General features: G+C 58.2%; 56 protein-coding genes (1 of these 56 cut by a window edge). 25 read left to right on the forward strand and 31 right to left on the reverse strand.

All coding sequences use genetic code 11. From position 1 onward, the window contains the following. The coding region (locus tag ACR0NZ_RS10075; RefSeq protein WP_203238105.1) for an EF-Tu C-terminal domain-related protein at positions 1-75 on the forward strand (75 nt) is incomplete at its 5' end. A gap of 114 nt (positions 76-189) precedes the next feature. On the opposite strand, the gene ACR0NZ_RS10080 is transcribed toward ACR0NZ_RS10075, so the two are convergent. Continuing rightward, positions 190-1374 carry an alpha/beta hydrolase gene (locus ACR0NZ_RS10080; RefSeq protein ID WP_480518641.1) on the reverse strand — a complete coding sequence of 395 codons (1185 nt, stop codon included), beginning with the start codon at positions 1372-1374 and terminating at the stop codon, positions 190-192. A gap of 120 nt (positions 1375-1494) precedes the next feature. On the opposite strand from ACR0NZ_RS10080, the gene ACR0NZ_RS10085 reads away from it, so the two are divergent. Then, complete coding sequence (locus tag ACR0NZ_RS10085; protein ID WP_480518643.1) at positions 1495-1695, forward strand: hypothetical protein; 201 nt, start codon at positions 1495-1497, stop codon at positions 1693-1695. Positions 1696-1756: 61 nt separating this feature from the next. Here ACR0NZ_RS10085 and rpe read toward each other — a convergent pair whose 3' ends face one another. Further along, entirely contained in the window at positions 1757-2446 is a 690-nt protein-coding gene (gene rpe, locus ACR0NZ_RS10090) for a ribulose-phosphate 3-epimerase (protein ID WP_480518645.1), read from the reverse strand. Positions 2447-2609: 163 nt separating this feature from the next. On the opposite strand from rpe, the gene phnC reads away from it, so the two are divergent. The 4 genes from phnC (at position 2610) to phnE (ACR0NZ_RS10110) (ending at position 6713) form a co-directional block, all read left to right on the forward strand. Continuing rightward, on the forward strand, positions 2610-3431 hold the full coding sequence (gene phnC, locus ACR0NZ_RS10095; RefSeq protein ID WP_267365713.1) for a phosphonate ABC transporter ATP-binding protein: 822 nt from the start codon (positions 2610-2612) through the stop codon (positions 3429-3431). A gap of 67 nt (positions 3432-3498) precedes the next feature. Then, positions 3499-4401 carry a phosphonate ABC transporter substrate-binding protein gene (phnD, locus tag ACR0NZ_RS10100; protein ID WP_480473844.1) on the forward strand — a complete coding sequence of 301 codons (903 nt, stop codon included), beginning with the start codon at positions 3499-3501 and terminating at the stop codon, positions 4399-4401. Positions 4402-4467: 66 nt separating this feature from the next. Continuing rightward, positions 4468-5349: a phosphonate ABC transporter, permease protein PhnE gene (phnE, locus tag ACR0NZ_RS10105; protein ID WP_480518647.1), complete on the forward strand. Its 882-nt coding sequence runs from the start codon at positions 4468-4470 to the stop codon at positions 5347-5349. Beyond that, entirely contained in the window at positions 5346-6713 is a 1368-nt protein-coding gene (gene phnE / locus ACR0NZ_RS10110; RefSeq protein WP_480518649.1) for a phosphonate ABC transporter, permease protein PhnE, read from the forward strand. Before phnE (ACR0NZ_RS10105) ends, phnE (ACR0NZ_RS10110) begins: the two co-directional genes overlap by 4 nt. A 202-nt stretch (positions 6714-6915) precedes the next feature. Here the strand turns inward: phnE (ACR0NZ_RS10110) and phnF are convergent, their stop codons facing one another. Further along, complete coding sequence (gene phnF, locus ACR0NZ_RS10115; RefSeq protein WP_480518651.1) at positions 6916-7626, reverse strand: phosphonate metabolism transcriptional regulator PhnF; 711 nt, start codon at positions 7624-7626, stop codon at positions 6916-6918. A 103-nt stretch (positions 7627-7729) separates the two neighbouring features. Here phnF and phnG point away from each other — a divergent pair, with 103 nt between their 5' ends. Genes phnG through phnN form a run of 8 tightly spaced genes read left to right on the forward strand, consistent with a single transcriptional unit; the run spans position 7730 to position 13582 of the window. Continuing rightward, positions 7730-8188: a phosphonate C-P lyase system protein PhnG gene (gene phnG / locus ACR0NZ_RS10120; protein ID WP_480518653.1), complete on the forward strand. Its 459-nt coding sequence runs from the start codon at positions 7730-7732 to the stop codon at positions 8186-8188. Then, complete coding sequence (gene phnH / locus ACR0NZ_RS10125; RefSeq protein WP_480518655.1) at positions 8188-8763, forward strand: phosphonate C-P lyase system protein PhnH; 576 nt, start codon at positions 8188-8190, stop codon at positions 8761-8763. The genes phnG and phnH overlap by 1 nt, the downstream gene beginning before the upstream one ends. Positions 8764-8766: 3 nt before the next feature. Then, the gene (locus tag ACR0NZ_RS10130) at positions 8767-9858 is read left to right on the forward strand and encodes a carbon-phosphorus lyase complex subunit (RefSeq protein ID WP_480518657.1); all 1092 of its coding nucleotides are present in this window, start codon (positions 8767-8769) and stop codon (positions 9856-9858) included. Next, on the forward strand, positions 9855-10700 hold the full coding sequence (locus ACR0NZ_RS10135; RefSeq protein ID WP_480518659.1) for an EamA family transporter: 846 nt from the start codon (positions 9855-9857) through the stop codon (positions 10698-10700). Before ACR0NZ_RS10130 ends, ACR0NZ_RS10135 begins: the two co-directional genes overlap by 4 nt. Before the next feature lie 3 nt (positions 10701-10703). Then, the gene (locus ACR0NZ_RS10140) at positions 10704-11564 is read left to right on the forward strand and encodes an alpha-D-ribose 1-methylphosphonate 5-phosphate C-P-lyase PhnJ (RefSeq protein ID WP_480518661.1); all 861 of its coding nucleotides are present in this window, start codon (positions 10704-10706) and stop codon (positions 11562-11564) included. Then, a complete protein-coding gene (gene phnK / locus ACR0NZ_RS10145; RefSeq protein WP_480518663.1) occupies positions 11561-12331 on the forward strand; it encodes a phosphonate C-P lyase system protein PhnK in 771 nt (256 codons plus the stop codon). The genes ACR0NZ_RS10140 and phnK overlap by 4 nt, the downstream gene beginning before the upstream one ends. 22 nt (positions 12332-12353) lie before the next feature. Further along, entirely contained in the window at positions 12354-13037 is a 684-nt protein-coding gene (gene phnL / locus ACR0NZ_RS10150) for a phosphonate C-P lyase system protein PhnL (RefSeq protein WP_480518666.1), read from the forward strand. Then, positions 13034-13582 carry a phosphonate metabolism protein/1,5-bisphosphokinase (PRPP-forming) PhnN gene (gene phnN, locus ACR0NZ_RS10155; protein WP_480518668.1) on the forward strand — a complete coding sequence of 183 codons (549 nt, stop codon included), beginning with the start codon at positions 13034-13036 and terminating at the stop codon, positions 13580-13582. The genes phnL and phnN overlap by 4 nt, the downstream gene beginning before the upstream one ends. Here the strand turns inward: phnN and ACR0NZ_RS10160 are convergent. After that, complete coding sequence (locus ACR0NZ_RS10160; protein WP_480518670.1) at positions 13564-14247, reverse strand: DUF1045 domain-containing protein; 684 nt, start codon at positions 14245-14247, stop codon at positions 13564-13566. The genes phnN and ACR0NZ_RS10160 overlap by 19 nt on opposite strands. A gap of 52 nt (positions 14248-14299) precedes the next feature. On the opposite strand from ACR0NZ_RS10160, the gene ACR0NZ_RS10165 reads away from it, so the two are divergent. Continuing rightward, positions 14300-15442 (forward strand): alpha-D-ribose 1-methylphosphonate 5-triphosphate diphosphatase, encoded by a 1143-nt coding sequence (locus ACR0NZ_RS10165; protein ID WP_480518672.1) that lies wholly within the window; start codon positions 14300-14302, stop codon positions 15440-15442. Here ACR0NZ_RS10165 and ACR0NZ_RS10170 read toward each other — a convergent pair whose 3' ends face one another. The 7 genes from ACR0NZ_RS10170 to ACR0NZ_RS10200 are packed head-to-tail and all read right to left on the reverse strand — an operon-like array spanning position 15443 to position 21936. Further along, positions 15443-15919 carry a class I SAM-dependent methyltransferase gene (locus ACR0NZ_RS10170; protein ID WP_480473829.1) on the reverse strand — a complete coding sequence of 159 codons (477 nt, stop codon included), beginning with the start codon at positions 15917-15919 and terminating at the stop codon, positions 15443-15445. 10 nt (positions 15920-15929) lie between these two features. Next, positions 15930-16685, reverse strand: coding sequence for a polysaccharide deacetylase family protein (locus tag ACR0NZ_RS10175; protein WP_480518674.1), 756 nt, complete (start codon positions 16683-16685; stop codon positions 15930-15932). Further along, entirely contained in the window at positions 16682-17824 is a 1143-nt protein-coding gene (locus ACR0NZ_RS10180; RefSeq protein ID WP_480518676.1) for a glycosyltransferase family protein, read from the reverse strand. The genes ACR0NZ_RS10175 and ACR0NZ_RS10180 overlap by 4 nt, the downstream gene beginning before the upstream one ends. Beyond that, positions 17821-18405, reverse strand: coding sequence for a histidine phosphatase family protein (locus ACR0NZ_RS10185; RefSeq protein ID WP_480518678.1), 585 nt, complete (start codon positions 18403-18405; stop codon positions 17821-17823). The genes ACR0NZ_RS10180 and ACR0NZ_RS10185 overlap by 4 nt, the downstream gene beginning before the upstream one ends. Beyond that, positions 18402-19478, reverse strand: coding sequence for a glycosyltransferase family 4 protein (locus tag ACR0NZ_RS10190; RefSeq protein WP_480518680.1), 1077 nt, complete (start codon positions 19476-19478; stop codon positions 18402-18404). Before ACR0NZ_RS10190 ends, ACR0NZ_RS10185 begins: the two co-directional genes overlap by 4 nt. Beyond that, positions 19478-20725 (reverse strand): glycosyltransferase family 4 protein, encoded by a 1248-nt coding sequence (locus tag ACR0NZ_RS10195; protein ID WP_480518682.1) that lies wholly within the window; start codon positions 20723-20725, stop codon positions 19478-19480. Before ACR0NZ_RS10195 ends, ACR0NZ_RS10190 begins: the two co-directional genes overlap by 1 nt. Further along, positions 20722-21936, reverse strand: a complete 1215-nt coding sequence (locus tag ACR0NZ_RS10200; protein WP_480473823.1) for a glycosyltransferase family protein — start codon at positions 21934-21936, stop codon at positions 20722-20724. Before ACR0NZ_RS10200 ends, ACR0NZ_RS10195 begins: the two co-directional genes overlap by 4 nt. A 391-nt stretch (positions 21937-22327) precedes the next feature. Between ACR0NZ_RS10200 and ACR0NZ_RS10205 the strand changes: the two genes are divergently transcribed. After that, complete coding sequence (locus ACR0NZ_RS10205; RefSeq protein ID WP_480473822.1) at positions 22328-24709, forward strand: mechanosensitive ion channel domain-containing protein; 2382 nt, start codon at positions 22328-22330, stop codon at positions 24707-24709. Positions 24710-24766: 57 nt separating this feature from the next. On the opposite strand, the gene ACR0NZ_RS10210 is transcribed toward ACR0NZ_RS10205, so the two are convergent. The 5 genes from ACR0NZ_RS10210 to ACR0NZ_RS10230 are packed head-to-tail and all read right to left on the reverse strand — an operon-like array spanning position 24767 to position 31991. Then, positions 24767-26122, reverse strand: a complete 1356-nt coding sequence (locus ACR0NZ_RS10210) for a CoA transferase (protein WP_480518684.1) — start codon at positions 26120-26122, stop codon at positions 24767-24769. After that, entirely contained in the window at positions 26119-27273 is a 1155-nt protein-coding gene (locus ACR0NZ_RS10215; RefSeq protein WP_480518687.1) for an ABC transporter permease, read from the reverse strand. The genes ACR0NZ_RS10210 and ACR0NZ_RS10215 overlap by 4 nt, the downstream gene beginning before the upstream one ends. Beyond that, positions 27270-28298, reverse strand: a complete 1029-nt coding sequence (locus ACR0NZ_RS10220; protein ID WP_480473819.1) for an ABC transporter permease — start codon at positions 28296-28298, stop codon at positions 27270-27272. Before ACR0NZ_RS10220 ends, ACR0NZ_RS10215 begins: the two co-directional genes overlap by 4 nt. A gap of 14 nt (positions 28299-28312) precedes the next feature. Continuing rightward, positions 28313-30226, reverse strand: a complete 1914-nt coding sequence (locus ACR0NZ_RS10225) for an ABC transporter substrate-binding protein (protein WP_480518689.1) — start codon at positions 30224-30226, stop codon at positions 28313-28315. Beyond that, entirely contained in the window at positions 30219-31991 is a 1773-nt protein-coding gene (locus ACR0NZ_RS10230) for an ABC transporter ATP-binding protein (RefSeq protein WP_480518691.1), read from the reverse strand. Before ACR0NZ_RS10230 ends, ACR0NZ_RS10225 begins: the two co-directional genes overlap by 8 nt. Before the next feature lie 233 nt (positions 31992-32224). On the opposite strand from ACR0NZ_RS10230, the gene ACR0NZ_RS10235 reads away from it, so the two are divergent. From ACR0NZ_RS10235 to ACR0NZ_RS10260, 6 genes are all read left to right on the forward strand, one after another. Then, the gene (locus ACR0NZ_RS10235; RefSeq protein WP_480518693.1) at positions 32225-32722 is read left to right on the forward strand and encodes a class I SAM-dependent methyltransferase; all 498 of its coding nucleotides are present in this window, start codon (positions 32225-32227) and stop codon (positions 32720-32722) included. A 19-nt stretch (positions 32723-32741) separates the two neighbouring features. Further along, positions 32742-33371: a glutathione S-transferase family protein gene (locus tag ACR0NZ_RS10240; RefSeq protein ID WP_480518695.1), complete on the forward strand. Its 630-nt coding sequence runs from the start codon at positions 32742-32744 to the stop codon at positions 33369-33371. Positions 33372-33481: 110 nt separating this feature from the next. After that, complete coding sequence (locus ACR0NZ_RS10245; RefSeq protein ID WP_480518697.1) at positions 33482-35884, forward strand: GcvT family protein; 2403 nt, start codon at positions 33482-33484, stop codon at positions 35882-35884. Positions 35885-35886: 2 nt separating this feature from the next. After that, entirely contained in the window at positions 35887-37425 is a 1539-nt protein-coding gene (locus ACR0NZ_RS10250; RefSeq protein ID WP_480518699.1) for a trimethylamine methyltransferase family protein, read from the forward strand. Next, positions 37426-38100 (forward strand): TetR/AcrR family transcriptional regulator, encoded by a 675-nt coding sequence (locus ACR0NZ_RS10255; protein ID WP_209505343.1) that lies wholly within the window; start codon positions 37426-37428, stop codon positions 38098-38100. Further along, positions 38097-39401: an NAD(P)/FAD-dependent oxidoreductase gene (locus ACR0NZ_RS10260; protein WP_480518701.1), complete on the forward strand. Its 1305-nt coding sequence runs from the start codon at positions 38097-38099 to the stop codon at positions 39399-39401. The genes ACR0NZ_RS10255 and ACR0NZ_RS10260 overlap by 4 nt, the downstream gene beginning before the upstream one ends. A gap of 121 nt (positions 39402-39522) precedes the next feature. Here the strand turns inward: ACR0NZ_RS10260 and ACR0NZ_RS10265 are convergent, their stop codons facing one another. After that, positions 39523-39885, reverse strand: coding sequence for a DUF3307 domain-containing protein (locus tag ACR0NZ_RS10265; RefSeq protein WP_480473810.1), 363 nt, complete (start codon positions 39883-39885; stop codon positions 39523-39525). A gap of 244 nt (positions 39886-40129) precedes the next feature. Here ACR0NZ_RS10265 and ACR0NZ_RS10270 point away from each other — a divergent pair, with 244 nt between their 5' ends. Then, complete coding sequence (locus ACR0NZ_RS10270) at positions 40130-43126, forward strand: cyclic nucleotide-binding domain-containing protein (RefSeq protein WP_480518997.1); 2997 nt, start codon at positions 40130-40132, stop codon at positions 43124-43126. Positions 43127-43132: 6 nt separating this feature from the next. On the opposite strand, the gene ACR0NZ_RS10275 is transcribed toward ACR0NZ_RS10270, so the two are convergent. From ACR0NZ_RS10275 to ACR0NZ_RS10315, 9 genes are all read right to left on the reverse strand, one after another. Continuing rightward, complete coding sequence (locus ACR0NZ_RS10275; protein ID WP_480473809.1) at positions 43133-43420, reverse strand: ArsR/SmtB family transcription factor; 288 nt, start codon at positions 43418-43420, stop codon at positions 43133-43135. A 111-nt stretch (positions 43421-43531) separates the two neighbouring features. Then, positions 43532-44764 carry a mandelate racemase/muconate lactonizing enzyme family protein gene (locus ACR0NZ_RS10280; RefSeq protein WP_480518703.1) on the reverse strand — a complete coding sequence of 411 codons (1233 nt, stop codon included), beginning with the start codon at positions 44762-44764 and terminating at the stop codon, positions 43532-43534. Between the two features lie 23 nt (positions 44765-44787). Continuing rightward, positions 44788-45882, reverse strand: a complete 1095-nt coding sequence (locus ACR0NZ_RS10285) for a Zn-dependent alcohol dehydrogenase (protein WP_480518705.1) — start codon at positions 45880-45882, stop codon at positions 44788-44790. Positions 45883-45964: 82 nt separating this feature from the next. After that, positions 45965-47164, reverse strand: coding sequence for a TCR/Tet family MFS transporter (locus tag ACR0NZ_RS10290; protein WP_480518707.1), 1200 nt, complete (start codon positions 47162-47164; stop codon positions 45965-45967). Between the two features lie 86 nt (positions 47165-47250). Then, positions 47251-47967, reverse strand: coding sequence for an alpha/beta fold hydrolase (locus ACR0NZ_RS10295; RefSeq protein WP_480518709.1), 717 nt, complete (start codon positions 47965-47967; stop codon positions 47251-47253). 12 nt (positions 47968-47979) lie between these two features. Then, positions 47980-48768, reverse strand: coding sequence for a 3-oxoadipate enol-lactonase (gene pcaD / locus ACR0NZ_RS10300; RefSeq protein ID WP_480518711.1), 789 nt, complete (start codon positions 48766-48768; stop codon positions 47980-47982). A gap of 60 nt (positions 48769-48828) precedes the next feature. Then, positions 48829-49803, reverse strand: coding sequence for a threonine ammonia-lyase (locus tag ACR0NZ_RS10305; RefSeq protein WP_480518713.1), 975 nt, complete (start codon positions 49801-49803; stop codon positions 48829-48831). Next, positions 49800-50630, reverse strand: a complete 831-nt coding sequence (locus tag ACR0NZ_RS10310; RefSeq protein WP_480518716.1) for an alpha/beta fold hydrolase — start codon at positions 50628-50630, stop codon at positions 49800-49802. The genes ACR0NZ_RS10305 and ACR0NZ_RS10310 overlap by 4 nt, the downstream gene beginning before the upstream one ends. Next, the gene (locus tag ACR0NZ_RS10315) at positions 50630-51316 is read right to left on the reverse strand and encodes a haloacid dehalogenase type II (RefSeq protein WP_480518718.1); all 687 of its coding nucleotides are present in this window, start codon (positions 51314-51316) and stop codon (positions 50630-50632) included. Before ACR0NZ_RS10315 ends, ACR0NZ_RS10310 begins: the two co-directional genes overlap by 1 nt. A gap of 125 nt (positions 51317-51441) precedes the next feature. Between ACR0NZ_RS10315 and ACR0NZ_RS10320 the strand changes: the two genes are divergently transcribed. Continuing rightward, positions 51442-51870 carry an FKBP-type peptidyl-prolyl cis-trans isomerase gene (locus ACR0NZ_RS10320; protein WP_209505363.1) on the forward strand — a complete coding sequence of 143 codons (429 nt, stop codon included), beginning with the start codon at positions 51442-51444 and terminating at the stop codon, positions 51868-51870. 33 nt (positions 51871-51903) lie between these two features. On the opposite strand, the gene ACR0NZ_RS10325 is transcribed toward ACR0NZ_RS10320, so the two are convergent. From ACR0NZ_RS10325 to fabA, 4 genes are read right to left on the reverse strand one after another with little or no spacing between them, the layout of a single operon-like run. Further along, positions 51904-52083, reverse strand: a complete 180-nt coding sequence (locus ACR0NZ_RS10325) for a hypothetical protein (RefSeq protein ID WP_267366102.1) — start codon at positions 52081-52083, stop codon at positions 51904-51906. A gap of 58 nt (positions 52084-52141) precedes the next feature. Further along, entirely contained in the window at positions 52142-52933 is a 792-nt protein-coding gene (locus tag ACR0NZ_RS10330) for an enoyl-ACP reductase FabI (protein ID WP_480473799.1), read from the reverse strand. A 5-nt stretch (positions 52934-52938) separates the two neighbouring features. Then, positions 52939-54168, reverse strand: coding sequence for a beta-ketoacyl-ACP synthase I (fabB, locus tag ACR0NZ_RS10335; protein WP_480518720.1), 1230 nt, complete (start codon positions 54166-54168; stop codon positions 52939-52941). A gap of 31 nt (positions 54169-54199) precedes the next feature. Further along, positions 54200-54709 (reverse strand): bifunctional 3-hydroxydecanoyl-ACP dehydratase/trans-2-decenoyl-ACP isomerase, encoded by a 510-nt coding sequence (gene fabA / locus ACR0NZ_RS10340; RefSeq protein WP_480518722.1) that lies wholly within the window; start codon positions 54707-54709, stop codon positions 54200-54202. A gap of 188 nt (positions 54710-54897) precedes the next feature. Here fabA and irrA point away from each other — a divergent pair, with 188 nt between their 5' ends. Further along, positions 54898-55314, forward strand: coding sequence for an iron response transcriptional regulator IrrA (gene irrA, locus ACR0NZ_RS10345; protein WP_267366106.1), 417 nt, complete (start codon positions 54898-54900; stop codon positions 55312-55314). On the opposite strand, the gene ACR0NZ_RS10350 is transcribed toward irrA, so the two are convergent. After that, a protein-coding gene (locus tag ACR0NZ_RS10350) for a LysR family transcriptional regulator (protein WP_480518724.1) crosses the window boundary here: on the reverse strand, positions 55292-55675 show its final stretch. The gene runs 540 nt beyond the window's last position; the window shows 384 of its 924 coding nt (coding positions 541-924); its start codon lies beyond the right edge, outside the window — the gene reads right to left on this strand; it ends in the stop codon at positions 55292-55294. The genes irrA and ACR0NZ_RS10350 overlap by 23 nt on opposite strands.

Consider the following 55675-nt stretch of genomic DNA (forward strand, 5'->3'; position numbering starts at 1 on the left):
CAGGGCCTGCGCTTCGCCATCCGCGAAGGCGGCCGCACCGTCGGCGCCGGCGTCGTGTCGAAGATTACTGAATAATTCGCACAAGCGAATGTTTAGACGGAAAGGGCGCCCTTCGGGGCGCCCTTTTTCTGTCGCTATGCGCTTGTTGTCCCTAAGAGTGTGATGAATGCAATAGATCGTAGGGTTTTCTCAGGTTCGGATAAAATCGTTTATATTTTTCATCATTCTGGAAAAGTCCGGTTCGGTCTCAAAAAGTAAATGGTTCGGACTGCTTAGTTGGACAAATGACGCGTTTGGGATTTCTGAGGCCAGCAGCTTCCCCTCAGAAAGTGGTGCCACAGCGTCCATATCACTGTGGAGCACCAAAGTCGGTACTGTGACATCCGGCAACATATCGATTACGTTAATATCGTCAAACATCGCGCGAAATTGGGCAATATTTTCAGCTGGCCCGCAAAGCTTCTGAAATTCGTTGAACCATTGTGTTTCTTCTTTGGTGGCATCCGGCATGAACATCGTTGTCAAAATTTGGCGGATTGCCGGGTTATCGTTACCCCAACTGGTACGGATCAGTTTTACGAGGGCTTCGCTTTCTTCAAATTCAACTTCATTTCCACGTTGTCTGCGTCCCCGCGGATACCCCCCGCTGAGGATAAGGTGGGAAATGCGTTCGGGATGTCGAAGAGCATATGCCACCGAAACGGACGCACCCTGTGACAATCCCAAAACTGCCACGTTTTTAAAGCCGTAGGCGTCGACGACAACTTCCATGTCATCGACCATGCGGTCAAAGCTGATGTCGACATCTTTCCATTGAGACATCCCATTTCCGCGCTGATCATAACGGATGACAGAGAAATGTTGTGAAAGGTGTCGAATATAGTCGCCAAAATCTGGGCTTTGCCAGTCTTGCTCTAGATGTGTCATCCAGCTTCCTGAGATCAGCAAAGGATAACCTTCACCAGAAACGGTATGAGCTATGGATGTTCCGTCATAGGAACGACAGAACTTTACTGGCGGCAAAGAGGACGGTTGACCATTTGGAACTCCGTTGCCTGAGCTTGGCTCTTCATCCGGTTTTATGGATATCGCGCCCAATAGGCGGAAGCCACGTCGCCCCACGGTCTCTAGATAGAGCGGATTTTTGGCGCTATCGCCGAGCGCTTTTCGGATTTCAAAGATGTATTCCCGTACCAGATCCGGGTTCACGTTCAAATCCTGCCAGACCGCCGCTAGAATTTCTTCCTTGGACAGAACGACGCCTGTCTGAGAAATCATAAAGGCCAGAACTTCGGATGCTTTGGGTGACACTGAGGAATTACCCTGGTCCGATGAAAGTGTGCCATCGTCTGGATTTAATTCCCATTGCCTCATGCAGGCCTCCATCGTTGTGTTAAAATTCAACGATATAACAACGATAAGTCAACGGTGCCGTTGTTCGTGAACGGGTAAGCTCAATCGCGAGGCTAACCGGGACTGAAGATAATGCCACAGATGTCGACAAATAATTTGCACCCGAAAACTGCTATCGGCCAACCCGAAACTGCCACTGAAGCTGCCCTTTTGTTGCTACGTATCGCAGATGAGTTGGAGGGAGAGATTTGCCGCGCGCTTTTGGATGGGGATGTTGATTTGGCTCAGCGTTTGGCATTGCCGCAAGCGCGGTTGAAAAAGCTCAGCCCGTTTCTGCGTTAGTCGAAACCGGCTGAGCTTTAAAATAAGTGAATTCCAGCGTGCTAATAAACGGACGCCAGTTTTAGCCCAGAGAGGTTTCCGCCGCTGCCCGAACGGCCCGGATGTTCTGACCGTATACCTCGGGTTGATCCACCGAACCGCCCTTGAAGACAGCCGACCCTGCGACCAGCACGTCGGCCCCCGCTGCGGCAACCAAAGGTGCGGTTTTCGGGTCAACACCACCGTCAATCTCGATATGCACCGGGCGGTCACCGATCATCTGGCGCAGCTTGCGAATCTTGCTGGTCATGTCGATGAACTTCTGGCCGCCAAAGCCGGGGTTCACGGTCATGACGCAGACCAGATCGGTGAGGTCCAGCAGATGTTCGACCGCCTCAGCCGGGGTGCCCGGGTTCAAGGCGACGCCTGCCTTCATGCCTGCGGCGCGGATTGCTTGCAGCGTGCGGTGGGTGTGGCCCCCCGCCTCGACATGCGCGGTCAGAATGTCAGCGCCTGCATCAGCGTAGGCCTGAATGTATGGATCGACCGGCGTGATCATCAGGTGCACGTCCATGACCGTCTTTACATGCGGGCGGAACGCTTTGACGGCTGGCGGGCCAAAGGTCAGGTTCGGGACGAAATGGCCATCCATTACGTCAACATGGACCCAATCCGCGCCCTGCGCTTCGATGGCCTGAATTTCTTGCCCGAAATTGGCAAAGTCGGCGGACAGAATGGACGGCGCGATCTTGATGGTGCGGTCAAAGCTCATATTGGCCTCGTATCAGCTGAAGAGTCGCGGATGCGTATACCCGTGAGGCGGGGCGATGGATACCCCCCGCACGTGTCGTGCCGTTACAAAACTTTCACTACGCTGACACATATCCGTTGAACGGCATCTGTAGCAGTCCGCCAACATGAATTGGGGGTGGCACGTGCTGCGTATCAAGAAACTGACCAAACGCTTTGGTGACAATGTTGCCGTGAATGCCGCGACGCTGGATGTGGACAAGCCATGCATGATCGGGATCATCGGACGGTCGGGCGCGGGCAAGTCCACCCTGCTGCGGATGATTAACCGCCTGACGGATGCCAGCGAAGGCGAAATCCTGTTTGAAGGCCGGGACATCACCCAACTGAAAGGCCGTGACAAACGCGCCTGGCAGGCCGATTGTGCGATGATTTTCCAACAGTTCAACCTGGTGCCGCGCATGGATGTGGTTTCGAACGTGCTGCATGGCACGCTCAACCGTCATTCGACGCTGGCCGCTATGTTCAACCTGTTCCCGATGGATGAAATTCACCGTGCCATCGACATTCTGGACCGGTTGGGAATTGCGGAACACGCTCCGAAACGGGCCGAGGCCTTGTCGGGCGGCCAGCAACAGCGCGTGGCGATTGCGCGGGCGCTGATGCAGGACCCGAGGATTATTCTGGCGGATGAACCAATTGCCTCGCTGGACCCGATGAATGCACAGGTGGTGATGCAGGCGCTGCGCCGCATCCACGAAGAAGATGGCCGTACCGTCATCGCCAACCTGCACACGCTGGACACAGCACGTCGCTATTGCGACCGCGTGGTTGGGATGCGCGACGGGCGCATCGTCTTCGATGGGCTGCCCGAGCAACTGACCACAGGCGTCGCCCGCGAGATCTATGGCGCCGATGCCAGCTTCTCGGAAGAAGCGACATCAACGGAAATCGAAACGCTCGACGCCACGCGAAAGGCGCTGATGGAAGCAGAAGCAACCATCTGAGCCATCCCAACCCCTTTCATCGCCCGGCCCGGTGAGAGGCCGGGGTTATCAAACTGGAGAGAGACAGATGAAAAAACTGATTGCTGCCTTGGTCGCATCCACAACACTGGCTGCACCGGTCATGGCCGAAGAAATCAGCGAATTCCGCATCGGCATTCTGGGTGGCGAGAACGCTCAGGACCGGATGAGCAAAAACGAGTGTCTGCGCGAATACACCGAAGAACTGTTGGGCGTTCCGACCAAACTGTTTGCCCCTGCCGACTATAACGGAGTGATTCAGGGGCTGCTGGGCGGCACGATTGATGTCGCCTGGCTGGGTGCGTCGGGCTATGCCAAAACCTATCTGAGCGACCCCGACGCGGTTGAGCCGGTACTGGTCAAGGTGAACACCGATGGCGGCTACGGCTATTACTCGGTTGGGTTTGCACACAAGGACAGCGGCATCACCTCACTTGAGGACATGAAGGGCAAGGTTTTCGGCTTTGGCGACCCGAATTCGACCTCGGGTTATCTGATCCCGTCGATTGAGATTCCCCAGGCCACCGGAGCAACCATGGAGTCGGGTGACTATTTTGCTGAGGTGAAATTCACCGGCGGTCACGAGCAGACCATCGTTGCGGTGAACAACGGTGACGTAGATGGCGGTGTGACCTGGGCCGATGGTCTCGGCGAGTGGGAAGACGGCTATCAGTCGGGCGCACTGCGCCGCGCTGTGGATGCTGGTCTGGTCGACATGAACGATCTGGTCCAGATCTGGAAATCGGCACCGATCCCGGAAGGTCCGGTTGTACTGCGCAAGGCTCTGCCCGAGGATGTCAAAGCTCAGGTTACCGAATTGTGGAACACGCTGGATGAAAAAGACCGCGAATGTTTCTACGGCGTGGCCGCGGGTGAGGCCAAGAGCTTTGATCCTATCACGCATGAGGCCTACGAGGTCATCATAGAAGCGCGCAAGCTGAAGTCCAACTAAGACTGCATATCCAATGATCGGGGTCTGGCGATGTACCGGACCCCGTTTTCCCTTCAGGAGCATTCCATGACAGACCTTACCGCAGGGTCCTTATCCGTCGATCAGATCCGCAACGACTATACAGCGATGACACGGCGCAAGCGGGTCTATGGTGGTATCCTCCTGATCCTGTTCCTGTCGTTGATGGCGGCAGGGTTTCGCACAGCCGACAATCGGAATGCCGGCAGCTTTGTCGATGGCTGGCACCGTATCCTTGATTACCCCAAAGAGGTTCTGTCCGAAGCGGGGGAAAAGATTGCCGAAATGCCAGCCAATCTGGTCTCGTTCTTCCCAGCCCTGGTCGAGACAATCAACATCGCGGCGGCGGCGACGCTTGTCGGCACAATTGTCGGAACGTTTTTCGCCCTGATGTCGACACGCGGCATGGCGCTGTGGCCGTCATTGATCCCGCTGTTTCGCCGAATATCAGACATCTGCCGCGCCATTCCCGAGATCGTAATTGCGTTGGTTCTGATCTTCATTCTGGGCGGTGGCCCGGTTCCCGCGATGATCGCCATCGCGATTCACACTGCTGGCGCATTAGGCAAACTGTTTTCCGAGGTGAACGAGAACGCCTCGCTGAAACCGGTGGATGGGCTGCATTCCGTGGGTGCCAACTGGTCACAGCGGATGTATCTGGGGGTGATTCCGCAGGTCGGGCCGAACTATGTCAGCTACGCGCTGCTGCGGTTCGAGATCAACATCCGTGCCTCGGCCATTCTTGGATTTGTTGGGGCAGGCGGTCTGGGTTACGAGCTTCGCAATGCCATGTCCTGGGGGCAGGGGCGTTATGACGAAGCCGCGGCCATCTTCATCCTTCTGTTCGTGACAATCGTGGTCGTCGACCAGCTGTCTGGCTACCTGCGCGACCGTCTGACCCATGGCTCGGAAAAAGGAGCTTTGGCATGAGCACCTTCGCAACCAATCTGACTGTCGATGACCTCAAAGCCGAAGCAGATCGCTTGTTCAACCGCAAGAGGCTGATGAACTTCGGGTTGCCTGCTCTGGTTTTCGTCTATCTGATCTATGTCTTTTTTGTTTTTGACGTGTCGGGCCTTGTGGGGCGCGCAAACTGGGCAAATGGCAAGACGCTGGTGGCTGACAGCTATAGCTACAAAACGCATATCGCGCGGGATAATCGCACCGGTGAAGTTTCAGCCGCCATCGAGGGTGAGCGCAAGGGGGCATATCCTGAAGGGCAGGCCCCGGAGTGGGTGGCGCTGGGCGAGACAACTGTGATCGACCTTGAAAAGGGCCATGTCGTGCGTTTCGGTTCGCAGACGGTGGAATATGACATTCCCGGCTATGGCACCATTCGCGCAACACCAACGCGTTCGGCCGGTGTACAGACGGAGTTGCCGGAGGGCGAAGTTCCTGAGTGGATCAACGTCTCTAAAAACCGGCTGTCTGTGACCACGGACGCAGGTCGATTGACTGTCACCCGCAACCGGTCCGAGGTGTTTCGCTATTTCACAGGTTGGGAATTATTCTGGTTCACGCTGGACAGCCCTTATTTCGGCAAGTCCTTCCCGGAACTGGCCAGACTCGCGGCGTCGGGCGAGGCGGGCGCGATCTTTAATGATTTCTGGACCAACAAGATGTGGCGCCATCAGGATGTGGCCTGGGCCATCTTCGAGACGATGCTGATGGCATTTCTGGGCACGTTTGGCGCGGCGATTGTGGCCCTGCCATTGGCCTTCCTTGCGACGCGCAATTTCAACCGGATAACATCCATCCGCTTTGCTACGCGCCGTGTATTCGACTTTGTGCGCGGCGTGGATGCGTTGATCTGGACTGTGGTTCTGGCTCGCGCCTTTGGTCCCGGCCCGTTGACCGGTGCGCTTGCCATTCTGGTGACGGACACCGGGACATTCGGCAAGATATTCTCGGAAGCGTTGGAAAACGTGGATCAGAAGCAGATCGAAGGTGTGCAGTCCACGGGTGCGAACGCCCCGCAACGGTATCGGTTTGGCGTTATCCCTCAGGTTACGCCCGTTTTGCTGAGCCAGCTTTTGTATTTCCTCGAATCCAACACCCGCAGTGCGACGGTGATCGGTGCAATCACGGGCGGCGGCATTGGGTTACTGCTGACGCAGGCAATCATCACGCAGAAAGACTGGGAAGAGGTCGCCTATTACATCATCCTGATCATTCTGATGGTGATGCTGATGGATTGGTTTTCGGGCTGGCTGCGCCGTCGTCTGATCGAGGGTAAGGCGGGTAAAAAGCGCTGGCCGCGCACGCCCGACCCCAAACCGTTCCTGTTGCCCTGAACCGGGTTTGGAGTGACAAGAAAACAGCTCGGTTCAGTGCGGCGCAACCGTTTGAAGAAGCGTCACAGAGCTTATTCCATTACCGTTCATCCCATATTCAGAATAATGCTGACCCGAAAGGCAGCTGAACCGATTTTCGCACCATGCCCAACGGGATGCGACCCCCGGCAGGAGGTCGAGGTCGAGCGGCAGGGGTTGTGGTTTACTCCTCGTTCAGCGTCAGCGTGACACGCTCACCAGCAAAGACGGTTCGACCATATTCGACGGGTCTGCCGTCCGGGTCCGCGTTGATGCCGACCGAAAACAGCACCGGGGCACCTTCGGACAGTTGCAGGTGAAGGGCTTGCGTTGCTGTCGCGCCGCGCGCGGTCAATCGGGTCGAGATGCGGGTGTAGTCCGCGATACCGCTGCGTTGCAGGGCTTTTGTTACTGACTGGGTCTCGGTCAGCGCCTGTAACAGGTTTGGAAAGCGTTCTGCCGGGAAGACGCTTTGAAAAACGGCTATGGGCTGCCCATCCGCCAGCGATAACCCGTCATAGACATGCACCGGGTCGCCTTTGCTCAGACCCAGTGCTTCGGCCTCGGCTTCATCTGCCGCGCGTGTCGTCAGGGCCAGAATTTTCTTTCCCGGTATCTTGCCGCTGGCCGAGACGTTCTTGTGATATCGAACCCTTTTGCCAATCGGATAGTCGGTTGGCCGCGCGGCCACAAAAACGCCCGCACCGCGCCGGGCATGAACCAGACCTTGTTCCGACATGTCGGCCAATGCGCGCCGTACTGTGTGGCGATTGACACCGTATTTGGCGGCCAGCTGCGCTTCGGTCGGCAGGCGGTCACTGGTTTGATACCGCCCTTCGGCAATGTCCGAGGTCAGGCGCAAGGCGATGCTTTTCCAGATCGGCGTTTTGCTCATGTCATCAAATCTTCACACAGTTGGAGATTGCGTGTTGCGCGCACGCAGGCTAATATTTGTCTAGTTGTATAGTTCAAATAGACAACCCGGCCAAGAGGCTTTGATGACAGATCAGACAGAAATCGCGACCGGGGCGCGCAGGGATTGGATGGGTTTGCTGGCCCGTGCACCTGACGACACCCTGATGACCTTGTGGGACGGGATTGAGACCCGCCCGAGCTTTGACTGGCTGCGCCGTCCCGAGGTCGGGAGCGTGATGGTGCGCGGTCGCGCCGGTGGTACCGGAGCGCCGTTCAATATAGGCGAAATGACGGTCACGCGCTGTTCTGTGGTGTTGCAGGATGGAACGGTTGGTCACGGTTATGTTCAGGGCAGGTCGAAACCCAAGGCCGAAGCCGCAGCATTGATTGATGCGATAATGCAGACCGCGGCGGCAGATGAGGTACAGGCGCGGCTGCTCGACCCGCTTCAACAGCAAATACAGGCGGTCAAAAGCACGCGCGCGGCCAAGGCAGCGGCCACCAAGGTTGAGTTTTTCACACTGGTTCGGGGGGAAGATTGATGGCCGTGCAAACACAGTTTTCCGGTGGCTTTCAAAACGCACCTGTCGATGCCGCATATGCGTTCCGCGCGGCGATGACCGTCATGGCGCGCCCGGGCTACATACGCGTCCTGTCGGGCGGCGAACCCCCAGCGCCCCTGTCCGTGGCGGCTGGTACACTGCTGCTGACGTTGTGCGACCCCGAGACCAGGGTTCATCTGGCCGGGGGCACCGATACCGAAGCAATCCGCAATTGGCTGACTTTCCACACGGGCGCACCGCTCGTATCCGCAGCAAAGGCTGATTTTGCCGTTGGCACATGGGACGCATTGGGACCGCTTAACGCCTATCGCATCGGAACGCCGGAATACCCGGATCGTTCTGCAACCCTGATTGTGGAATGCGACCGGCTAGAACAGAGCGGTGCCGTTCTGAGCGGCCCCGGCATCAAAAAGACCGCGTGCTTGTCGCTGCCAGATGTTCCGGCGCTTCAGGGGAATGCGATGCTCTATCCTCTGGGGTGCGATTTCTTTTTTACCTGCGGCAACAGGGTTGCGGCCCTGCCCCGCAGCACGCAGATCACGTCGGAGACCTAAGCGATGTATGTTGCTGTCAAAGGGGGCGAAAAAGCCATCGAGAACGCCCATGCCTGGCTGGCCGAAGAGCGCCGGGGTGCGACCGATGTGGCTGAACTGAGCCTTGCGCAGATCCGGGAACAGCTGAGCCTTGCAGTGAACCGGGTCATGGCGGAAGGTTCGCTATATGACCCCGACCTGGCTGCGCTGGCGATCAAGCAGGCGCGGGGCGATCTGATCGAGGCGATCTTTCTGATCCGCGCCTACCGCACGACGCTGCCGCGTTTTGGCTACTCCAATCCGGTCGAAACGGGTGAGATGGCCTGCGACCGCCGGATTTCGGCCACGTTCAAGGATGCGCCCGGAGGGCAGGTTCTGGGGCCGACTTTCGACTATACGCACCGTTTGCTGGATTTCAAACTGGCCGCGAATGGTGATGTCCCGAATGCTCCGGAAGGTCCTGCACGGCAGGAACCGACGCCGCATATCACCGAATTCCTGAAGGACGAGGACCTCATTCAGGACGAACCGGCAAGTGATGAACCCCCCGGCGACCTGACGCGCGAACCGATGGAATTCCCTGCCAGTCGCCCGTTGCGCCTGCAATCGCTGACACGCGGAGATGAGGGTTTCGTGCTGGGCATGGCCTATTCCACCCAACGCGGTTACGCGCGCAACCACGCGTTTGTGGGTGAATTGCGGATCGGCAAGGTTGCGGTTGAAATGGACATCCCCGAGTTGGGGTTTACCATCGATATCGGCGAGGTCGAACTGACCGAGTGTGAGACGGTGAACCAGTTCAAGGGTTCAAAAACCGAGCCGCCTCAGTTCACGCGCGGTTATGGTCTGGTCTTTGGTCAATCCGAACGAAAGGCCATCGCGATGGCTTTGGTTGATCGCGCGCTGCGGTGGAAGGAACTGGGCGAAGACTATCTGGGCGCGCCTGCGCAGGATGAAGAATTTGTTCTGAGCCACGCGGACAACATTCAGGCGACCGGTTTTCTCGAACACATCAAGCTGCCGCATTACGTGGATTTCCAGTCCGAGCTTGAACTGGTCCGCAAACTGCGCCGCGAGGCTGACGCGCGGATCACGTCAAAGGAGGCTGCGGAATGAGCGGGTTTGTCTTTCTGGTGGTAATGCTGGCAGCGCTGCTGCACGCCACGTGGAACGCGTTGGTCAAGGGTGGGTCGGACAAAAGCGCCGCGATGACGGCTGTGGTGATGGGGCAGGGGTTGTCCGGCCTCCTTCTTCTGCCGTTTGCTCAGCCGCTCGATTGGACGTGCTGGCCCTACCTGCTGGCAGGCATCGGGCTGCATCTGGGCTATCAGCTGTTTCTGATTCAGGCCTACAAGATCGGCGACCTGACCCAGGTCTACCCGATCGCACGCGGTGCCTCGCCGCTCTTGGTTGCGCTTGGTACGGCGCTGTTCTTTGGGGTTACGTTCAGCCAGGCCGAGCTATTGGCGATGGCAATGATCTCGGTCGGGATCGCCTCGATCGCGCTGGTGCGGCGCGCGGATGGCAATTTCAACATGGCTGCTGCAGGGCTGGCGCTGATCACTGGGTTGTTCATCGCCGCCTATTCCATCGTCGACGGGCAAGGCGCGCGCATTGCGGGAACAGCACTGGGCTTCTTCGGCACGCTGACGGCGGCGAATGCGCTGGGCTTTGCCCTGGTGGCGCGGGTTGCGCGACAGGGGTTGTTGCGGCGGGCAGCCAGCCTTTGGCGGCTGGCGGTCCTTGGCGGCGCGGCCTCATTCACCGCCTATGTTCTGGTTGTCTGGGCTTTCACCCAAGCGCCCATCGCGTTGGTCACTGCCTTGCGCGAGTGTTCGATCATCTTTGCACTGATCATCGGCGTGACCTTCCTAAACGAAAGGCTCGACCTGAAAAAGGTCGCCTCAACCGCGCTGACCCTTGCGGGTGCGATCCTTCTGCGCATGAGCCGGAGTTGACCCATGTCTGACTACTACTTCGCCTATCTAGACGAACAAACCAAACGGATGATCCGCAGGGCCATCCTGAAGGGCCTCGCTATTCCGGGGTATCAGGTGCCCTTTGCCAGCCGTGAAATGCCGATGCCTTATGGCTGGGGCACCGGAGGGGTGCAGGTCTCGGCCGCGGCGCTGACGCCTGAGGATACGCTCAAGGTCATCGATCAGGGTGCGGATGACACGACCAACGCGGTGTCGATCCGCAAGTTCTTTGAAAAGACCGCAGGTGTGGAGACGACCGAGGAAACCGAGAAGGCGACGGTGATCCAGACCCGCCACCGCATCCCCGAGGCAAAGTTGCGCGAAGATCAGATCATCGTTTATCAAGTGCCGATCCCGGAACCTCTGCGCTTCCTCGAACCGCGCGAGACCGAGACACGCAAGATGCACAGCCTAGAAGAATATGGGCTGATGCATGTGAAGCTATATGAGGATATCAGCCAGCACGGGGCGATCTCGACCGCTTACGCCTATCCGGTGAAAGTGTCTAGCCGCTATGTGATGGACCCGTCCCCGATCCCGAAATTCGACAACCCGAAGCTCGAAATGGATGCAATCCAGCTGTTCGGTGCCGGGCGCGAGCAGCGCATCTACGCAGTGCCGCCACATACCAGGGTCGTGAGCCTGGACTTCGAGGATTACCCGTTCGAGGCCACCAAGGCCGATCATCCCTGTGACCTGTGCGGGGCCGAGGATAGCTATCTGGATGAAGTCATCATGGATGATGCGGGCAACCGAATGTTTGTCTGTTCGGACACTGATTATTGCCGGTCGCGCCGCGAAGCGGGCCATATGGGCCGACTGGCCGAGGAGAACGCGGCATGACCGCCCTGTTGCAGGCCAAGGGCATCGAAAAGCTCTATGGTGCGCGGATCGGATGCACGGATGTGACTTTTGATCTCTATCCCGGAGAGGTAATGGGGATCGTGGGTGAAAGTGGCTCGGGCAAGTCGACCCTGCTGAATTGTCTGGCCGGTCATCTGGTTCCTGATGCAGGGCAAGTGATCTTTGACACGCGCGCGAATGGGCCGGTGGATACGGTGACCATGTCGGAGCCCGAACGCCGGATGCTGAGCCGTACCGATTGGGCCTTTGTGCATCAGCATGCACGTGACGGGCTGCGGATGTCAGTTAGTGCCGGAGGCAATATTGGTGAACGGCTGATGGCCGTGGGCGAGCGCCACTATGGTGACATCCGAGACAAGGCCATTGACTGGCTGGGTCGGGTCGAGATCGAGGCGGCCCGCGTTGATGACCGGCCCACCGCGTTTTCGGGCGGAATGCAGCAACGTTTGCAGATCGCCCGCAATCTGGTGACTGGCCCGCGACTGGTGTTCATGGACGAACCGACCGGAGGGCTGGATGTCTCGGTTCAGGCGCGGTTGCTGGACCTCTTGCGCGGCTTGGTGCGTGAAATGGGGCTGAGCGCGATCATCGTGACCCATGACCTTGCCGTAGTGCGCCTGCTGGCCGATCGGCTGATGGTGATGAAGGATGGTCATGTGGTTGAGGCCGGGCTGACCGATCAGGTGCTGGATGATCCTCAACACGCCTATACGCAGCTGCTTGTGTCCAGCGTTCTGCAGGTTTGAGTATTTGGGAAAAGGTGAAGCAATGATTGAACTGATCAATGTGAGCAAAAGCTTTACCCTGCACAATCAGGGCGGTGCCGTTATCCCGGTGATGGAAGACGCGTCGCTGAAGGTTGAACCGAGTGAGTGCGTTGCTTTGACGGGGACGTCAGGCGCGGGCAAGTCCACGCTGATGCGCGTGATTTATGGCAATTACCTGGCGGCCTCTGGTCAGGTGTTGGTAGGAGGTCTGGACGTGGCAAAAGCCGAGCCGCGCCAGATCTTGACCCTCCGCCGGGAAACGCTGGGCTATGTCAGTCAATTCCTGCGGGTCGTGCCGCGGGTGCCGACGCTGGACGTTGTGGCAGAGCCTTTGCTGGCCGTGGGTTGCGACAGAATTGAGGCGCTGGAGAAATCCACCGGGTTGCTGAAGCGGTTGAACATTCCTGAGCGACTGTGGACCCTGAGCCCCACAACCTTTTCAGGTGGGGAACAGCAGCGGGTGAACATTGCACGTGGCTTTGCCCATGACTACCCGGTGATGTTGCTGGACGAACCGACGGCAAGCCTGGATGCGCAGAACCGCGAAACCGTGTTGTCACTGATTGAAGAGGCAAAAGGGCGTGGCGCGGCGATTGTCGGGATATTCCACGACCTTGATGCACGTGAGCGTGTCTGTGACCGCGAAGTCAATGTCGCCGACTTCACGCCGGGACTGGCGGCATGACACTTGCCCCTGTCATAGCGATTGTTGGCCCCTCGGGCGTCGGCAAGGACAGTGTCATGGAAGCGTTGGAGGCACAGGTGCGCGGCGCCCGGCGGGTGCGAAGGGTGATCACCCGCCCCGCAGGCGAAGAAGGCGAGGATTTCGACCGGGTTTCGGTCGCAGAATTCCAGCAGATGGAACAGGCAGGCGCTTTCGCGCTGAGCTGGCCCGCGCATGGTCTGTTCTACGGTATCCCTGCTGAGATTTTGCGACAGCGTCAGGGGGCGAATGCGGTTCTGGTCAATCTTTCTCGCCGGGTTCTTTTACAGGCGCAGAAGGTGTTTGGAGACCTGATCGTGATCTCTCTGACGGCAAATGCCGGAGTTTTGGCGCGGCGCCTGTCCGCGCGGGGACGGGAAAGCGCAGACGAGCAGGCGCGGCGGTTGTGTCGCGCCAACGCGGAGTTGCCGGATGGTCTGAACCGGGTCATCGAAGTCGACAATTCCGGCGCGCTGGAAGACACGGTCGCCGAAATCCTGCGCCGCCTTCAACTGGAAAGCGCGTAGCGATGGATCAGGTGAAACCACCCATCTTCTGTCTCGCCCATCAGGGCAAGATCAGTGATCTGGAAGGGCTGTGGCAGCAAAGGGCTCAGATGGGTTTGCAGTGCTTCTTGGGTTGCCCTGAGGGTTGGCTTGTCCAGTTTGCCGCTCAGCGTGATGTGAAATCGAAACGCGTCCAGCACGTAGGGATAACCCCATTTGGTCAGATTGTCGTCCTGCTCGGGGGTCAGCCCGGCGGCGCGGCGGCGCGTCAGTTCAGCCTGAGTGGCAGGTGCGCGAAACCGGTCGAGGTTGCGAACACAGGCCGCGGCCAGCGCATTCAACGCCTGCGTTTCACCCAGCGGGCACAGGGCCAGAAACCGGCCAAGGCGGGCAATTTCCAGACCATCAAGTGTGATGGGCTGCCGGTTTGCAGCCAGTGCTATGCACGCCTGGTGCAATGCGTCAAAGGTCAGGCCATCGCGCAACCGGAACGGTGGTTTCAGGGTCGCGTGCAGCCCGTATTTGCGCGGCACCTCAGTGATGGTCGAAATGTCGATGCCGCCCATGATCGGATGCGCGACCTGCGTTCCCTTTTCCATGTCCCAGCCCAGCCAGCTGGTCGCAAAATCCGTCCAGGCCGCCCCGGCGGGCGGCGCAAAATAGATCGCGTATCGCGTGAATGTCACATTGGCCTCCTATTAAGTGGCCTTCCAATACCTCAGATTGTGTGAAGTTCAGATGACAGAAGACTTGATCCTTGCCAATGCCACGCTTGTGTTGCCGAATGAAACTGTCACCGGCTGTGTTCGAATTGTGGATGACACTATCATCGAAATTGACACCGGGAGTGCAGTTCCCGCAGGTGCGATAGACTGCGAAGGCGACTATGTCAGCCCCGGTCTTGTCGAGTTGCACACGGATAATCTTGAACGCCATATTCAGCCGCGCCCCAATGTACATTGGCCCCATGCCGCCGCCATTCTGGCCCATGACGCGGAACTGGCCAGCGTGGGGATAACAAGTGTGTTCGATGCGATGCGGGTTGGTTCGATCCCGTCCGGCGCCGGACGGTACGGAAAATATGCCCGCGGCCTGTCGCGGGAGTTGTGGGAACTGCGCGAGCAGGATGCGCTTAAGATCAGCCATTTCCTGCATTTGCGGGCAGAGGTGTGTTCCGAGACACTGATCGAAGAACTGGACGAGTTTGGACCCGAGGATAGGGTCGGCCTTGTGTCCATCATGGATCACACCCCCGGCCAGCGTCAGTTTCGCAACATGGGCAAGCTGGAATCCTTTCTGAAGGGCAAATATGCAATGGACGATGATACGTTCTTTCAGCATGTGGCTCAGCTGAAAAGCCTACGTGATCGCAACGGCGATGTGCACGAGGTCGAAACCGTCAAGGCCGCGCGCCGATTTGGGGCCGTTCTTGCCAGTCATGACGATACGACCGAAGATCAGGTGAAGGTCTCGGCAGGTCACGGCATTCGGCTGGCTGAGTTTCCCACAACGGTGGAGGCCGCACGGGCGTGTCATGAACATGGTATCAAGGTTATGATGGGTGCGCCAAACGTTGTACGCGGTGGCTCTCATTCCGGCAATGTTGCGGCCCGCGAATTGGCCGAGCTTGGGCATCTGGACGTAATGTCCTCGGATTACGTGCCGTCGGCCTTGTTATTGTCTGCGGTCATGCTGGGTCAAATGTGGGGCGATATGGCGCGTGGAATGAAGACCGTCACATTGGCCCCGGCGCAGGCCGCCAGGCTGGAGGATCGTGGCGAGTTGCGCGCCAATGCCCGCGCCGATGTTATCCGTTTCCGGATGCGCGCGGGTGTGCCAGCCCTCAACTCAGTTTGGGCGCGCGGTCGCCGTGTGGCGTGATCAGGCCGTATAGAACAGGTAACGGTCCGGCGCGATCGTCTCGGGCCCTTTGATCTGGTTGAAGCCGACAAGGGGCTGGCCGGATATCAACAACCCACCGGGCTGCATCACTTGCGCGATCAACGGGCTGAGGCGTGCGGCCTCGGCCACATCTTCGTGTTTGATGCCACGTCCGAAATCATAATGCGCCAACGCGATCTTGTGCCCTTCGGCCATCAGTTTCCGCAGCATGGGTTCAGCTTCGCCTTGCAGGAAATCTTCGGCCGGTGGGGTGCTTTCGGGATGGCATTGCAGCACACGATCCATCACCCAGATCCGGCGGTGCGGCAGAATTTCTCGCAGGTGGTCATAGGTGCGACCATTGCCCAAACCCATATCCAGCACATCGCCGGGCTGGCCACTGATCTGTTCAGCTGCCCAGTTCAGCCCGTCACGTTGGGCCGTCAGTCGGCGCAGCATGGAATCCAGTCGGCTCATGACGATGTCCTCACTCGTTCTTTGGTGCGACCCAGGGTGTGGCAGGACCGTCCAGCAGATGTTTCAGCAACGCCTCGGTAAAGGCCCAGATGTCCTGATCATGGACGAGGTGATGGGTCAATACTCCAAAAGGCTCGGCGTTGTCTGCGCGGCCTTCGCGCCTGTCCCGCAGGAGGTTAACTGTCTGTGCGATCAGGCGGTCCGGAGAGATCAGACCGCGTGCACCCCGCCAGTCAATCGGGTCAAGATGTGTGTTGACCTGCTCAAGCCCCGTTGCCGCCATTTTTGTTCTGCGGGGCGTTGCCGTTGAAAGAACGCGATACCCCAGCGATGGAAGATGTTCGATGACTTCTGGTGCAATGCGGTTCCACGGAGGGACAAACATCGGCCGCAGGGTGTTGCCGAACAAGGCGCCAAGGCGTGACAATCCTGTCGCGGCATCCGCGACAACCTCGTCCAACGGACGGTTGAGACGAAACTCGGCTTTCTTCTCACCGGCGGGCGCATGGTTCGTGTGGGACCACCCGTGGACCACAGGGATGAGAGTTTCGCCGCGCGTAACATAGTCAGCCAGCGCAGGGGTTGCCGCGTGTGGAATGACGGCCAGATGTACCGGCACGCCCAACTGCGCGGCCAGATCGGACAGCCGGTCCAACTGTGGTGTCAGGTCGTTCGCGTCATCGTCTCGCCACCACAACGGCAACGAAAGGCCCGCTGCATGCCAATGGGTCAGCTCGACCTCAAGTGGGTGCCAGTCCGGGTTCATTTACGCCGCTCCAGCAGGTGCTTGGCGATTTCCACGGTTTGTGCCGCACCATCAAACCCGAAATCCTGCTGCGCGCGGGGCCCATCTGAAATGACGCGCTCTACGGCCTGCGCCAATGCTTGCCCGCTCAGGGTTCGGCTGAGAAGCACCTCGATGGCTGGCAAACTCGACAGGCTTTGCCCACGCAGCCCCTGTTCAACCTCTTTGCCATCATCGAATGGGACAAAAACAGCGGGTGTTCCGCTTTGCAGAATATCCATGGCGGTGTTGTAGCCGCACATGCTGACCGATGCCGCCGCATGGGGCAGCATCTGGCGAAAATCGGGGCGCACAGGTTCCAGAATTGCCGAGGTTTCTTCAGCCAGTTGGGACAGCTCTGCGATCCTTGCCTTGGCATCCGTCCCGCCGATCAACAGGCGCCAGCGCCTGTTGGGCATCTGGCGGGCGGCCTCGATGGCCGCGCGAAAGATCGGTTGCCCGACAGAACCGCCGCCGGCGCTGACAAGGATTTCGCCCTGCCCAACGGACTGCGGATGCGGTAGAGGCAGTTCCGGCGCCACAAAGCCGGTATAATGCAGCCGTTCCGCCAATCGGTCCGACACCGGCCAACTGACCGAAAGCGGTGTGACACTTTCGGTCGAGTGAACAAGAATGCCGTCATAAAAGCGGGTGACGATATCTTCGGTACGCTGGGCCTTGGCAGGTTTGGATGGCGGGGCCAGAATATCGCGGATCGATCCCAGGATGACCGGAGGCTGAGGCAGGGCCCGTGCCGCATTCAGGGCCGCGTCGAATTCCGCTGCCAGCGACCGGCGGCCAAAGGGGAAAAGCTCGGTTATCAGGATTTGCGGCTGAAAGCTGTTTACCGCCTGCACCATGGCTGTCACGCGCGCGCGATGATAATCAGCATCGGCCTCGGCACCGCTTTCAGTCAGAAGCCGGGTGAAATTGGTTCCATCCGATCTGAGCGGTGGCAATCCGAACAGGGTTAGCCCGCTGCTGTCCAGTTGAGGCGCAGGCATTCCGCCCGAAACGACCATGACCTCGTGACCGTCATCCCGAAACGCCCGGCCCAACGTCAGAGCCCGGCTCAGATGCCCTGTTCCCAAAAGGTGCGTGACAACGATCATTACCTTCATGGCAGCGGCCCATGTTTGATCAGGCGAACGGGGTCCGGGTCTGCGGTCATCGTGTTCATATCAACGATATACAGCCGATTGCGCTTGATCTTGAAGGGGGCGGGGCCATCAAAATCCCAACCCCACGCCTGGGCGAGAATGACCCGCATGATGCCAATGTGGCAGACCGCGACCGTGTCCTGCCGCAACCCGGACATCCAGGGGCGCAACCTCGTCCAGACCTCGGCAGGGCTTTCACCGTCAGGCGGGCAAAAATCCCAACTCCAGTCTTCGATATGGCGATACCCGCTGGTTTCATCGGCGATCAGGTCGACGCCTCGAAGTCCTTCCCAGTCGCCCCAATTCATTTCTATCAGCGCGTCCGAGGTTTTCGGGGCGCGCCCAGACACGATGCGTGCCGTCTCGCTGGCGCGCAGCAAGGGGCTGGACCAGATATCGGCGGCGGCCCATGGATCAGGCAAGCGATACCCGGCCAGCTCAGACCGCGCGTCGTCATCCAGCGGAATATCGCTGCGCCCCTGAATGCGCCCTGCGCGGTTCCAGTGGGTATGCCCGTGGCGAAGTAGTGCAAGAAGGGTCATGATACATCCTTCAACAAGGGCCGTAGATGCGCCCACAACCGCGCGGTCGCCTGAGGTATAAGATGACGCTGGGCCACATAGCTGCGCGCATTCTCCCCAAGCGCGTGGCGCTGCGCGGTATCCTCGAGCAGGTTTTGCATGTGATCGGCAAGCCCTCTGGCCCCAGCTTCAACCGGTGGGTAAACCGCAGGTGCCAGCACGTCCCGAACGCCGGGACGATCCTGTGCGACCACGGGCAGGCCTGTCGCCTGCGCCTCAAGATAGACCATACCATAGGCTTCGTTCACACCGGGCCAGACAAGCAGGGACGCCTGTCGGTAGATTTTCTGCAAGGCCACCCGGTCGAGCTGGCCCAGAAAGTGCACCCGGCTTCCGAACGGCGCCATCAGGGTTTCGACTTCAGGCCGCGCCGGACCATCCCCTGCGATGTTCAGGTTCCAGTCACATGTCAGGTGCGAAAGGGCCTCGGCCAAAATCCGGTAGGACGCCAGCTTGTCCCCATGCCGCATCATTCCGACAGTCAGCATGGGGCCGTCCCCGGTCGTAGCCACAGGCAACCCGGTTTCAGGCAGAAATGGCGGCAATTCAACCAGTGCCTGCTTGCCAAAACGGTCCCGTTCCAACGTAATCAGGTCATTGGCTGTGTGGTAGAATATAATATCCGCTGCATCACACGCCTGATGCGCCGCTTGGGCGAAATCGGCCCACGGCCCGTTCAGCCTGCTTGATGCGCGCGTGCTTTCCAGTTGCACATATGGGATGCCGCGCGCCTGGCAGACCTTGGGGCCCAGCAGGTCGGGTGCTTTGTAGTAATTGTGATAAGTCACCCACAGATCTGTATCAAAGGGCAATTCGGCGCTCAGCCGCTGCGCTTCAATCTCAGCCGCGCGAACAAGGGTTCGCTGTAGGTCCCGGTCTCCGATCTTGTCGTAGATGCGCAGGTCCGAGGCCAGTTCGACCTTATCCCCTTGCGCCGCCAAGCCGAGCATAAGGTTTCGCGCCATTTCGCGGTCACCCGAGGGTATCTGGCTGCCGGGGGATTTCATTGGCGCATAAAACGCGACCCGCGCCATTACGCGTCTTCCATGCTCAGGGTTTTCAGCCGTGCCGACAACCGTACAATACCGGGTTCCATTCGAAAATCTGCAATCAGGCGGTCATAGGCTGCACGCGCCATAGATGCTGCCGTTTCCGGATCAGCGGCCAAAGCTGAAATGGCCGAAGCCAATGCAGCCGGGTCGTCATCAGACAGCACGCCATGCGTTCCGGATTGGATGAATTCCGGGATGGCCGAAACCGGTGTCGACAGAATTGGCAACTGCTGCGATGCGGCCTCCATCAACACGTTCGGCAATCCATCCCGGTCCCCGTCCGCAGCAACACGGCTGGGCAAAACAAACAGGTCGGCCTTGCGCATGGCTTCGATCACCTCGGGCTGATCGCAGGCGCCCCTCCAGGTGATGCGGTCCACGATACCAGCAGCGCGCACCTGTTTGTGTAGTGAGTCCCCAAGACCCCCGCCGCCAATGTGGGTCCAATGCCAGTCCAGGTTTTCCGGCAGCAGCGTGAAGGCCGCAATAAGGCGGTCAAAGCCCTTCTTTTCAACCAGCCGCCCAACGGAAATCATGTGAAACGGATCACCAGCGGCGCGTATCCTGCGCTTTGGCGGTTCGGGGAAGCGCGACAGGTCCAGGCCATGATAGATTAGGTCTACGCGGTTGGGGTCATCAGCGAGGCTGCGCAGGTGTTCCGCGCCGATTGCCGTGCAGGTGGCTCCGAAAGCGGCCCCATATGTTGCAGCCTGCAGCTTTTCACGCTTTTCCCAGTCCGGTGAGGTCCAGATATCCTTGGCATGGGCGGAAAAGCTCCATGGCAGACCGCGCATGATGGCCGCATATCGGGCGACGGACGAGGGGGTGTGCATGAAATGGGCATAGAGCCCCTGCGTCTGGGCGGGTAACTCGGCGGCCAGAACACATGCTTGCCCAAACCGGCGGATGCGGTTCGGCGTGGGATCGCGGCGCAGGTCGTGCCGCCAGATCTTGTAGGCCTCGGCATAGCCGGGCAGGTCTTGGGCGGCAGTGCGGGCCGCCCACACCCGCTGTGGCTCCTCATGCAGGTATTCCGGCAGATAGCGAACCTGCCCCAAGAATCGATCGTGCAAAGGGTGACGTTTGGTGTCGGTCGGACGGCGCAGAGACCAGATGTCAAATCGGTGCCCGGCTTCCTGCAAGGCAACAAGTTCCTGAGCGATAAATGTTTCGGACAGTCGCGGCCAGCCTTTGACCACAACCGCCAGATTGGGAGAGGCCGAGTTCATCCAGTGGCTCGTTTCTGTTCCCGTGTCAGCAGGCTGTCAATGCGGTCGGTGACATAGTCCAAACCGTCCAGCAATCCACTTTGGATGGCATGCGACGGCACAGATTGGTGCGGCAGATTGCGGATGGCACGGATCATTGCGTCGGGTGTCAGGCTGTCGCGTCGTTCGTCCAGCATCTTGACCAGCCCCAGCTCTTCCGCGCGTGAGGCCCTTATCCACTGTTCCAGACGAGGTGTGGTGCGTGGAACAATGACGGCCCGTTTGTCGAAGGACAAAACCTCGCAAAACGTGTTGTATCCACCCATGCAGACCACGCCTTCGGCCCCTGCAAACAGCGTTTCGATCTGCGATTCAAATCCAACCGCAGTTACGCGACCATTCAATGCGGCAACCCGTGCTTCGAAATCGTTGCGCAATTCACCCGACAGGAATGGGCCATAGACCAACACGGCACGCGGCGACAGGTCCGGGTCTTTCTCGTAGGCGGACAGCACAAGGTTGACCAGCGCCTTACCATCGCCACCGCCGCCGGGTGTGATCAGGATATAAGGTTGCTGAGGCGGTTCCCCGACCGGGCCGAGATCGCGGCGCAGATATCCCGTCCAGTGAATACGCGATCGCGCTGACGCGCTCAGCCGCAATCCTTGCGTCGGATCGTAGATCGACTGTGATCCGTAAACCCAGATCTCATGATAGAACCGCTCGGTCGCTTCGATGGCTTCTTTGCGTGCCCATTCGGCGGCCAGCACTTCGGGTTCGTCCAGCACATCACGCAGGCCCAGAACCAGTTTCGTACCGCAATGGCGTTCGAGATATTTCAGTGTTGGCAACAGCTCACCCCGGAACCCTGTCGGTTCCTTGTCGACCACCAACACGTCTGGGTCGAACTGCTGAACCGCGGTCTGGATCAATCCCGCACGCAATTCGGTTACTTCGTCGATCCCCATTCCGATTGTGCGCGCGGCATACGAGCCGTCCGCACGCTTGGTCACACCGGGCAGGCGCACATGGTCAACCCGGCGCGGAAAAGTGAAACGGCCTGCCACGGGTGAACCCGTCAGGATCAGCGCCGAGGCGCTTGGGTCCGCCTGCGTGATTGCCGCAGCCAAGGCGCGGGACCGGCGCAAATGCCCCAGACCGAACGTGTCATGGCTGTAAAACAGGATACGCGGCGCGCGGTCCGGTTTAGAATTGGTTGTGCCAAGGCTCATAGTGTTGCCCGTCTTCTTGATCCCAGAGCGAAATCCGCGCGTTCGCTAGCGTTACCGTATATTTCAATACCACGCTTGCCAAAGGCGGATTTGCGCATTTGCAAATGTTTCAAGCATTGCGATTTGGCAACAGCGTTTTGACAACTTCGCGGCATATCGCACCACAGCTAGAGAAGATCGCATAAGGATCCCGATGAAGGCAATCGGGTCGGACCTGAAACTTTTGCCCGGTCATATTCAATTATGGCAAGATTGAAAACACCTGCGAGCATCAGAGTGCGCCAAGAACACGTCCAAACACGATATTGAGACGGAGTGATGCGAGTGTTTGAACTGCCTGAAACGCTTCTGTAATCTGGCCAATATCGGCAAAAACTGGATGCAAGACCCAATGCGAAATAACTTTCCGGCCGTATTTTTTTTGGCGTTGTGGGCCATTTTCCTGAGCGTTCCCACTGGTGCATTGGCGCAGACGTCCTTGATTCCCGGATATTCTTCCGGGTCGGGCAGTTCGTCCGGGACCGACAAGGAAAGTGATTTGGCCGCTGCAATCCGTGCTGCCAGCGATGCAGGCGCGAGTGTCATTGTCATCGACAGTGCCGGTCAGGTTGTGACAACGGCAGGTGGAAAGGATGCAGGTTCGGGGGGCGCGGACAGCGATTCGAGCAACCCGATGGGTGACGGTTCGCAGCTGATGAAGGCGCAAGAGCGGTTCTCGAAATTCCGCGAGTCGATGAATTCCCGTCTCGAGGCGCTGCCCTATTCTATTTTTGAAGTACAGTACATCCTGCGCCAGACCAGCCCAGATGGCCGTATCCAGACCTATGTCGAGGTGTTGGGCTGGAATATCCTGTTCCTGTTACTTGGGCGGTGGCTGTCGATCGAGATTTACGGGAAACGGTTCGCGCGCCGCTGGGTGGTGGCGCGGATCAAGGACGAACCACAGGGTTATCGGGAAAAGATGCCGTTCCTGCTGTTCCGGTTCCTGATGGGGATCGGTGCTACGGTCTTTGCAATGATCATGGCTTTGATCGTCGGGTATCTGATCTTTGGCGAGGCCGAGGATATCTCGGTCCAGTTCACGATCACCGCCATCTTTACGGCTTTTTTCCTGTCGCGCACGGTGTCGGACCTGTGGCGCATGGTCCTGTCGCCTTATCTGAGCCAATATCGATTACCGCCCTTTTCGGACAAGAATGCGCGCAGGCTGTACATCTGGGCGTCCGTGCTGGCGACCTATGATATTTCGGTCGTCCTGTTTTCCACCTGGGTCGCTGATTTTGGGCTGAACTACAACGTCTACGCCATGGTGTATGGCGGTCTGACGATGCTGGGCGCGCTGGGTAATATTCTGATGATCCTATTCAACGCCCGTGCCATCTCGAACGCGATCCGGGGTGGGCGGGCATCCGAACAGGTGTCTTGGCTGCTGCGGTTTGTGTCATTTGGCTGGGCGCCGGCATTGATCATCTATGTCGTGTTCAGCTGGTTCCGTCTGGCTGTTGATCTGGCGCTGGAGCATCCGACACCGCTGCCGTTGATTGCAAGCAGCTATCTGATCTTCATGTCCGTGGTCGTGGCCTATGGTGCAATGAACTACCTGCTGGAGCGGTATTTTGACCGCTCGCGCATGATTAGCGAAATAAACGGGGAAGCCGAGGCAGCGGATGAAGGCGTCATGGCGGCGGATATACCCGAGGCTGAACAGCCGAAGCAGCATCTTCTGACTTATGAAGACCTGGCCCGCCGGGTAGCCGGAATTCTGGCTTTCGTGCTCGGGGCTTATGCGCTTGTCGTGATATGGTACCCGAACGCGGACTGGAGCGAGGATCTGCCGGTAGAACGTGCGCTGGATGTGATGGTCGTCCTGTTTATCGGGTACATCCTGTTTCATTTCTTTCGGATCTGGATCGACAGCAAGATCGCTGAAGAATCCGACGATGGCACCGAGGTTGAACTGGGCGACGAAGGCGGGGAAGGCGGGCAAAGCCGTCTGGCAACGTTGTTGCCACTTTTCCGGGGCGCAATTCTGGCTGTTGTCGTGGTCACGATCGTACTAATTGTCCTGATGGAACTGGGTATCAATGTCAGCCCGTTGTTTGCGGGTGCCGGTGTGGTTGGTCTGGCCGTGGGTTTCGGGTCGCAAACGCTGGTGCGCGACATTTTTTCCGGCGCATTCTTCCTGCTGGATGATGCGTTCCGGAAAGGGGAATATATCGACATTGGGGATGTGAAAGGGACGGTCGAGAAAATCTCGGTCAGGTCCATGCAACTGCGTCACCATCTGGGTGCGCTGAACACCATTCCCTTTGGCGAGATCAAAGTGCTGACCAACTATTCGCGCGATTGGGTGATCATGAAGCTGCCGCTGCGCGTGACCTATGACACCGATGTCGAGAAGGTTCGCAAGTTGATCAAGAAATTGGGTCAGGAACTGTTGGCCGATCCCGTAATCGGAGACAATTTCATCCAACCGCTGAAGTCACAGGGCGTGATCGAGATGCAGGATTCAGCGATGATCATCCGGGTCAAGTTCATGACGAAACCCGGCGACCAGTGGCTGGTTCGCAAAAAGGTCTATCAGGACATTCGCGAGCTGTTCGCGCGAGAGGGGATCAAGTTTGCGCATCGCGAGGTCACTGTAAGATTGGCAGATGGCAAAGAGGCGGAAGACCTGACACCAAAACAGCGTGAGGCTGTGACAGGGGCTGTTCAGGCCGCAATTGACGAGGACTATCTGGACGATATCGGGCCGGATGGCGACGACCGGTAGAGAGTCCCGCCGCCGCTTTGTGTTGAGTCTCGGATGAGGTGCCCCGAAAGCGTGAGGTCAGTTGGAAACGAAGGGCCAGACCGGGTCAGATGTGCCCAGTTTCGACGCCGGTAAATCCCATTGCAGCACAGTTTCACCGAGGCTTAGCGCTGGTTTGAGGCGGTGCCCCGGTCCCCAGCCCGAGGCTTCTGTTGAAGGGGAGTAATCCGTGGGCATCGGGCGAATGGGCTCAGCCTCGACGTCGTCTTTGCCGAGAATCGCCAAAAGCTCGGCGGTGCGGGCAAGGGACAGATGCGCATGCATGATGGAATTGCCCGACGCGGCCTCGGCCAATGCGGAAAGGACGGCGGCGGCCATCAGGTAGCCGGTTGCGTGGTCCAAAGCCTGAACCGGCAATGGCGTTGGTTTGTCTGCGTCAGCCCAACCCATGCCCGTATGCGCAATTCCCGCGCTCATCTGCACAAGGCTGTCAAAGCCGCGCCGGTTCGACCAGGGGCCTTGCCAGCCATAGGCATTCAGCGTCACCTCGACCCTGTTCGGTGCCAGCTCATCGCGCTTGGCGCGGGTCAGGCCAAGCGCGTCCAAAGCGCCGGGCCGGTACCCGTGCACGAATACATCGGCCTGGGACAAAAGCTCTTGCAGCCGTTCCATTCCATTGGTCGATTTCAGATCGAGATAGGAGCAGTGTTTGCCTAGTGAAATGTCAGGGATCACACCGGGCTCGTCCCAAGCGGGCGGATCGATCCGCAAAACCTCGGCCCCGAAACCGGCCAATGTGCGGGTCGATACCGGACCCGCCAGAACGCGTGTCAGGTCAAGAACCCGCAGCCCGGCAAGAGGTCTTGCAGAAGTTGCTTGCGGCCTCTCGCGCAGCTTGACGTACCGCGGGCTTTGCCAACCAATCAGCGGGTCGCGCGATACAGCGCGGCCCTGCGGATGTTCAAGCCATTCGGTCCGGCTGCGCATAGCAGCGGCCACACCGCCTTCGGCCACAATATCGGTTTCCAAATCGGATATGGCCCGGGTTCTGACGGCTTTTGCCACAGCTTCACGCTCTGGCAGCGTTCCAAGAACCTTCATCGCTGCCGCGCGATGGCGCGGCAGGTTGGTGTGCAACCTGATCCACCCATCAGAAGCCCTGTAATCCCCCGCGACCGAATCCCAAAGGTTCGGCATTTCCCAGCCATCAGGCTTGAAGGAATAGCCGAACCACAAGGATGCCAGCCGATGGTCGACGACGATCTCGGGTGCTTTCTGGGTCAGGTTCAGCGCCTGCATAAAGCGGGACATCTCTTGCCCAACGGCTGCAAAGCTGGCCGTCGCCAGTTCGGAAACGGCAAAAGCACTTGGCAGAGCGCCTGTGCCGACCCTGCGATATCGGTCGGCAGCCGGAAGGGTGGCAAGAAGGCTCATTGCTGATAAGGATCCAGGCTGTCGCGCAACCCGTCACCCAGGAAGTTGAAGGCCAGTACGATCACGATGATCGGCAGCATCGGGATTGCCGTCCAGGGATAGATCTCGATCGACGCGAGGTTTTGCGCGTCATTCAGCATCACTCCCCAGCTTACCGCTGGTGCACGAAGGCCCAGGCCAAGAAAGCTGAGCGCGGTTTCCCCAAGGATCATTGCCGGGATCGACAGGGTGGCAGATGCAATCAAATGAGACATGAAATTCGGCAACAAGTGCTTGCGGATCACCCGGCCCGAGCTTGCGCCCATCATTTCTGCGGCCCGCACGTATTCTTCCTCGCGCAGGGACAGGAACTTGGCACGGACCGAACGCGCCAGCCCGGGCCAGTCGAGGATACCGAGGATGATCGAAATGATGAAGAATACGGCAACCGGGCTCCAATTCGAAGGCACGGCGGCAGACAGTGCCAGCCACAGCGGCAATTCCGGCAGCGAGCGCAGGATTTCGATGACCCGGTTGATGACCCAGTCGATGCGCCCACCGAAATAACCCGCCATCGAACCGAACAGAATACCCAGAAAGAACGACACCGAAATACCGATCAGACCCACGGTCAGCGACAACTGCGCGCCATAGAGGATGCGGCTGAAGATATCGCGCCCCAACCTGTCGGAACCCCACAGGAACAAAGTGGCACCATCCGGCGCGCAGAAAAGATGCGTATCTGTCTTGATAAGACCTGCAAGTCGATATTCGGACCCTTCACAGAAGAACCGGATCGGGCGCGGGTCATCAGTGTCAGGGACGAACTTCCACTGGAAGGTTTCCAGATCCGCCTCGGCGACGATTGGAAAAACATGGGGGCCGATAAAAGCGCCGTCGTAAAACCAGTTCACGGATTGTGGTGGCGCGTACAGATGCTCTCCGTTCCGGTCATTCGGGCCATACGGCGCGATGAAACCGGCAAACGGCAGCATCAGGTAGCACAGCAGCAGGAAGATGCCCGAGATCAGGCCCAGCTTATGTGTGCGGAACTTGCGCCAGACCAACACCCAGTTGGGGGCATCCAGATCGGCGCGTTCCAGTTGCTGTATCGACGCCTGCGGATCAAAAGGCGCGTCATCGACGTAGCGATTGTCAGGACGTTCGGTCATGCTTCGCGGCCCTCATACCGTATGCGGGGATCCAGCATCACCAGCAGAATATCCGAGATCATCGTGCCGATAAGCGTCAGCAGCGCGACAAACATCAGGATAAACGCGGACAGGAATTGATCCTGCGTTTTCAGTGCTGTCAGCAAAGTCGGCCCGATGGTTTGCAAGCCCAGAACGACTGAAACCAGAACCGATCCTGACACCATTGATGGCAGAAGGTTACCGATGTCCGCAACGAACGGGTTGAATGCCACGCGCAACGGATATTTTGTTAGCATCCGCGACGGGGCCATGCCCTTGGCAATGGCCGTTTCCACATAGGGCTTCCCCAGTTCGTCGAGCATATTTGCCCGCAGGCGCTGCATCATCGCCGATGCGCCCGAGGTTCCGATGACAAAAGTCGGAACGATCAGGTGGATGAGAATGGATTTCATCTTGTCCCAACTCAGCGGCTGACCTTCGAATTGGGGGTCCATCAGACCGCCAATAGGCAGGTTGAAATACCGATGCCCGTAGTAGAACAGGATCAGGGCCAGCAGGAAGTTTGGGGTCGCCAGCCCCAGATAACCCACAAAGGCCGAGGTATAATCAATCCACGTCCGTGATCGCGCCGCAGCAATAACACCCAGGGGAAGGGCAACGGCATATACAAACAGGATCGCGGCAAGGTTGACGACGACCGTCAACCAAAGCGTGTCGCCTACGATTTCCGATACAGGCCGGTCGAACTCAAAGGACCAGCCGTAATTGCCTTGGATCAGACCTGAAAATCCGTGTGGTCCCGGCCAGAAGCCTATCCAGATCAGGTACTGTTCCCACATAGGGCGATCCAGAGCGTACTCGGCGCGCAGAAACTCGGCCTTGGCGACACCCGCTGACTGGCCCGAGGCCTGAAGCTCGGCAATCTGGTTGCTCAGGTAATCACCGGGCGGCAGGTTGATGATTATAAAGATCAGGACCGAGACCACCAACAATGTCAGCAGCATCGTGAAAAAGCGATACACCGCATAGCGCAGCATGACCATTTAGCTGCTCCTGCTTAGTCGGCGAAAAAGAACTCGTCCGGGCGGTGAACGCCGAAATGCGCACCGGGCTCCCATGCCCACATGGCCTGTTCCGGCACGTTGCGCAGACGGTTCGAAACGACAATGGGTTGGGGTGCTCCGTTCAGGATACCAATGGCATACAGCTGATCGGCGTGGATTTTAAGCATTTCCGTCCAGATTTCCTTGCGTTCGTCATCCGTTGTGGCGACCTCCCAGTTATGGGCCAGTTGCATCAGACGTTCTGCCTCGGGCATGTCGGGGGCTTCCCCGGCTTCACCACCTGTCTGGTAGAACTGGCCCCATTTTGGCCAGGCCAGGAATACCTGATCGGTGGGTGCCAGATAGGTTGGAGACGTGTGTGCCTGCGGGATGCCGTCATCCCATCCATACCAGACCGATGCCATCGAGTTGCCGGCAAACACCCGGTTGCGCAGGATATCGCGATCCAATGGGCGCATGACCAGCTTGACCCCGATCTCACGCCAGGTGTCGGTGACGATTTGCAAGGCGTTTTCAACCTCTTGCCGCTCACCAGCAGTTTCGATCACCAGTTCCATAGGGCGGCCATCCGGTAACAGACGGACACCGTTCTTGTCGCGCTCGGTCAGGCCGACCTCATCCAGCAACGCATTGGCCTGGCCGACATCGTAACTGGCCCAGGCGGTGGCATTCCTTTCATCGTAAAAGGGCGAGGCAGGCAGAACCGACATTGCACCGGGGTGCGCAAGCTTGAAATACAAAGCTTGGTTGATTGTCTCGCGGTCGATGGCAAGGGAAAGGGCGCGCCGCACACGGACGTCACGCAACACTTCGCGCCAGGCGTCATCCTCGAAATTGAGGTTCGGATAGATCGCGATTTGCGATGCAACGCCGGTTTTCCACAGTAATGTCTTGTAGCCGCCTTGCGCCTCGCCTTTTTTCAGGATGGAAGCGTCGCGGAAATCCAGGCCCCGACCTTGCAGGTCGCTTTCCCCTGCATTGGTTTTGGCGGCAACCAGACCGGGGGCAACGATCTCCATCTCGACCACATCGATATAGGGCAGTTGAACCCCTTTGCTGTCGATACGGTGGTAATAGGGGTTACGTACGAAATTGTGGCGGATTTTCTTGCCGGAACTTGCGTTCAGCCACGGTTGCAACGTGGGCAATTCGTGATTGTCGAACTTGTAAAGATTGTCGAGCTTGTTGTGCAGCGCGGCCCAGCTTTTGACGCGGGCATCGTCGACCAGAAAGGCAAGTTCCTCGGGGTCGGCATATTTCTCGTGATATCGTTTCAAGAACGCTGCGGGACGATAGATAAAGGGCGGTCTTGCCTGAGCCAGCGATTGTAGAAAACCCGGGTTAGGGTTCTCCCATTCGAAAATCACAGTGGTTTCATCCGGGAAGGTAACGGTGGGTGATTTGCCTTCGACTATCAGAAAATCCGGCGGGCCTGACGGGCTGAGCAATTTGTTGTTGGCAACGTCTTCCCACCAATAGCGGAAATCTTCCGACGTAAACGGAGAGCCGTCGGACCATTTGTGCCCTTCGCGCAGTTTCAGGGTGAACTTGCGGCCGTCTTCGTTTTCAAACGACGCCAGCAAATCGGGGATAATCTCGTAGTTCTGGTCGAAACCGACCAGGCGGGCATAGCCATAGACAACCATCTGGCGGATATCTTTGGAGCGCGTGATCATGGTGCGCAGGGTGCCGCCCTGTTTGCCAAACTCGCGACCCTTTGCTGCCAGATCGACAATCAGCGGGTCCTTGGGCAGGCGCTCTTGAACGGGAGGAAGATTGCCCGCTTCTACTTCCGCGTTCCAGAACGCGCTTTCCTGCGGCGTCGGGATCGTCTCGGCCGTGGCGGGCAGCATCCCGATGAGCGCCAACGAAGCGGCCAGGATCAGGGGGCGAGTGGTCTTAAACATGGCAACGTACCTTATGGCCCGGTTCCAATTCCACCAATGAGGGTATCACGGTGTCCGAGAAACGAAAGGCTTCATCCCAACTGTCCGGCGCGCCGGCGCCCAAGGAAACCACTTGCAGGTCGATCGGGCGATTGATGTCGGGTTCGGGTTGAGCGGCAATCAGCGCTTTGGTGTAGGGGTGGCGCGGATTGTAGAAAAGAGTTTCGGGTGGTGCTTGCTCGACGATCAGGCCTCGACGCATCACGGCAACTTCGTCGGCGATCCGTGCAACAACGGCCAGATCGTGCGAGATGAACAGATAGGACAGATTCAGGCTGTCCTGTAGATTTTCCAACAGGGTCAGAATCTGCCCCTGTACCGATACATCCAGCGCCGAGGTGGGTTCGTCACACACGATGAGCTGCGGGTCGAGCATCATGGCGCGTGCTATCGACAGACGTTGCCGCTGCCCCCCCGAAAAGGCGTGTGGATAGCGTTTCAGCATGTCGGCTGTCAGGCCGACGCGCTGCAACATCTCGGCGGCCTTGTCGCGCTGCTCGGCGGTTGTTCCGATGCGGTGAATTTCCAGCGGCTCAGTCATCGCGTCCTGAATGCGCATCCGCGGGCTGAGCGAGCTGTAGGGATCCTGAAACACCATCTGCGCATTGCGCTGAAACGCCGTGCGCTGGGCGCGGGTCATGTTGTGCACCGTGACGGGATCGGCATTCGGCGCGGTGCGAAACAGGACTTCTCCGCCGGGATCGGGCAGTTCCGCACCCAACGCGATCCGAGCGGCTGTCGTTTTACCTGATCCGCTTTCACCGACAATGGCCAGCGTCTTGCCACGTGCAAGATTCAGATCGACCCCTTTGCACGCATAGATTTCCTTGTCGGCCTGCCACCCTTTGCTGGACCGCATCGTGTAGGTCTTTGAGACGCCCTTCATCTGAAGGATCAGATCGTCGCCCGGCATCGGTATGCCCACAGCAGCCTGATCTGGAATTTCCGGCGCAGCATCAAACAGTTGTTTGGTATATGGATGCGCCGGGGAGGTCAGGATTGGTGCGGCCGGGCCAGCCTCCATGATGCGGCCCTTGTGCATGACCACAACCTGTTCGGCCATGTTGGCAACCACGCCCAGATCATGGGTCACCAGAATAAGCGCCATGCCAGTCTCGCGCTGCAATTCCTTGATCAGCCCCAGAACCTGAGCCTGAGTGGTCACATCCAGCGCGGTGGTTGGCTCGTCTGCGATCAGCAACTCGGGTTTGGATACCATGGCCATCGCAATCATGGCGCGTTGGCGCATTCCGCCCGACAGCTCGAACGGGTAGGAGTCATAGGCGCGCTGCGGATCTGGAAAGCCCACGCGCTCGAACTGCGTCAGGACCTTTTTTCGCGCTTCAGACTCGGAAAGCCCACGATGCAGCCACAGGACTTCACTGACCTGATTACCAATCTTGTGCAGAGGTGACAGTGATCGCATTGGTTCCTGAAAGATCATCGAAACGCGATTGCCACGAATGCCGCGCATTTCCCGTTCGGTGACCGCTGTCAGGTTACATGTGCCCTTGGAATCATTCAAAGTTATCGTGCCGCTGCGTATCTGGGCCGATCGCGGCAGAATCCGCAAGACGGCCCGGCACGTGATGGTTTTTCCCGATCCCGATTCACCGACCAGCGCCAAGGTTTCCCCTGGTTTGACATCAAAGTTCACATCCGCGACCACGGAACTTCCCGCACCAAAGCCGATGCTGAGGTCTCTGACGCACAACAACGCGCTCATGCAGGCTTTCCAACCGTTTGGCCGCTTGGTGACATCGGTCGTTTCAACTCCCCGTGATTTTTTCGCCAGTGTCGCGCGGTTCCGCCTGTCTAGTCAAACCCGTTCTTGGGCTGAAATGTCGCGAAAATGTGAAACTTTGGGCTTCGTCGCTACACAAAGTCTTGAGAATTTGTCATCTAAGGCGGCGTCGGGGGCATCTATGCTTTCGATTGGTATCAAGGAGATATTTACCGGTGTCCAAGAATCAAAGCCGTCTGGACTTGTTTATCGATCGAATGGTGTCACAGCGCGCCTGTCTGGATCACGCGATTGCGCAAACGGCAGGCATGGCAGGTCCGGTGTTTGAACTGGGTCTGGGCAATGGGCGCACCTATCATCATCTTGTGCAGCATATCGATGGACGCCCTGTCTTTGTGTTCGAACGCGCGGTGGCTTCGCACCCCGATTCAACCCCGCCCGAGGATAGGGTGATCTTGGGAGATGTGCGCGAGACGCTGCCAGCGGCGGTCGACAGGTTTGGACCGACAGCAAGCCTGATCCATGCAGATCTTGGGGGGCATAATCGCGAAAAGAACGACATCTTTGCGCGGCTTGTTTCCCCGTTGATCGAGCCCTTGCTGGCATCGGGTGGATTAATGGTATCAAGCGACCGGATGTATTTCGAGCGGCTGGAGGAAATGCCGTTGCCCGAGGGTGCCGTCGAAGGGCGCTGTTTCATCTATCGGCGCTGACCAGAGAGAAGGGGCCTGCATGATATTCTACGATTGCTCTACGGCCCCAAACCCGCGCCGTGCTCGCATGTTCATCGCGGAAAAAGGGTTGGACATCGAAACGCACGAAATCTCGATTGCTAAGGGCGCGCAGTTGAGCGCTGAGTTTCGTACAGTGAACCCCCGGGCCACAATCCCGGTTCTGGTAACGGATGAAGGCGCAGTCCTGACCGAAAATCTTGGCATCGCCGCGTATCTTGAAGCGCGTTTCCCCGAGCCGTCCTTAATGGGCCGTAACGCTGATGAAAAAGGGTTGGTCTTGATGTGGAACGCAATTGCCGAGCAGCAGGGCGGTGCGCCCATCGCTGAGGCTTTGCGCAACAGCCACCCGGCGTTCAAAGACCGTGCTATTCCCGGCCCTGTTAACCATGCGCAGATCCCTGAGCTGGCGTTACGTGGGCGCGAGCGGGTTGCGTCGTTTTTCGAGCTGCTGGAGGCGCGGCTGATGCAAAGCGCGTATGTCGCTAGCGATGTATTCACTCTGGCGGATATATCCACTTTTGTTTTTGTCGATTTCGCGCGCGTCATAAAGATGCGGATACCGGACGGCAATACGAACACGCAGGTCTGGTTTGAAAGCGTGAAAGCCCGCCCAAGCGCGCAGCTTTAGGTTTGCAAAGCAATAGGTAGAGTTCTCTCATTCCGCACTGTACAGAAATGTCTAGACAGAACTGAACAGTGCTACTAGCGTCTTCCAAGATTCTGTTCAGGGAGGTCGGGATGAAATCCCAATATCGCGTAGTGGTCATTGGAGGGGGCGTCGTTGGTGCCTCGGTTCTGTATCATCTGGCCAAATTCGGCTGGTCGGATGTGGTCATGCTGGAAAGGCGGCGGCTGGCTTCGGGATCGTCTTGGCACGCGGCGGGCGGCATCCATGCCCTGAACGCGGATCCAAATATGGCCTCGTTGCAGGCCTACACAATCGACCTGCTGAGTGAGATCGAAAAAGAATCGGGCCAGAATATCGGTTTGCATATGACCGGTGGCCTGACTTTGGCCGGTACGCCTGAACGCTGGGAGTGGTTGCAGGCCAATTACCGCATCTTCCAGTCCATCGGTATTGACGACTGCGAGTTGCTGACCCCGCAAGAGGCACAGAGACGCTGCCCGATCATGTCAACCGACGGTGTTTTGGGCGCGATGTGGGCGGATCGCGAGGGGTATATCGATACAACAGGTACTGTTCAGGCTTATGCTACTGCGGCCAGGAAACGTGGTGCCGAATATTATGAGGAAACCAAGGTCGAGGAATTGATCCAGACGGCGGATGGCTGGCAGGTGGTGACCGATAAGGGCACGATCACCTGTGAACATGTGGTCAACGCGGCCGGGCTCTGGGCCAAGCAGGTTGGGCGCATGGCAGGGGTAGAGCTGCCAGTCTCACCGTTGAAGCACCACTATCTGATCACGGACACGGTGCCCGAAGTGGCGCAGGCGGACTTCGAGATGCCGATGACCGTGGACCTCGAAGGATTCACCTATATGCGGCAGGACCAGAAGGGCGTTCTGGTGGGGATCTACGAGGTCGATCACGAACACTGGGCGATGGATGGCGCGCCGTGGAACTATGGCGAGGAACTGTTTCAGGAACAGCTTGACCGGATCGAGAACGAGCTGACATTGGGCTTTGAGCGGTATCCGTCGATCCAGAACGTGGGCATCAAGACATGGGTCAATGGTGCGTTCACGTTCTCGCCGGATGGTAACCCGCTGGTTGGTCCGGTTCCGGGTAAACGAGGGTATTGGACGGCCTGTGCGGTCATGGCAGGGTTCCTGCAAGGTGGTGGCGTTGGGAAAACACTGGCCGAATGGATGATCCATGGCGAGCCCGAAGCCGATGCCTGGCCGATGGATGTGGCGCGCTATGGGGAATTCGCACAGAACAAGCGGTATATCCGTGAAACCACTGGCCAGTTCTATTCGCGCCGCTTCGTGATGACCTACCCGAACGAACAATTGCCTGCGGGTCGCCCGTTAAAGATGGCTCCGGCGCATGACGCGATGACTGAGGCCGGATGCAAATGGGGCGTCAGCTGGGATCTGGAGGTGCCGCTGTATTTCGCACCCAAAGGGTTCGAGGAAACGCCGACGCTCAAACGTTCGAACGCGCACGACATCGTGGCGGCTGAATGCAGAACCATCCGTGAGGGCGTGGGCCTGATGGATATCACGGGCTTTTCCCGCTTTGAGGTTTCCGGTCCCAATGCCAAAGCGTGGCTGGATAACGTTATGGCTTCGAAACTGCCCGCGCCGGGTCGTGCCAAACTGGCGCCGATGCTGGGCGAAGACGGGCGGCTCAAAGGCGATCTGACCGTGTTGAACTGGGGCGATGGCACCTGGTGGATCATGGGCAGCTATTACCTGCGCGCCTGGCATATGCGATGGTTCAACGATCATATGATGGATGGGGTCACCGTCCGCGACCTGGGAGAGGAGTATTGCGGGTTTGCCGTGGTCGGACCGAAATCGCAGGCGGTGGTCGAGAAACTGGCCGAACAGGATATCTCAAACCTGAAATTCATGGGCTGCGGTGATTTCGACATCGGCCTGGTCCGTGCCCGCGTGGCCCGCATGTCGGTGACCGGCGAAAAAGGGTATGAAATCAACTGTCGCTATGGCGATCACATCAAGCTGCGCCGCATTTTACTGGAAGAGGGTTCAGAAGAGGGAATCCGCGAGTGCGGTTTCAATGCGATGCTGTCAACGCGGCTTGAGAAAAGCTTTGGCATCTGGTCGGCAGAGTTCACGCAGGCTTACACACCCGGCATGACCGGCATGGATCGCTGGATCGACTGGGACAAGGAGTTCATCGGCAAGAAGGCCGCTTTGGCCGAACGGGATGGCAATGGCCCGGCGCAGTTACAGGTAACACTGGAAATCGATGCGTTGGACGCCGATGCCAGCGGGTATGAGCCGGTCTGGGCCAATGGCGAACGCGTGGGTTTTGTGACTTCAGGCGGTTATGGGCACCACATCGGCAAGTCGTTGGCGATGGCCTTGATTGACCGTGACAAGGTGGACCCGGGTACGGAACTGTCTGTCCATGTGGTGGGTGTGGAATGTCCAGCGCGGGTAATTGCACCGTCGCCCTACGACCCTCAGGGCAAAGCGATGCGGGGCTGATCATGACGGCTCCGGACCGACGACGCCGAAGGCGAGGAGGCGAGGCTGCCCCGCAGCCCAGCCGCGACGTGAACTATCGCCAGCTCAGGAACCCTTTCCCTTTGATGGAGGTGTTCCCGGCTGACCAGATCGCGAACATGCACGAGACAGCGTTGCGTACGCTCGAGGAGTTGGGTGTAAAGACCTTGCTTCCCGAGGCACGCAAGCTGTTCAAGCAGGGTGGTGCGCGCGTGGATGAAGACAGTGAAATGGTCTTTATCGGGCGCGAGATGGTTGAGGCTGCTGTTTCCTCGGCCCCCAAATCTATCGCTTGTCGCGCCGGTTCACGGCATCGGGATTTTACTCTGGAACTGGGATCGCTGGTTTTTCAACCGGGGGCAGGCGCACCGAACGCAACCGATCTGGAACGTGGCCGTCGCCCGGCGACAGGTCAGGATTATCTGGAGTTTCTGAAGCTCACCCATCATTTCGATGTGTTCCAGATGATCTCGCCTCAGGTTGAACCGCAGGATGTACCGACGCATTTGCGCCACTACTTCACGACACAGGCACAGATGGAACTGACCGACAAGTTCCCGTTCTTCTTCTCGCGCGGTACGCCGCAGGTCATGGATTGCTTTGAGATGCTGTCCACGGCGCGAGGTCTGTCGGATGATGAGTTCCGGGGCAACGCGCATTGTTACACGATCATCAACACAAACAGCCCGCGCACGTTGGACATTCCCATGGCGCAAGGCCTGATCGACTTCGCGCGCCACGGTCAGATGTCGATCATCACACCGTTCACCCTGATGGGGGCGATGGCGCCGATCACCGTGGCCGGGGCAATCACCCTGTCCCATGCCGAGACGCTGGCCGCGCTGACCTTGGCGCAGCTGGCCAGACCGGGCGCTCCGGTGTGTTACGGCACGTTCACCAGCAATGTGGACATGAAATCCGGTGCACCTGCATTCGGGACGCCCTCGCATTTTCAGGCATCACTGGCCGCAGGCCAACTGGCGCGTCACCTTGGCCTGCCCTGGCGGTCGGCGGCAGGGTCAGCGTCAAACAGCAACGACGTGCAAGCGGCGAATGAGAACCAGTTTGGCCTTTGGGGTTGCCTGATGGCCGGGGCGACTGTGGTCATTCATTCCGCGGGCTGGCTGGAAGGAGGGTTGACCGTATCCTTCGAAAAGCTGGTCTGCGATGCCGAGGTGCTGAACATGGTGGCCGAGCTTTGCGCGGGCGCGCAGGCGGGGCCCGCCGAGATTGGCTTTGATACCGCTTTAAGTGAGGTCGCGCCCGGCGGCCATTTCTTTGCCTGCCCCCAGACGATGGAGCGCTACACCACCGAGTTCTATCAACCGCATGTCCATGACTACGCCAACTTCGGCACATGGACCGAGCGCGGTTCAACAGATGCCAACCAACGTGCAACGGGGGTTTGGCAGGGTATCCTGAACGATTTCAAGGCCCCTGCCATAGACAATGATCGTTTTGGTGCCTTGCAGGACTTTATCGCACGTCGCACCGCAGAGGGCGGGGCGCCACCGGAGAGTTGAATGAACAACAAACCCATCCTTCACCGCGATGATCCCGAGGCCGAGCCCCTGATCGGCAATATCAAGGTCACCCGAGACGATTGGCTGAACGTAGCGATGGACGTGCTGATTTCGGACGGGGTGGACCAGATCAAGGTTCTTAACCTGGCCGAGCGGATGGCCGTGTCACGTTCATCCTTCTACTGGTACTTCAAGTCCAGACAGGAACTTTTGGATGCACTGCTGGCGCGGTGGCAGGCGACCAATACGGTTGCGCTTGTAAAACAGGCAGAAGCGCCGGCCGAAACGATAACGGGCGCGGTCTGCAATGTGCATCGTTGTGTCGTCAACACGGACTTGTTTGACACCGCATTGGATTTTGCCGTGCGCGACTGGGCGCGTAAATCGGGCAAAGTACGCCGTGCGCTGGACCAGTCAGACACACGGCGGCTTGAAGCTTTGCACGCGATGTTCGCCAGATACGGCTATTCCGAGATCGAGTCCGAAACACGTGCGCGCGTGCTGTATTACATGCAGATCGGATATGATCTGGCACAATTGAACGAACCCTTCGAGACGCGGATCTCGATGGTGCCGCATTACCTATACGCCTTTACGGGCGTTGAACCGAAACCCGAAGAAGTTGAAGAATTCAGCGCATATTCCCGGCGCTACTGGAAAGGAGACCCGACATGAGTCAACCAGACGCAATCATCATTGGCACAGGTGTGATCGGCGCGGCCATCGCGTTCGAAATGTCCAAGGCGGGCTGGAAAACCCTGTCTCTGGATCGCAACGCACAGGTTGGGCACGGTTCAACCGCCGGGTCCTGCGCGATCATCCGGATGCATTATTCCACCTTCGACGGAACGGCGTTTGCCTGGGAAGGCTATCATTACTGGCGCGACTGGGCTGACTATCTTGGACTGCCAGAGGGGGCCAATCTGGCTCAGTTCAGGGAAACCGGCTGCCTGGTCATGAAGACCGAGGCGAACGGGATGCTGGAAAAGCACATGCGCAATTCATCAGAACTGGATTGCCCGTTCGAAGAATGGTCGGGGGAAAAAGTGGTTGAACGCCTGCCGGTTTATTCGTTGGACAGCTTTGCCCCGGCGCGCCGCATGGATGACCCGGAATTCGGCCAGCCCAACGGGCGAAAGATGACGGGTGGAGTGTACTGGCCGCAGGCGGGATATGTCACCGACCCGGCCTTGTCGGCGCAAAACCTGATGGATGCTGCCAAACAGCACGGGGCCGAGGTCCGCACCAGTGCCGAAGTTATCGAGATCCTGACCGAAGATGGTCGCGTTTCCGGAGTCAAGCTGGCCTCGGGCGAAGAAATCCGCGCAAGGGTTGTCGTGAACGTGGCCGGGCCGGGCTCGGCTATCATCAATGGGATGGCAGGCGTTCTGGGCGACATGACCATCAAAACCCGCCCCCTGCGGCAAGAGGTCGTGCATGTCCCTGCCCCGGAGGGGTTCGACTTTGAAAACGACGGAACCATCGTCTCGGACAGCGACATCGCCTGCTATTGCCGCCCGGAACACGGCAATCACATCCTTGTGGGATCTGAGGACCCGGAATGCGATCCGCATCAATGGTGCGAGGATGATGTCACCTATAACCGAGAGTTCACGGACCAATGGACCACACAGGCCATGCGATACGCGCAGCGTGTACCCAGCCTTGGTATTCCATCAAAAACGCGGGGCGTGGTTGACCTTTACGATGCCTCTACTGACTGGATTCCGATCTATGACAAATCCAGCTTGCCGGGGTTTTACATGGCCTGCGGGTCCAGCGGGAACCAGTATAAGAATGCACCGATTGCGGGTAAAATGATGGCGGCACTGATCGCGTATTGCGAAGGCGGAGCGGACCACGACGCGGAACCACTGCAATTTGAACTGCCTTATATCAAACGGATCATCGACGTGGGCTTTTACTCACGCAAGCGCCCGATCAATGAGGAAAGCAGCTTTTCGGTTCTGGGCTAGTCGGTTTTTTGCAACAATCAAAGTCGAGCGGGGCAGGTTTACAGCTTACCTCGCTATGACCGACCGAAGGATCGGCGCATAGCTTCCAGGCTGCGAAACGGACAGTATACCCTGATGTTAGTTACGTTGCCGCGAAGGTGACCCAGGCCCAGACCATCGCCACATAGGTCAGGTTGTGCAGGCACTGATCCAGCCCAGCCGCACGCCAGAATGCGGCCTGCGTGGGCTCAAGTTGTTTCTTGTCTGAATAGCTGGCTTTCACGAAATCGATATTGAAGTGAATAACCCATTCAAGCAATTCGACAATCAGGATAAACAAAAGCGGCGCGCCGAAAGCGGCAAACACGATGACAGAGCCCGCAACATGAACTGCTGCGTGCTGCGCGCGTCCCAAGTGAAAATACTCGCCTCTGCCAGAGAGCATCTTCGGTGTCTGGAGGTAGTAGTCAGCGAACATATGCTTAATCTGTAAAAGGCAAAGCATAAGTAGCACTGCGCCAATACTGGCAGTCAAAAGAACCCTCCCGATATCGTTCAAAACCGACTTTAGGCAATAACACGGCCATGCGTAAATGAACTAGTTCACATAAGATAAAGAAAATTCTCAGGAGGGAAAAAATTTGCATAACGTGTCAGTATGGCAGTAAATTCAAACTGTTGAATTTGGGCGCACGGCGTCCGGGCCGTGTTATCGGCCAGCAGTAGGGGCAGGTTCCATAGAACGCACGATTTTCCGCTTTATCTGGAAATACTCCAAACGTGATCAGCTGATCCTGCTGGCTGTGACGGCGACGTTGTTTCCGTTGCTCTATCTTACGCTGGAGTTGCCCAAGCGTATCATCAACGACGCAATCGGTTCGACAACGGCCGAAGTGGATGTCTGGGGTTATACGCTTTCACAGACGAATTTCCTGATTATTTTGTGTTTTGCTTTCCTGGCTGCCGTGCTGGCGCACGGGCTGATGAAAATGCGCATCAACACCATGAAGGGTGTGCTGAGCGAACGCATGCTGCGACGGTTTCGGTATCAGCTGGTCAGCCGCGCGCTTCTTTTTCCGCAACCTTATTTCGAACGGGTCAGCCAAGGCGAAATGGTCTCGATGATCACGGCTGAAAGCGAACCAATGGGGGGGCTGATGGGCGATGCGATCAGCCAGCCGGTTCTGCAAGCCGGTCAGATGATCACCATCCTTTCTTTCCTGTTCTTGCAAAGCTTTTGGTTCGGGCTGGCCGCTGTCGCCCTGATCCCGGTACAGGCCTGGTTAATCCCCAAATTACAACGTCAGATCAACCTGTTGAACAAGAAACGCATTCAGGAAGTACGGGCGTTGGCTGCCCAGATCGGCGAAAACGCGGCAGGGGCGTCAACCCTACGCAGCAATGGCGGTTGGCGCTATCGCAGGGCTATGGTTTCCGATCAATTGGGGCGGCTTTTCACGATCCGCTTTGAGATTTACCAGAAGAAGTTCTTTATGAAGTTCATAAACAACTTCATCTCGCAGCTGACACCATTCATGTTCTACCTGATTGGTGGCCTTCTGGTGTTGCAGGGTTCGGTTTCGCTGGGGGCATTGGTTGCCGCGCTAGCGGCGTACAAGGATCTGAGCTCACCCTGGAAAGAGCTGTTGACCTATTACAACCAAACCCAGGACATGTCGTTGCGCTGGGAAATCGTCGTTGACCGTTTCGATCCGGCCGGATTGAAGGATGAAGTGCTGTTCGAGGGCGAACCAGCAGAGCGCCCCCACCTGAGCGGCGATATCGTGTTGAATCACGTTTCAGTTCGCGACATGGACGGAAATCAGGTGCTGGATGATCTGAATCTTACTTTTCCCGGTGGCAAGACGATTGGTATCGCCGCACCCAGTGAAGAGGATCGGCGCGCCATGGGTGAGCTGCTGACCCGCGAGATTTTGCCCGCTGCCGGCACGGTTCAGGTTGGGGATCTGAACCTGGCAGATCTGCATCAGGGCGTTGTGGCCGCGCGTATCGGGTACGCAACGTCCCGCCCGGTTATGTTTCAGGGAACGTTGGGTGACAACGTGATGATGCCGATGCGATTCAAACCCTTGGCTGAATCCTCAGACGACCCTGATTTTGCCGAGACTTTGCGGGCTGGAAACAGCATGGATCCGTTCAGGGTGGAATGGCTTGACCCGGCGCTGGCCGGGTTTGAAGACGCGACGGCGTTGCGAGACTGGTGGTTGCAGCTGATTGATGGAATGGGGTCTGGTGCAGCTTTGTTTCGGCGCGGTGCCGAACAAAGCTTTGTTGCGACCGAACACTGCGAACTGGCAAGGAAACTGGTCGAGCTGCGCCCGCTTGTGCGGAAGGCGGTCCATGACGCGGGTCTTGAGCAGCAGGCGCTGATATTCGACCGGAATGCTTACAACCCGGCGCTGCCTGTTGCCGAGAACCTGCTTTTTGCGACGCCCCGCGTGCCGGTGACGCAGGCGTTGCTTGCCCGGCAGAAGGTTTTCCTCATGCAGTTGCGAGAGCTGGGGCTGGATGAGACGCTGATCGCCCTGACCCGTGACGTGATCGAGATGCTGCGACAGATCTTCGGGTTCGACGGAACCGACCATCCGTTGTTCCGCAAGCTGGGTCTTGATGCAAAGACTTATGAGGCAGCTGTGGAGCTGGTTGAACAGACCCGCAAAGAGGGAACATCAGGGCTGGATGACGAACAGCTGGCCAGTATGTTGGCCGTGCCTTTCGTCGTCTCGGCTGAGCAGATTGGCCCGGCTTTCACGGATGAGCTGAAAGACCGCATTCTGGAACTGAGGCAGAGTCATTCGGATAAGCTGTTGGAAAGCCTCAAGGACGCATTTGTTCCGCTGGATCCGGAAGATTTCGCGCCTGGATTGACGGTCATGGAAAACGCGCTGTTCGGCAAGGTCAGCCAGATAGGCGGCGCGCGATCGGATGAGGCCCGCAAGGTCATTGTCGACGTGTTGGAGGAGAACGGCGCGCGTCCTTTGGTGGTCGAGCTGATTTATGACATTCCGGTTGCTTTGGGTGGGCAGAGCCTTCCGGCGGTTTTTGCCGAACCGCTGGCGTTTACCCGCGCGACAATCAAGAAGCCAGATATCCTGATCCTGGAGCAGGCATTGGCCAGTTACGACATGAAAACGCAGGTATCGGTTTACAAGAAGCTGCGCGAGTTGCTGCCGGATGCCACGGTGTTCTACCTCAATGACCAGTTCGAAAACCCGGACGTATTCGACATGTTCGTGGAAATCCGGCAAGGTCGTGTCGTCTCGGATGGAGGACCGGTAGACGTGGGAAAAGACAGCGCATCTTCAGCAGATCTGGCGCGGAAACTGCGCGCGCTGGAGCAGACCCCCTTGTTTTCAGGTCTGGACCGGAGGCAATTGCGCCTTCTGGCTTTTGGGGCGCAATGGTTCGATGCCAAGCCTGGGCAGGTGGTGTTCCTGAAAGATGATCAGCCCACCGATGGCGCTTATGTAGTGCTGGAGGGAGAGGCAGGCCTGTACCTGCCACAGGAAGATGGACCCGATCAGTTGATCACCACCGTGGGGCCGGGCGCATTGGTGGGTGAACTTGGTCTGATCCGCAAAGAACCACGCGCGCTGAGCATGGTGGCCGAAACACAACTATCCTGCCTTAGGATCGGTGAGGAAGAATTCCTGGCCGTTGTGGAAAACGATGCGGCAACCGCGTTCAAGCTGATGCAGGTGATCGCCGGTTACGTGTCCAATTAGGCGTGATCAGCTGGCAGGCTCGCAAAACAGCTCGTACAGCAGACCGATCATCTGCGCTGCATTTCCATCGCTTAGCGAATAATAGATCGTTTTGCCATCTCTTCGGGTGGTGACAAATCCTTCCTCCCGCAGACGGGCCAACATTTGGCTGACGGCGGCTTGTCGTAATTGCAGCAAATCCTCAAGCTGGCCTACCGATTTCTCGCCATTCCCAAGGTGGCACAGGATCATCAGGCGCCCTTCATGCGCCAGTGTCTTGAGAAATGCAGCCGCGCGGGCTGCATTTTCTTTCATTTCTGATGGTGTGTCCGAGGTGTGTGCCTGAGGTTCGGTTTCTAGGAGTGTCACGTTTTGACCGTTGTGCCGTTAATCTTGGGTCAATATGCCTCAAACCCGTCTGCGTTGTCACCCCTCGGTTGCAGGGGCACCGCCCTGAAAAGCATTGCCATTAACGTAATCGCAGGGCTCTTCCTGCATCTGCAAGTGCAAGCCGCGACCTTCATACGGGTGCGCGCGGGCCAGGTCTTCGTCGACATCGATCCCAAGTCCCGGCGCTGTCGGAGCGATCACGAAGCCGTCCTCTATCTGAATGGAACCTTTGATCAGCTGGTTGTGGAACGGTGTTTCAATGGTTTCCAGCAACAGCAGGTTCGGGATCGACGCGGCCAGGTGGATATTGGCGGCCCATTCGACCGGTCCAGCATAAAGATGTGGCGCCATCTGAGCATTGAATATCTCTGCTATAGCGGCGACTTTCTTCATCTCCCAGATTCCTCCGGCTCGCCCCAACGCCGGTTGTAGGATTTCCGCAGCCCCGGCGCGCAGAACGGCTCCAAACTCGGCCTTGGTTGTCATGCGCTCTCCGGTGGCGATGGGGATACGGACGTTGCGGGCGACACGGGCCATGTCTTCGATCATATCAGGTGGCGTGGGTTCTTCGAACCATAGGGGCTGATATGGTTCCAGCGCCTGCCCCAGCCTAATGGCACCGGCCGTGTTGAACTGCCCGTGTGTGCCAAACAGCAGGTCGGCCTTGTCCCCTACGGCTTCGCGAATTGCCTTACAAAAGGCGACGGACATGGAAATGTCACTCATCGCGGGCATGTGGCCGCCATGGATTGTATAAGGGCCCGCCGGGTCGAATTTTACAGCGGTATAGCCGCGTCGCACCATTTCAGCGGCTGTTTCACCCGCTTGTTCGGGAGAGGTCCAGAAGTCGGTCAGATTGTGATGCGGCAAAGGGTAGAGGTAAGTGTAGGAGCGAATTCGCTCGTTCACCTTGCCGCCCAACAGGGCGTAAACCGGGCGGTCGCGATCCTTGCCCAGAATATCCCAACAGGCGATCTCCAACCCCGAGAATGCGCCCATCACCGTCAGGTCGGGGCGCTGCGTGAAGCCGCTGGAATAGGCACGGCGGAACATAAGCTCGATGTTTTCGGGGTTCTCGCCCAGCATGTGCCGTTCGAACACATCCCGGATGACGTGGCGCATCGCCTCGGGTCCGACGGACGAGGCATAGCATTCGCCCCAACCGGTTATGCCGGTGTCTGTCGTCAGTTTGACCAATATCCAGTATCGCCCCCCCCAACCCGGAGCGGGTGGGGCGGTGACGATGATGTCGAGATCCTGCAGTTTCATCTCAGTTCCTCCGAGCCGGGAGATCAGGTTCTGTCGAACAGGATCACGTTGCGCTTGGCAGATCCGGTTTTGGTATCGGCAATGGCCTCGTTGATCTGATCCAGCGACCAGCGGCCCGAGATCAGCTCGTCCAGTTTCAACCGACCCTGCTCGTAAAGGTCGATCATCCAGGGGATGTCCCGCTGAATAACCACATCACCCATTTTCGAGCCGACAACACCCTGGCCGAGGGCTGCCAGAACAACCGGTTCATAGCTGGCCATGCCGCCCGAATGCGGCATTCCGATCATGATGGCCTTACCGCCGCGGCCAAGATAACGCGGGGCCTGATCATAGGCGGCGATTGCGCCGACCGTAATCAGAACCGCATCGGCACCGCGTCCGCCAAGGGCTTTGAACGCTGCCTTCCAGGGTTCTTTCAGGCTGGCCAGCACGCCATGGGTCGCGCCGAACTCCTTCGCGATTTCCAGCTTTTCTTCAGTCATGTCGACGGCCACGATCCGTCGTGCTCCTGCGATCCGTGCGCCCTGAATGGCGTTCAGGCCAACACCACCCGCACCGATGACAACGACATCCTGACCCGGACGCAAATTGGCGGCGTTTACAGCAGCGCCGACCCCGGTGATCACCCCGCAAGACAGAAGGCTGGCCAGGTCTTTGGGCAGGCTTTCGGGTATCCTGACGATCTGCCGATGGCTCACCACAACTTTTTCGGCAAACGCGCCGCAGGCCATGGCCTGTTCCAGCGGATCGCCGTCAGCCGTTTTTAGCGGGCCTTTGACGGTGTCGTAAGGTGTTTCGCAATTTGTCGGGTGCCCTCCGGCACAGGTGGGGCAGGACCCGCACGCGCGGATCAGCGTCACAACTACAGGTTCGCCAATCCTGAAGTCCCCGGCGGCCTCTCCAACTGCGGAGATCACACCTGCGGCTTCGTGTCCGTAAACGGCGGGCAGGAACCCTCCCCAGGCACCTTCGGCATAGGATATATCTGAATGGCAGATGGCCACTGCATCCAGCGTCACTTCGACTTCGCCCGTGCCGGGGGGCGCCAGCTGAACCTCTTCGATAACCAGGGGTTCGCCGAATGCCCGGCAGACTGCGGCTTTGATTGTTTGCATGTTTTCCCTCATTCCCGTTGGCCCCACGGTGGCGTGGGAAAGCGTTGATCGCAAGGCGAAAACCGCCATGTAAGTGTCGTTGTTAAGCCACGACAGGCGGGGACCGGCGAAACAAAACGAACCCGGCCAGCATCAGCGCCAGTGCCAGCAGGAAAGGAGCACCCGGCAGGTACAGCGGTGTGTCGGGGCGAATGAATTGCGCAAATACGCTGGTCATGACCAGGGGCGAGATTACCATCGAAAGCGCGTGGAGCGCGGCGAGGACGCCCTGCAACTCCCCTTGCTGCGAATCTGGTGTCGCTTTGGACATCATTGCCTGAAGTGCCGGTGTGGTGATTGCCCCGATTGCGGTGATTGGGATGAACAAAAGCGCAATGAACCCGTTGGTCAGAAAGGCCAGAATTGCGAAACTAAGAATTTCAAAACCCATCCCGTAGATGATGGCACCCCGTTCGCCGCACAATCGGATTGCGGGGCGGATCAGACCGCCCTGCACAACGGCCATGCCGATCCCATAGACGCCCAGTGACAGGCCGATCATCTGAGGGGACCATCCGAACCGCTCGGTGGTGAAAAAGGACCAGATAGCGGGGTAGACGTAGATTGAGACCGAATACAGAAAGTAGACCCACAGCATAGGTCGGATACCGGGCAGTGCAGCAATGGCGCGCAGCGAATTCACCGGGTTGGCGCGGCGCAGGTTGAAGGCGCGCCGGGTCTTGTCGGTCACGGTTTCAGGCATCACGAAGCAGCCGATGGCAAAGATCAGTGCCACCAGACCTGCCGCAGCCCAAAACGGGGCACGGGTTCCATATTCGCTGAGCAACCCGCCGATCACTGGTCCGAGCACAAATCCGACGCCAAAGGCCGCCCCTAACAGGCCAAAGTTTGCGGCCTTGTCCTTGGGATCGGAAATATCCGCCATGAACGCGGCGGCGGTGGAATGCGTGGCTGCAGTAATACCGCCGACAATACGACCGGCCAGCAACAGCCAGATACTGCCCGCCACTGCCATAACCATATAATCAAGCGCCATGACGAACAGCGACAGCAGCAGCACAGTTCTGCGGCCATAGGCGTCGGACAGGTTTCCAAGGATTGGACCAAAGATGAATTGCATCGCCGCAAAAGCGGTACTCAGCACTCCACCCCAGATCGCCGCATTGGCAAGCGAACTGCCCTGCACATCAACAATCAGTTGCGGCATGATCGGCATAACCAGACCAATGCCCATTGCGTCGATCATGACGATGCTGAGGATGAAGAGTGATGGCAGGCGCATGGAACTCGGGCTGGTGATCTGTTCGTGGCACCCTAGGCACAGTCACCGAATGTGGGAAGACAGAGTTTTGCGTGCAGTCCGCCGCATCACTCAAATTTGCTTGCCAATTCGCTCAGCAATCCGGCCAGTTCCTGTGGATGCGAGAAAAACGGAGAATGCGAACTGTCGATGGTTCGCCGCAGGTCCTTCGGGATAAACGCGCACATGTCCGCCTGATATTCCGCGGGGATCGTTCGGTCATCTGTGGTGCGGATATAGGCCTTGGGCACTTCGTTGAAATTCGTGCCGACCGGCAGTGGTGTTTCCTGGGGGCGAATGGCCTGTGGGCACAGGCGCGCATAGGCGTAAGGCAGGATATCGTCAGGGCAATCGTGGTAGAACAGCTTTGGGATGGCATCTACCGACACGGTGTAAGACAGCCCGTCAGACGATTTGTCAATCGCGTGGGCAATTGTCTGCTGCGGGCCGCGTCTGCGCATTTCTGCCAGCGAAAAGCCATCGTGAGGCACGTAGGCGCACAGAAAGATCAGGGCGCGCATGGCGTCCGGTCGAGCTTCGGCGGCGGCGCTGATCGGATACCCGCCCCACGAGTGACCCACGACAATCGTATCGGGCGTACAGGCGTTCAGAACGGCATCGCGGCAATTTTCCAGCGTCACCTCGGACACCGGCGTTGGATCTGCACCATGGCTGGGCAAGTCGATGGCCCGGGCCGAATGTCCCAAAGCTTCCAGCGCGGGGATCAGGTCGCGCCAGCACCAGGCTCCGTGGCAGGAGCCGTGGACCAACAGGAAAGACGCCATCGCTGTTCTCCTTCAGATATGCCCGATATCGGTCAGAAACCGGGTCAGGATTGCTGCGTATTCTGCGGGTTTCTCGACGAAGGGCAAATGGCCAGCTCTGCGGATCAGTTCGAACCGCGATCCGGGGATGAGGTCGACAGTTTCGCGCACCAGATCGGGCGGGGTCGAGCCGTCCTCGCTTCCGGCGATGCCAAGCGTGGGAAGGCGCAGGCCGCTTGTGGGTGTATAGAAGTCGGTCCCGGCGACGGCAGCGCAACAGCCCAGATATCCGTCAAGCGGTTGGCTGATCATCATATCGCGCCATGGCAGGTGGTTTTGCGCTGCGCGGAAATCACGGGAAAACCAGCGTTCCATCGTGGCGTCTGCCACCGCTTCAATCCCGCCGCGACGCACAGCGTCGATCCGATCCTGCCAGACTGCGGGAGTGGCGATTTTGGCAGCGGTGTTCGACAGAACCTGCGCACGTATCTGATCCATACGTTTGACGGCCAGCCCCTGTGCGATCATCCCGCCAATGGACAGGCCGACAAAAACGCAGTCGCGAACCTTCAGGTGATCCAGCAGCGACTCGGCATCGCGGATCAGGGCGCCCATAGAATAAGGCGCCGGTGGAACCGAGGATTGCCCATGCCCGCGTTTGTCATACCGGATGATACGCAACCCTTTGGGCAGGTGCAGTAACACGGCGTCCCATATGTGCAGGTTTGTTCCCAATGAGTTGGCAAAAACCAGTGGCGCGCCGTCCGCCGCACCATCGACACGGTAATTCAGTTTCACGTCGCCCAGATCAGCGATCATCATGACTCAGGTCCTTGCAGCCCCGGCGTTCCAGGTGCAACTTGCACAGGTTTGGGGTGCCTGTCAGGTCAGGAATTCCAACGCCCTGGCAAAAACATCCGGATCGACGTTACCACCCGATGTGACTACGATCACGTCGTCGCCCTCAATCTCGTCGCCCCGGAACAGGGCCGAGGCCAATGCGACTGCGCCGCCGGGCTCCAGCACGATCTTGAGGCGCAGGAAAGCAAGTGCCATGGCCCGCAGGGCCTCTTCTTCGGTCACCGAAATACCGGGCCCGCAAAGACGGTTTAGGATGGGAAAGGTGATGTCGCCGGGTTGCGGTGTCAGGATAGCATCGCAAATATTGCCTGATGCCGCGTTGTTGTTCTGAATCCGTCCCGTCGCCAGTGATCGTTTGACGTCATCGAACCCTTCCGGTTCGCACGGGCGTGCCCTTAGGTCGGGGGCGTGTTTTTCCAATGCCAGTGCAATGCCAGAGGTGAGGCCGCCACCGCCGCAACAGACCAGAACATCCGCCTGAGATAACCCAAGTTTCGCGGCCTGTCTGGCGATTTCCAAGCCGGTGGTACCTTGCCCGGCAATCACCTGAGGTTCGTCATATGGCCGGATCAGAGTCAGCCCGCGTTCGGCGGCGATGGTCTCCCCGATCTCTTCACGGCTTTCGTTTGCGCGGTCGTAAAGAACGACCTCACCTCCAAGCGCGCGGGTGTTTTCGATTTTCAGGTGTGGCGCGTCCGACGGCATGACAATGACAGAAGCAATACCGTGTTTCGCCGCCGCCATCGCAACGCCTTGTGCGTGATTGCCCGAAGAATATGCAATCACGCCGCGCTGGCGTGTGTCTTCGTCCAGCGCGGATATGGCAGACCAAGCTCCCCGAAACTTGAAACTGCCCGTATGTTGCAGGCATTCCGGCTTGACCCAAATCCGGCGCCCGGCGATCGCGTCAAGAAATGGCGACGACAGAATTGGTGTCTCGCGGACATGTCCTTTAAGCCGTATGGCCGCGGCTTCGATCATTTCAAATGTGCTCATGCAGCGTTCTTCAATACCTTTTTGATGACATCCAGAGATTGCGGCTCATTCAAGAACGGAACATGCCCGCGATCCGGTACTTCGGCCGAGATCAGACCGGGATGCCGCCGGTGCATCTCAGCCAGTGTTTCTGCGCTCAAAACGTCCGAGTTTGCGCCCCTGATCGCGCCGCATGGAATATTGCGCAGCGCTTCAAAAAACAACCAATAGTCGGGTATAGCACCGCTCGCGGCCTGTTCCAGAAGCGCCTTGCGCAGGGCCGGATCATAGCGCAGCGCCAGCCCGTCCCTTTGTTGTTCGTATTGAATTTCGGCCTGTTTGCGCCAGATCTCCAACGGAACCCTGGGGAACTGCGGCTCCATCACATGTTTCAGGGCGGCAGCAGCTTCGTCATGGGTTTTCGCGGTGGGTTGTGCGCCCACATAGGCCATGATCTTGGCGATGCTTGACGTCTCTATGACGGGCCCCACATCGTTCAGAATCAAACCGGCCAAGCGTTCGGGGTGGCTTGCTGCCAGTGCCATGGCAATCAGCCCGCCCCGCGAGGTGCCCAGAATGACCGCTTTTTCGATGCCCAGAAAATCCAGCAGTTCAATCGCGTCATGGGATTCACGAAAGATGTTGTAGTTCATGAAATCGGGGTCGTAGTCTGAGCGGCCGCGCCCCCTGTAATCCATCGCAATCATGCGCAGCTCAGTGGCATGTGGTGCGAAATACGAAAAATCCCGGCTGTTTCTGGTCAATCCGGCCAGACACAAAAGCGGCGTGCCCGATCCATGGTCTTCGAAATAGATGCGCTTGCCGTCCGAAGTCGTAAAGTCTGACATCAAAGACCAGCCAGCTTGGGAATGGTGGTCAAATCAGACAGAACATGCGCTGGCGTCCACGGCAGCCGGTCCATTGGTTCCCCGATCCGATTGACCCAGGCGGTGACAAAACCATAACCGCTGGCCCCTGCGGCATCCCAACCGTTTGAACTGACGAACAAGACTTCGTCGCGGGCGCAGTCAAACCTGTTCTGAACCAGATCATAGACACGGGAATGGGGCTTGAAGACCCCAACGCTTTCGACCGACAGCACGTCATCCAGCACATCGCCGATCCCGGCGGACTGAACAGCACCGTCCAGCATGGGCGGTGATCCGTTGGACAGGATGGCAGTCTGCATCCCGCCATCCTTGAGGGTTTTCAACATGGCAGGAACTTCGGGATAGGCCTGCAACTCCCAATAAAGATCCAGCAGGCGTTGGCGCAGTTCAGGGTTGCCCTGCAGGCCTGCAGCTTCCAGCGCCCAGTCCAGCCCGTCCTGCGTGACATCCCAGAAGTCCGCATGCGCATCAGCCACTGCACGCAGCCATGTGTATTGCAATTGCTTCAGGCGCCAATGTCCCGCGACCTCGGGCCATTTGTCTTTCAGTGCTTCGAATCCAGGTTCGCTTGCCGCCTGCCGGGCGGCGGCCGCAACATCAAACAGTGTTCCGTAGGCGTCGAACACGCAGGTCGTGACTGCCATATAACCCTCCTTTGATTGCGCGCAGGTTGGCACAACACGGAATGGGGGGGAAGGGCCAAGGGTTTACAACTTTGTGTCAATCTCTAGGGTTGGCCGCTTAACCCCTAAAACGGCCGGAGGCCACTATGACCGAAATCAAGCAAGGCGACACGGTTCGCATCCATTACACAGGGACATTGCTGGATGGCAAAGTCTTTGACAGCTCGGATGGGCGCGATCCGTTGGAGTTCGTGGTTGGATCGGGCCAGATTATTCCCGGTCTGGACAGTGCAATGCCCGGTTTGTCCGCAGGTGACAAGAAACGGGTCGAGATTGCCTGTACCGACGCCTACGGCCCGATCAACCCTGCGATGCGTCAGGAAATCCCCCGTGAGGGTATTCCAGAGGATATTCCGCTGGATCCGGGCACTCAACTGCAGATGCAGACACCGGACGGTCAGGCCGTGCCTGTGACAGTTGTGGACGCCAACGAAGCGACTGTAACCCTGGATGGAAATCATCCGTTGGCCGGACAGGATCTGGTGTTTGAGATTGAAGTCGTCTCGATCAATTGAGACTTAGTTCAGGTTGGAACTCCTGCACGGACTTCAGCCGATCAAAGCTTCAACAGCTGCACGTACCTGTGGCTGGGTGAAAAAGACAAACACCAGCAGCAATGAAGTCAGCGCGAGCAGCAGCACTCTGGCCCGCTGGCTGAGGAAACCGGACTTCTTCCGGCTTTGCACTGACCGTGCGTTGTTTGCAATGATTTGATCTAGCTTGCTCATATCGAAGTCCTGCCGCCCAAAGATGGTGAAATCTTGGCGGCGGCAGGGAAAGATATGGTCACATGAAATCGGGTTGTGGCATGCCCAGAACGTGGAAACCACCGTCAACTCGGATGATTTCACCAGACGTGCAGGCACCCGCATCAGATGTCAGGTAAACTGCGGTCCCGCCAACAGCTTCCAGTGTGGCATTCGAACGCATCGGCGCATTCTGATCACAGAACTTGTATGTCCTGCGCGCTCCGCCAATGGCCGCACCGGCAAGGGTTTTCATCGGCCCAGGTGAGATTGCGTTCACGCGGATACCATCCGGGCCAAGGTCATTGGCCAGATAACGGGTCGCCGATTCCAGCGCAGCCTTGGCAACACCCATGACGTTGTAGTTCGGTACAACCCGGTTTGATCCCTGATAGGTCAGCGTCAGCAGCGAACCCCCTTTGTCCTTCATCATCGGATAGGCGCGGCGCGCCACCTCGATGAAAGAATAGGCCGACACGTCCATCGAGTGTTTGAAGTTCGCCCGCGTGGTATTCAGAAACCGGCCTGTCAGCTCGGACTTATCCGAATACGCAATGGCATGAACAACAAAGTCGATGGTGGGCCAACGCTGAGCCAGCTCACCAAAGGCGCGATCCAGTGACTCGTCGTCGGTCACATCGGCATCCACCATGAAATCACTGCCCAAGCTTTGAGCGAGAGGTTCCAACCGCTTGCCGAACGCTTCGCCCTGATAGGTGAAGGCCAGTTCTGCGCCTGCCTCGTGCATGGCCTTGGCAATGCCCCACGCGATTGAGCGGTCATTGGCCACGCCCATGATCAGGCCGCGTTTACCTTTGAGAAGATCCGACATCACTTTCACCCGTTATACTTAGACAGAATCATGGACCCGTTAGTGCCGCCAAAGCCGAAGCTGTTGGTCATGACACTGTCCAGTCCTGCGTTTTCAACCACTTCAGTTGCAATTTCACCGGGCAAGATGCCTTGGGCGAGTGTGTCGACATTGATCGACGGCGTAATGAAATCATTGTCCAGCATGAGTAAGCAGAAGATCGCCTCAAGCGCTCCTGCCGCGCCTTGCGCGTGGCCAGTCATTGATTTGGTCGAGGAAATCGGCGGTACATTGCCTTCACCGAAGATGCGGCGCACAGCCTCTACTTCGCCCACGTCACCGACAGGGGTCGAGGTTCCATGTGCATTGATATAGCCGACCTTGCGACCTTCGGGCAGTGTGTCCAGCGCCAGCCGCATCGCGCGCTCGCCGCCTTCACCTGAAGGGGCCACCATATCGTGGCCATCCGAGGTGGCAGCATAGCCGGTGACTTCGGCATATATCTTTGCACCGCGGGCCAGAGCGTGCTCCAACTCTTCCAGAACGAGGATGCCGCCGCCACCGGAAATCACAAACCCGTCACGGTTTTCGTCAAACGCGCGCGAGGCTTTCTCGGGCGTGTCATTGTATTTCGACGACATCGCGCCCATCGCATCGAACAGACACGAAAGCGTCCAGTCCAGTTCTTCGCCGCCGCCAGCAAACATGACGTCCTGTTTGCCCAGCATGATCTGTTCGGCCGCGTTGCCGATGCAATGCAGCGAGGTCGAGCAGGCCGAGGTGATCGAATAGTTGATACCCTTGATCTTGAACGCGGTCGCCAGGTTTGCCGAGATTGTCGAGCACATACATTTTGGCACGGCGAACGGCCCTATCCGTTTGGTTGCACCGGTGCTCAGAACCGTCTGATGAGCGGTCAGCATCGCGCTTGTCGACGGGCCGCCGGATCCGGCCACCAAACCTGTACGCGGGTTGACGACCTGGTCCTCGGTCAGACCGGAATCTGCAATGGCCTGAGACATGGCGATATGAGCGTAAGCCGCGCCCGGACCCATGAAGCGCAGGGTGCGTTTGTCTACGTGTTCAGCCACGTCAATCTTGAGCGTTCCCGCGATCTGACTGCGAAACCCGTGTTCTGCCATCTGTTCGCTGGCTTCGATCCCGGATTTACCTGCTTTGAGCGAGGCCAGAACCTCTTGGGCATTATTCCCGATCGAAGACACTACCCCCAGACCGGTGACGACTACTCGACGCATGTGCGCACTCCTTATTTCGGGTCGGTCAGGCTCAGGCCTCGGACAGAACGACCTTCATATCTCTGACATCATAGATCATCTCGCCATCGGCTTCGACGATTCCATCTGCCACACCCATGGTCAGGCGACGTGTCTGAATCGCTTTTTTGAAATCGATTTTATACGTTAGCATCTTGCGGTCGGGACGAACCATACCGGTCAGTTTCACTTCGCCCACGCCAACGGCCATGCCGCGCCCTTGCCATCCACGCCAACCCAGGTTGAAACCGGTCAGCTGCCATAGACCGTCAAGGCCCAGGCAACCCGGCATAATCGGGTTGCCTGGAAAATGGCAGTCAAAGAACCAAAGGTCAGGGGTGATATCGAACTCGGCCAGCACATGGCCTTTGCCGTGCAGGCCACCATCATCCGAGATGTCGGTGATCCGGTGCATCATCAGCATTGGCGGGGCGGGCAATTGTGCATTGCCGGGGCCAAATAATTCGCCGCGGGCGCATTTCAGCAGATCGTCTTTGTCAAAACTGCTCGGGAACTGGGCCATTCTTGCCGCCTCTCCTGCCGTGGGTCCGTTCGTAATATCTGGCCTCGTCTAGCACCCGTTTGCAAGGTCCTGCAAGAGCAGCGGCCACATCATGTTGTGTATACCGCGTTCTTTGCGAATGAATTTCATTTGAAATTGCCAACCATGCGCTCCTATATATAATGGAAGTCACTATGGGTATTGGATCAATGACACCGCAGAGCGGCGATATAGCTACGGGTTGGCTGGTGAACGCTGGCCTGCGTCCGACACGTCAGCGTGTGGCGTTGGCCGAGCTATTGGTGGGCGATGGCCGCCATCGTCACGTTACCGCCGAGAGCCTGTTTGAATCTGCCAAGGCGAATGGTGACGCTGTATCACTGGCGACGGTTTACAATACCCTGCGTGCGTTTTGCGACGCCGGCGTTCTGCAGGAAATCACTGTGGACGGGTCAAAAAGCTATTTCGACACGAACACGCATGATCACCCTCATTTTTATTGGGAAGACGAGGCACGCCTGAGTGATGCGCCATCGGACCAATTGGTGATCCAGCGCCTGCCCGAAGCGCCCGAAGGGGTCGAGATTGCCTCGGTTGACGTTGTCATTCGCCTGCGCAAAAAGTAGCGCCAAGACCACCTTTCAAACTCGCCAATAACAAACGTTCAACCTGATCAATGGTTGCGTCAGCGGGCCCTGTTCCGTGGCGCGCAAGAACAACGGATTCAGTTGCGTCCTGATTGCTGATCGGAACACTGACAAGACGTTTATTGTCATAACTGACCGGGCTGAGCGGGCTGGTATAGCTGATCCCGATCCCTTCGCCATGGGCGGCAAGACTGCGCTGGATCTCAATCGACGCCGCCCTATGCGCGACAGTCGGGTGCAGACCGTTGCGCCGGAAGAGACTGAGGATGTGTTGTGCCGACCAGCCTTCTGTTGACAGGATCAACGGGTGAGCAGCCAAGTCAGCCAGTGAGACCATGCC

It is taken from the genome of Ruegeria sp. AE3 (assembly GCF_056542225.1).

Excerpts from the sequence above, each read along its gene's own strand:
- ACR0NZ_RS10080 (WP_480518641.1), bottom strand. The coding sequence starts at position 1,374 with ATGAGGCAATGGGAATTAAATCCAGACGATGGCACACTTTCATCGGAC.
- ACR0NZ_RS10085 (WP_480518643.1), top strand. The coding sequence starts at position 1,495 with ATGTCGACAAATAATTTGCACCCGAAAACTGCTATCGGCCAACCCGAA.
- rpe (WP_480518645.1), bottom strand. The coding sequence starts at position 2,446 with ATGAGCTTTGACCGCACCATCAAGATCGCGCCGTCCATTCTGTCCGCC.
- phnD (WP_480473844.1), top strand. The coding sequence starts at position 3,499 with ATGAAAAAACTGATTGCTGCCTTGGTCGCATCCACAACACTGGCTGCA.
- phnE (WP_480518647.1), top strand. The coding sequence starts at position 4,468 with ATGACAGACCTTACCGCAGGGTCCTTATCCGTCGATCAGATCCGCAAC.
- phnE (WP_480518649.1), top strand. The coding sequence starts at position 5,346 with ATGAGCACCTTCGCAACCAATCTGACTGTCGATGACCTCAAAGCCGAA.
- phnF (WP_480518651.1), bottom strand. The coding sequence starts at position 7,626 with ATGAGCAAAACGCCGATCTGGAAAAGCATCGCCTTGCGCCTGACCTCG.
- phnG (WP_480518653.1), top strand. The coding sequence starts at position 7,730 with ATGACAGATCAGACAGAAATCGCGACCGGGGCGCGCAGGGATTGGATG.
- phnH (WP_480518655.1), top strand. The coding sequence starts at position 8,188 with ATGGCCGTGCAAACACAGTTTTCCGGTGGCTTTCAAAACGCACCTGTC.
- ACR0NZ_RS10130 (WP_480518657.1), top strand. The coding sequence starts at position 8,767 with ATGTATGTTGCTGTCAAAGGGGGCGAAAAAGCCATCGAGAACGCCCAT.
- ACR0NZ_RS10135 (WP_480518659.1), top strand. The coding sequence starts at position 9,855 with ATGAGCGGGTTTGTCTTTCTGGTGGTAATGCTGGCAGCGCTGCTGCAC.
- ACR0NZ_RS10140 (WP_480518661.1), top strand. The coding sequence starts at position 10,704 with ATGTCTGACTACTACTTCGCCTATCTAGACGAACAAACCAAACGGATG.
- phnK (WP_480518663.1), top strand. The coding sequence starts at position 11,561 with ATGACCGCCCTGTTGCAGGCCAAGGGCATCGAAAAGCTCTATGGTGCG.
- phnL (WP_480518666.1), top strand. The coding sequence starts at position 12,354 with ATGATTGAACTGATCAATGTGAGCAAAAGCTTTACCCTGCACAATCAG.
- phnN (WP_480518668.1), top strand. The coding sequence starts at position 13,034 with ATGACACTTGCCCCTGTCATAGCGATTGTTGGCCCCTCGGGCGTCGGC.
- ACR0NZ_RS10165 (WP_480518672.1), top strand. The coding sequence starts at position 14,300 with ATGACAGAAGACTTGATCCTTGCCAATGCCACGCTTGTGTTGCCGAAT.
- ACR0NZ_RS10170 (WP_480473829.1), bottom strand. The coding sequence starts at position 15,919 with ATGAGCCGACTGGATTCCATGCTGCGCCGACTGACGGCCCAACGTGAC.
- ACR0NZ_RS10175 (WP_480518674.1), bottom strand. The coding sequence starts at position 16,685 with ATGAACCCGGACTGGCACCCACTTGAGGTCGAGCTGACCCATTGGCAT.
- ACR0NZ_RS10180 (WP_480518676.1), bottom strand. The coding sequence starts at position 17,824 with ATGAAGGTAATGATCGTTGTCACGCACCTTTTGGGAACAGGGCATCTG.
- ACR0NZ_RS10185 (WP_480518678.1), bottom strand. The coding sequence starts at position 18,405 with ATGACCCTTCTTGCACTACTTCGCCACGGGCATACCCACTGGAACCGC.
- ACR0NZ_RS10190 (WP_480518680.1), bottom strand. The coding sequence starts at position 19,478 with ATGGCGCGGGTCGCGTTTTATGCGCCAATGAAATCCCCCGGCAGCCAG.
- ACR0NZ_RS10195 (WP_480518682.1), bottom strand. The coding sequence starts at position 20,725 with ATGAACTCGGCCTCTCCCAATCTGGCGGTTGTGGTCAAAGGCTGGCCG.
- ACR0NZ_RS10200 (WP_480473823.1), bottom strand. The coding sequence starts at position 21,936 with ATGAGCCTTGGCACAACCAATTCTAAACCGGACCGCGCGCCGCGTATC.
- ACR0NZ_RS10205 (WP_480473822.1), top strand. The coding sequence starts at position 22,328 with ATGCGAAATAACTTTCCGGCCGTATTTTTTTTGGCGTTGTGGGCCATT.
- ACR0NZ_RS10210 (WP_480518684.1), bottom strand. The coding sequence starts at position 26,122 with ATGAGCCTTCTTGCCACCCTTCCGGCTGCCGACCGATATCGCAGGGTC.
- ACR0NZ_RS10215 (WP_480518687.1), bottom strand. The coding sequence starts at position 27,273 with ATGACCGAACGTCCTGACAATCGCTACGTCGATGACGCGCCTTTTGAT.
- ACR0NZ_RS10220 (WP_480473819.1), bottom strand. The coding sequence starts at position 28,298 with ATGGTCATGCTGCGCTATGCGGTGTATCGCTTTTTCACGATGCTGCTG.
- ACR0NZ_RS10225 (WP_480518689.1), bottom strand. The coding sequence starts at position 30,226 with ATGTTTAAGACCACTCGCCCCCTGATCCTGGCCGCTTCGTTGGCGCTC.
- ACR0NZ_RS10230 (WP_480518691.1), bottom strand. The coding sequence starts at position 31,991 with ATGAGCGCGTTGTTGTGCGTCAGAGACCTCAGCATCGGCTTTGGTGCG.
- ACR0NZ_RS10240 (WP_480518695.1), top strand. The coding sequence starts at position 32,742 with ATGATATTCTACGATTGCTCTACGGCCCCAAACCCGCGCCGTGCTCGC.
- ACR0NZ_RS10245 (WP_480518697.1), top strand. The coding sequence starts at position 33,482 with ATGAAATCCCAATATCGCGTAGTGGTCATTGGAGGGGGCGTCGTTGGT.
- ACR0NZ_RS10250 (WP_480518699.1), top strand. The coding sequence starts at position 35,887 with ATGACGGCTCCGGACCGACGACGCCGAAGGCGAGGAGGCGAGGCTGCC.
- ACR0NZ_RS10255 (WP_209505343.1), top strand. The coding sequence starts at position 37,426 with ATGAACAACAAACCCATCCTTCACCGCGATGATCCCGAGGCCGAGCCC.
- ACR0NZ_RS10260 (WP_480518701.1), top strand. The coding sequence starts at position 38,097 with ATGAGTCAACCAGACGCAATCATCATTGGCACAGGTGTGATCGGCGCG.
- ACR0NZ_RS10265 (WP_480473810.1), bottom strand. The coding sequence starts at position 39,885 with ATGCTTTGCCTTTTACAGATTAAGCATATGTTCGCTGACTACTACCTC.
- ACR0NZ_RS10275 (WP_480473809.1), bottom strand. The coding sequence starts at position 43,420 with ATGAAAGAAAATGCAGCCCGCGCGGCTGCATTTCTCAAGACACTGGCG.
- ACR0NZ_RS10280 (WP_480518703.1), bottom strand. The coding sequence starts at position 44,764 with ATGAAACTGCAGGATCTCGACATCATCGTCACCGCCCCACCCGCTCCG.
- ACR0NZ_RS10285 (WP_480518705.1), bottom strand. The coding sequence starts at position 45,882 with ATGCAAACAATCAAAGCCGCAGTCTGCCGGGCATTCGGCGAACCCCTG.
- ACR0NZ_RS10290 (WP_480518707.1), bottom strand. The coding sequence starts at position 47,164 with ATGCGCCTGCCATCACTCTTCATCCTCAGCATCGTCATGATCGACGCA.
- ACR0NZ_RS10295 (WP_480518709.1), bottom strand. The coding sequence starts at position 47,967 with ATGGCGTCTTTCCTGTTGGTCCACGGCTCCTGCCACGGAGCCTGGTGC.
- pcaD (WP_480518711.1), bottom strand. The coding sequence starts at position 48,768 with ATGATGATCGCTGATCTGGGCGACGTGAAACTGAATTACCGTGTCGAT.
- ACR0NZ_RS10305 (WP_480518713.1), bottom strand. The coding sequence starts at position 49,803 with ATGAGCACATTTGAAATGATCGAAGCCGCGGCCATACGGCTTAAAGGA.
- ACR0NZ_RS10310 (WP_480518716.1), bottom strand. The coding sequence starts at position 50,630 with ATGTCAGACTTTACGACTTCGGACGGCAAGCGCATCTATTTCGAAGAC.
- ACR0NZ_RS10315 (WP_480518718.1), bottom strand. The coding sequence starts at position 51,316 with ATGGCAGTCACGACCTGCGTGTTCGACGCCTACGGAACACTGTTTGAT.
- ACR0NZ_RS10320 (WP_209505363.1), top strand. The coding sequence starts at position 51,442 with ATGACCGAAATCAAGCAAGGCGACACGGTTCGCATCCATTACACAGGG.
- ACR0NZ_RS10325 (WP_267366102.1), bottom strand. The coding sequence starts at position 52,083 with ATGAGCAAGCTAGATCAAATCATTGCAAACAACGCACGGTCAGTGCAA.
- ACR0NZ_RS10330 (WP_480473799.1), bottom strand. The coding sequence starts at position 52,933 with ATGTCGGATCTTCTCAAAGGTAAACGCGGCCTGATCATGGGCGTGGCC.
- fabB (WP_480518720.1), bottom strand. The coding sequence starts at position 54,168 with ATGCGTCGAGTAGTCGTCACCGGTCTGGGGGTAGTGTCTTCGATCGGG.
- fabA (WP_480518722.1), bottom strand. The coding sequence starts at position 54,709 with ATGGCCCAGTTCCCGAGCAGTTTTGACAAAGACGATCTGCTGAAATGC.
- irrA (WP_267366106.1), top strand. The coding sequence starts at position 54,898 with ATGACACCGCAGAGCGGCGATATAGCTACGGGTTGGCTGGTGAACGCT.